The sequence below is a fragment of the Candidatus Woesearchaeota archaeon genome, assembly GCA_018302225.1.
Lineage (GTDB): Archaea > Nanobdellota > Nanobdellia > SCGC-AAA011-G17 > JAGVZY01 > JAGVZY01.
The window spans coordinates 1-56,619 of sequence record JAGVZY010000013.1 but is presented as its reverse complement, the minus strand read 5'-3'; the positions used below and the strand labels follow the sequence as shown (position 1 = coordinate 56,619).

General features: G+C 28.8%; 66 protein-coding genes and 5 tRNA genes (1 of these 71 only partly in view). 35 read left to right on the top strand and 36 right to left on the bottom strand.

Annotated elements, in window-relative coordinates; genetic code table 11:
- From J4403_03850 to J4403_03785, 14 genes are all read right to left on the bottom strand, one after another.
- Positions 1–65: the 5' portion of a hypothetical protein gene (locus J4403_03850; GenBank protein MBS3167311.1), read on the bottom strand. It extends 721 nt beyond the left edge of the window; 65 of the gene's 786 nt are visible here — the first part of the coding sequence; its start codon is at positions 63–65; its stop codon lies beyond the left edge, outside the window.
- A complete protein-coding gene (locus J4403_03845) occupies positions 62–1,075 on the bottom strand; it encodes a hypothetical protein (protein ID MBS3167310.1) in 1,014 nt (337 codons plus the stop codon). The genes J4403_03850 and J4403_03845 overlap by 4 nt, the downstream gene beginning before the upstream one ends.
- Before the next feature lie 342 nt (positions 1,076–1,417).
- Positions 1,418–1,490 (bottom strand) — tRNA-Gln (locus tag J4403_03840).
- Positions 1,491–1,525: 35 nt separating this feature from the next.
- Entirely contained in the window at positions 1,526–2,134 is a 609-nt protein-coding gene (locus J4403_03835) for a Kae1-associated serine/threonine protein kinase (GenBank protein MBS3167309.1), read from the bottom strand.
- A gap of 2 nt (positions 2,135–2,136) precedes the next feature.
- Positions 2,137–3,489 carry a signal recognition particle protein Srp54 gene (locus tag J4403_03830; GenBank protein MBS3167308.1) on the bottom strand — a complete coding sequence of 451 codons (1,353 nt, stop codon included), beginning with the start codon at positions 3,487–3,489 and terminating at the stop codon, positions 2,137–2,139.
- A 1-nt stretch (position 3,490) separates the two neighbouring features.
- Positions 3,491–4,636, bottom strand: coding sequence for a signal recognition particle-docking protein FtsY (gene ftsY, locus J4403_03825; GenBank protein ID MBS3167307.1), 1,146 nt, complete (start codon positions 4,634–4,636; stop codon positions 3,491–3,493).
- Positions 4,637–5,287 carry an SMC-Scp complex subunit ScpB gene (gene scpB / locus J4403_03820; protein ID MBS3167306.1) on the bottom strand — a complete coding sequence of 217 codons (651 nt, stop codon included), beginning with the start codon at positions 5,285–5,287 and terminating at the stop codon, positions 4,637–4,639.
- A gap of 42 nt (positions 5,288–5,329) precedes the next feature.
- Positions 5,330–5,536: an NFYB/HAP3 family transcription factor subunit gene (locus J4403_03815; GenBank protein MBS3167305.1), complete on the bottom strand. Its 207-nt coding sequence runs from the start codon at positions 5,534–5,536 to the stop codon at positions 5,330–5,332.
- Between the two features lie 81 nt (positions 5,537–5,617).
- On the bottom strand, positions 5,618–6,508 hold the full coding sequence (locus tag J4403_03810; GenBank protein ID MBS3167304.1) for a glycosyltransferase family 2 protein: 891 nt from the start codon (positions 6,506–6,508) through the stop codon (positions 5,618–5,620).
- Positions 6,501–7,172 carry a polysaccharide deacetylase family protein gene (locus tag J4403_03805; GenBank protein MBS3167303.1) on the bottom strand — a complete coding sequence of 224 codons (672 nt, stop codon included), beginning with the start codon at positions 7,170–7,172 and terminating at the stop codon, positions 6,501–6,503. The genes J4403_03810 and J4403_03805 overlap by 8 nt, the downstream gene beginning before the upstream one ends.
- Before the next feature lie 135 nt (positions 7,173–7,307).
- The gene (gene prf1 / locus J4403_03800; protein ID MBS3167302.1) at positions 7,308–8,408 is read right to left on the bottom strand and encodes a peptide chain release factor aRF-1; all 1,101 of its coding nucleotides are present in this window, start codon (positions 8,406–8,408) and stop codon (positions 7,308–7,310) included.
- Positions 8,409–8,476: 68 nt separating this feature from the next.
- Positions 8,477–9,112, bottom strand: a complete 636-nt coding sequence (locus J4403_03795) for an MBL fold metallo-hydrolase (protein MBS3167301.1) — start codon at positions 9,110–9,112, stop codon at positions 8,477–8,479.
- Positions 9,113–9,119: 7 nt separating this feature from the next.
- A complete protein-coding gene (locus tag J4403_03790) occupies positions 9,120–11,504 on the bottom strand; it encodes a valine--tRNA ligase (GenBank protein MBS3167300.1) in 2,385 nt (794 codons plus the stop codon).
- A gap of 45 nt (positions 11,505–11,549) precedes the next feature.
- Positions 11,550–11,945, bottom strand: a complete 396-nt coding sequence (locus J4403_03785; GenBank protein MBS3167299.1) for a hypothetical protein — start codon at positions 11,943–11,945, stop codon at positions 11,550–11,552.
- 106 nt (positions 11,946–12,051) lie between these two features.
- On the opposite strand from J4403_03785, the gene J4403_03780 reads away from it, so the two are divergent.
- Positions 12,052–12,155: transfer RNA gene (locus tag J4403_03780), tRNA-Phe, on the top strand.
- On the opposite strand, the gene J4403_03775 is transcribed toward J4403_03780, so the two are convergent.
- On the bottom strand, positions 12,137–12,775 hold the full coding sequence (locus J4403_03775; GenBank protein ID MBS3167298.1) for a hypothetical protein: 639 nt from the start codon (positions 12,773–12,775) through the stop codon (positions 12,137–12,139). The genes J4403_03780 and J4403_03775 overlap by 19 nt on opposite strands.
- A 117-nt stretch (positions 12,776–12,892) precedes the next feature.
- Here J4403_03775 and J4403_03770 point away from each other — a divergent pair, with 117 nt between their 5' ends.
- The 8 genes from J4403_03770 to J4403_03735 all read left to right on the top strand — a co-directional run bounded on the left by J4403_03770 (position 12,893) and on the right by J4403_03735 (position 22,363).
- Positions 12,893–13,405 carry a hypothetical protein gene (locus tag J4403_03770; GenBank protein ID MBS3167297.1) on the top strand — a complete coding sequence of 171 codons (513 nt, stop codon included), beginning with the start codon at positions 12,893–12,895 and terminating at the stop codon, positions 13,403–13,405.
- A gap of 46 nt (positions 13,406–13,451) precedes the next feature.
- Complete coding sequence (cysS, locus tag J4403_03765; GenBank protein ID MBS3167296.1) at positions 13,452–14,789, top strand: cysteine--tRNA ligase; 1,338 nt, start codon at positions 13,452–13,454, stop codon at positions 14,787–14,789.
- A 214-nt stretch (positions 14,790–15,003) separates the two neighbouring features.
- Positions 15,004–18,780, top strand: coding sequence for a putative metal-binding motif-containing protein (locus tag J4403_03760; GenBank protein ID MBS3167295.1), 3,777 nt, complete (start codon positions 15,004–15,006; stop codon positions 18,778–18,780).
- Positions 18,777–20,270 carry a hypothetical protein gene (locus tag J4403_03755; protein ID MBS3167294.1) on the top strand — a complete coding sequence of 498 codons (1,494 nt, stop codon included), beginning with the start codon at positions 18,777–18,779 and terminating at the stop codon, positions 20,268–20,270. The genes J4403_03760 and J4403_03755 overlap by 4 nt, the downstream gene beginning before the upstream one ends.
- 105 nt (positions 20,271–20,375) lie before the next feature.
- Positions 20,376–20,789 (top strand): 30S ribosomal protein S19e, encoded by a 414-nt coding sequence (locus J4403_03750; protein ID MBS3167293.1) that lies wholly within the window; start codon positions 20,376–20,378, stop codon positions 20,787–20,789.
- Position 20,790: 1 nt separating this feature from the next.
- A complete protein-coding gene (locus J4403_03745; protein MBS3167292.1) occupies positions 20,791–20,964 on the top strand; it encodes a hypothetical protein in 174 nt (57 codons plus the stop codon).
- An 8-nt stretch (positions 20,965–20,972) separates the two neighbouring features.
- Entirely contained in the window at positions 20,973–21,392 is a 420-nt protein-coding gene (locus tag J4403_03740; GenBank protein MBS3167291.1) for a 60S ribosomal protein L31, read from the top strand.
- Positions 21,393–21,424: 32 nt separating this feature from the next.
- A complete protein-coding gene (locus J4403_03735; GenBank protein MBS3167290.1) occupies positions 21,425–22,363 on the top strand; it encodes an RNA-guided pseudouridylation complex pseudouridine synthase subunit Cbf5 in 939 nt (312 codons plus the stop codon).
- On the opposite strand, the gene J4403_03730 is transcribed toward J4403_03735, so the two are convergent.
- The gene (locus J4403_03730) at positions 22,364–24,352 is read right to left on the bottom strand and encodes an ATP-binding protein (protein MBS3167289.1); all 1,989 of its coding nucleotides are present in this window, start codon (positions 24,350–24,352) and stop codon (positions 22,364–22,366) included.
- Positions 24,353–24,405: 53 nt separating this feature from the next.
- Between J4403_03730 and J4403_03725 the strand changes: the two genes are divergently transcribed.
- The gene (locus J4403_03725) at positions 24,406–25,389 is read left to right on the top strand and encodes a radical SAM protein (protein MBS3167288.1); all 984 of its coding nucleotides are present in this window, start codon (positions 24,406–24,408) and stop codon (positions 25,387–25,389) included.
- On the opposite strand, the gene J4403_03720 is transcribed toward J4403_03725, so the two are convergent.
- Both J4403_03720 and gatB read right to left on the bottom strand, forming a co-directional pair.
- Complete coding sequence (locus J4403_03720) at positions 25,376–25,873, bottom strand: metal-dependent hydrolase (GenBank protein MBS3167287.1); 498 nt, start codon at positions 25,871–25,873, stop codon at positions 25,376–25,378. The genes J4403_03725 and J4403_03720 overlap by 14 nt on opposite strands.
- Before the next feature lie 18 nt (positions 25,874–25,891).
- Positions 25,892–27,274, bottom strand: coding sequence for an Asp-tRNA(Asn)/Glu-tRNA(Gln) amidotransferase subunit GatB (gene gatB / locus J4403_03715; GenBank protein MBS3167286.1), 1,383 nt, complete (start codon positions 27,272–27,274; stop codon positions 25,892–25,894).
- A gap of 83 nt (positions 27,275–27,357) precedes the next feature.
- Between gatB and J4403_03710 the strand changes: the two genes are divergently transcribed.
- Positions 27,358–28,035 (top strand): HAD hydrolase-like protein, encoded by a 678-nt coding sequence (locus tag J4403_03710; GenBank protein MBS3167285.1) that lies wholly within the window; start codon positions 27,358–27,360, stop codon positions 28,033–28,035.
- Positions 28,036–28,046: 11 nt separating this feature from the next.
- Here the strand turns inward: J4403_03710 and J4403_03705 are convergent, their stop codons facing one another.
- Both J4403_03705 and J4403_03700 read right to left on the bottom strand, forming a co-directional pair.
- On the bottom strand, positions 28,047–29,330 hold the full coding sequence (locus tag J4403_03705) for a hypothetical protein (GenBank protein MBS3167284.1): 1,284 nt from the start codon (positions 29,328–29,330) through the stop codon (positions 28,047–28,049).
- A 307-nt stretch (positions 29,331–29,637) separates the two neighbouring features.
- Positions 29,638–30,513 (bottom strand): hypothetical protein, encoded by an 876-nt coding sequence (locus tag J4403_03700; protein ID MBS3167283.1) that lies wholly within the window; start codon positions 30,511–30,513, stop codon positions 29,638–29,640.
- A 138-nt stretch (positions 30,514–30,651) separates the two neighbouring features.
- Between J4403_03700 and J4403_03695 the strand changes: the two genes are divergently transcribed.
- From J4403_03695 to J4403_03685, 3 genes are all read left to right on the top strand, one after another.
- The gene (locus J4403_03695) at positions 30,652–31,095 is read left to right on the top strand and encodes a hypothetical protein (protein ID MBS3167282.1); all 444 of its coding nucleotides are present in this window, start codon (positions 30,652–30,654) and stop codon (positions 31,093–31,095) included.
- A 4-nt stretch (positions 31,096–31,099) separates the two neighbouring features.
- Positions 31,100–31,504: a hypothetical protein gene (locus J4403_03690; protein ID MBS3167281.1), complete on the top strand. Its 405-nt coding sequence runs from the start codon at positions 31,100–31,102 to the stop codon at positions 31,502–31,504.
- Between the two features lie 79 nt (positions 31,505–31,583).
- The gene (locus J4403_03685; GenBank protein MBS3167280.1) at positions 31,584–32,099 is read left to right on the top strand and encodes a hypothetical protein; all 516 of its coding nucleotides are present in this window, start codon (positions 31,584–31,586) and stop codon (positions 32,097–32,099) included.
- 3 nt (positions 32,100–32,102) lie between these two features.
- On the opposite strand, the gene J4403_03680 is transcribed toward J4403_03685, so the two are convergent.
- The 4 genes from J4403_03680 to J4403_03665 form a co-directional block, all read right to left on the bottom strand.
- Positions 32,103–33,017: an asparagine synthase gene (locus J4403_03680; protein MBS3167279.1), complete on the bottom strand. Its 915-nt coding sequence runs from the start codon at positions 33,015–33,017 to the stop codon at positions 32,103–32,105.
- A 34-nt stretch (positions 33,018–33,051) separates the two neighbouring features.
- Complete coding sequence (locus J4403_03675; GenBank protein MBS3167278.1) at positions 33,052–35,739, bottom strand: putative S-layer protein; 2,688 nt, start codon at positions 35,737–35,739, stop codon at positions 33,052–33,054.
- A 127-nt stretch (positions 35,740–35,866) separates the two neighbouring features.
- Positions 35,867–36,478, bottom strand: a complete 612-nt coding sequence (locus J4403_03670) for a hypothetical protein (protein ID MBS3167277.1) — start codon at positions 36,476–36,478, stop codon at positions 35,867–35,869.
- Between the two features lies 1 nt (position 36,479).
- The gene (locus J4403_03665) at positions 36,480–37,094 is read right to left on the bottom strand and encodes a phosphatase PAP2 family protein (protein ID MBS3167276.1); all 615 of its coding nucleotides are present in this window, start codon (positions 37,092–37,094) and stop codon (positions 36,480–36,482) included.
- An 85-nt stretch (positions 37,095–37,179) separates the two neighbouring features.
- Here J4403_03665 and prtA point away from each other — a divergent pair, with 85 nt between their 5' ends.
- Together prtA and J4403_03655 are read left to right on the top strand one after the other, a co-directional pair.
- On the top strand, positions 37,180–37,695 hold the full coding sequence (gene prtA / locus J4403_03660; GenBank protein ID MBS3167275.1) for a pacearchaeosortase: 516 nt from the start codon (positions 37,180–37,182) through the stop codon (positions 37,693–37,695).
- A gap of 40 nt (positions 37,696–37,735) precedes the next feature.
- Positions 37,736–38,626, top strand: coding sequence for a hypothetical protein (locus J4403_03655; GenBank protein MBS3167274.1), 891 nt, complete (start codon positions 37,736–37,738; stop codon positions 38,624–38,626).
- Here J4403_03655 and J4403_03650 read toward each other — a convergent pair.
- The 6 genes from J4403_03650 to J4403_03625 form a co-directional block, all read right to left on the bottom strand.
- Positions 38,623–39,216: a DedA family protein gene (locus J4403_03650; GenBank protein MBS3167273.1), complete on the bottom strand. Its 594-nt coding sequence runs from the start codon at positions 39,214–39,216 to the stop codon at positions 38,623–38,625. The two genes, J4403_03655 and J4403_03650, sit on opposite strands and share 4 nt — an antisense overlap.
- Positions 39,203–40,126 (bottom strand): hypothetical protein, encoded by a 924-nt coding sequence (locus J4403_03645; GenBank protein MBS3167272.1) that lies wholly within the window; start codon positions 40,124–40,126, stop codon positions 39,203–39,205. The genes J4403_03650 and J4403_03645 overlap by 14 nt, the downstream gene beginning before the upstream one ends.
- 25 nt (positions 40,127–40,151) lie before the next feature.
- Positions 40,152–40,457 carry a 50S ribosomal protein P1 gene (gene rpl12p / locus J4403_03640; protein MBS3167271.1) on the bottom strand — a complete coding sequence of 102 codons (306 nt, stop codon included), beginning with the start codon at positions 40,455–40,457 and terminating at the stop codon, positions 40,152–40,154.
- Between the two features lie 19 nt (positions 40,458–40,476).
- Positions 40,477–41,331 (bottom strand): 50S ribosomal protein L10, encoded by an 855-nt coding sequence (locus J4403_03635; protein MBS3167270.1) that lies wholly within the window; start codon positions 41,329–41,331, stop codon positions 40,477–40,479.
- Complete coding sequence (locus J4403_03630; GenBank protein ID MBS3167269.1) at positions 41,328–42,008, bottom strand: hypothetical protein; 681 nt, start codon at positions 42,006–42,008, stop codon at positions 41,328–41,330. The genes J4403_03635 and J4403_03630 overlap by 4 nt, the downstream gene beginning before the upstream one ends.
- Before the next feature lie 78 nt (positions 42,009–42,086).
- Positions 42,087–42,833, bottom strand: a complete 747-nt coding sequence (locus tag J4403_03625; GenBank protein ID MBS3167268.1) for a hypothetical protein — start codon at positions 42,831–42,833, stop codon at positions 42,087–42,089.
- A gap of 103 nt (positions 42,834–42,936) precedes the next feature.
- Here J4403_03625 and J4403_03620 point away from each other — a divergent pair, with 103 nt between their 5' ends.
- The 19 genes from J4403_03620 to J4403_03530 all read left to right on the top strand — a co-directional run bounded on the left by J4403_03620 (position 42,937) and on the right by J4403_03530 (position 52,513).
- The gene (locus J4403_03620) at positions 42,937–43,644 is read left to right on the top strand and encodes a peptidylprolyl isomerase (GenBank protein MBS3167267.1); all 708 of its coding nucleotides are present in this window, start codon (positions 42,937–42,939) and stop codon (positions 43,642–43,644) included.
- An 84-nt stretch (positions 43,645–43,728) separates the two neighbouring features.
- Positions 43,729–44,829 carry a cell division protein FtsZ gene (ftsZ, locus tag J4403_03615; protein ID MBS3167266.1) on the top strand — a complete coding sequence of 367 codons (1,101 nt, stop codon included), beginning with the start codon at positions 43,729–43,731 and terminating at the stop codon, positions 44,827–44,829.
- Positions 44,830–44,887: 58 nt separating this feature from the next.
- A complete protein-coding gene (locus J4403_03610; GenBank protein MBS3167265.1) occupies positions 44,888–45,058 on the top strand; it encodes a protein translocase SEC61 complex subunit gamma in 171 nt (56 codons plus the stop codon).
- Positions 45,059–45,113: 55 nt separating this feature from the next.
- Positions 45,114–45,590: a transcription elongation factor Spt5 gene (locus J4403_03605; GenBank protein ID MBS3167264.1), complete on the top strand. Its 477-nt coding sequence runs from the start codon at positions 45,114–45,116 to the stop codon at positions 45,588–45,590.
- Entirely contained in the window at positions 45,583–46,347 is a 765-nt protein-coding gene (locus tag J4403_03600) for a 50S ribosomal protein L11 (protein MBS3167263.1), read from the top strand. The genes J4403_03605 and J4403_03600 overlap by 8 nt, the downstream gene beginning before the upstream one ends.
- A 48-nt stretch (positions 46,348–46,395) precedes the next feature.
- Positions 46,396–46,469: transfer RNA gene (locus tag J4403_03595), tRNA-Pro, on the top strand.
- A gap of 35 nt (positions 46,470–46,504) precedes the next feature.
- Positions 46,505–46,714: a 50S ribosomal protein L37ae gene (locus J4403_03590; GenBank protein MBS3167262.1), complete on the top strand. Its 210-nt coding sequence runs from the start codon at positions 46,505–46,507 to the stop codon at positions 46,712–46,714.
- Positions 46,715–46,732: 18 nt separating this feature from the next.
- Positions 46,733–46,870 (top strand): DNA-directed RNA polymerase subunit P, encoded by a 138-nt coding sequence (locus J4403_03585; protein ID MBS3167261.1) that lies wholly within the window; start codon positions 46,733–46,735, stop codon positions 46,868–46,870.
- A gap of 17 nt (positions 46,871–46,887) precedes the next feature.
- Positions 46,888–47,226: a prefoldin subunit gene (locus J4403_03580; GenBank protein MBS3167260.1), complete on the top strand. Its 339-nt coding sequence runs from the start codon at positions 46,888–46,890 to the stop codon at positions 47,224–47,226.
- Positions 47,223–47,468 (top strand): UPF0147 family protein, encoded by a 246-nt coding sequence (locus tag J4403_03575; protein MBS3167259.1) that lies wholly within the window; start codon positions 47,223–47,225, stop codon positions 47,466–47,468. The genes J4403_03580 and J4403_03575 overlap by 4 nt, the downstream gene beginning before the upstream one ends.
- Before the next feature lie 74 nt (positions 47,469–47,542).
- Complete coding sequence (locus J4403_03570; protein MBS3167258.1) at positions 47,543–47,938, top strand: cell division protein SepF; 396 nt, start codon at positions 47,543–47,545, stop codon at positions 47,936–47,938.
- Positions 47,939–47,988: 50 nt separating this feature from the next.
- The gene (locus J4403_03565; GenBank protein ID MBS3167257.1) at positions 47,989–48,468 is read left to right on the top strand and encodes a ZPR1 zinc finger domain-containing protein; all 480 of its coding nucleotides are present in this window, start codon (positions 47,989–47,991) and stop codon (positions 48,466–48,468) included.
- Between the two features lies 1 nt (position 48,469).
- A complete protein-coding gene (locus tag J4403_03560; protein MBS3167256.1) occupies positions 48,470–49,099 on the top strand; it encodes a diphthamide synthesis protein in 630 nt (209 codons plus the stop codon).
- Complete coding sequence (gene glyS, locus J4403_03555) at positions 49,092–50,612, top strand: glycine--tRNA ligase (protein ID MBS3167255.1); 1,521 nt, start codon at positions 49,092–49,094, stop codon at positions 50,610–50,612. Before J4403_03560 ends, glyS begins: the two co-directional genes overlap by 8 nt.
- Positions 50,606–50,696 (top strand) — tRNA-Ala (locus J4403_03550). Before glyS ends, J4403_03550 begins: the two co-directional genes overlap by 7 nt.
- Positions 50,697–50,710: 14 nt before the next feature.
- The gene (locus tag J4403_03545) at positions 50,711–51,130 is read left to right on the top strand and encodes an HIT family protein (GenBank protein MBS3167254.1); all 420 of its coding nucleotides are present in this window, start codon (positions 50,711–50,713) and stop codon (positions 51,128–51,130) included.
- Positions 51,131–51,189: 59 nt separating this feature from the next.
- A complete protein-coding gene (locus J4403_03540) occupies positions 51,190–51,354 on the top strand; it encodes a hypothetical protein (protein MBS3167253.1) in 165 nt (54 codons plus the stop codon).
- Positions 51,355–51,498: 144 nt separating this feature from the next.
- Positions 51,499–51,569: transfer RNA gene (locus tag J4403_03535), tRNA-Met, on the top strand.
- A gap of 59 nt (positions 51,570–51,628) precedes the next feature.
- The gene (locus tag J4403_03530; protein ID MBS3167252.1) at positions 51,629–52,513 is read left to right on the top strand and encodes an HD domain-containing protein; all 885 of its coding nucleotides are present in this window, start codon (positions 51,629–51,631) and stop codon (positions 52,511–52,513) included.
- Positions 52,514–52,534: 21 nt separating this feature from the next.
- Here J4403_03530 and albA read toward each other — a convergent pair whose 3' ends face one another.
- The 6 genes from albA to endA all read right to left on the bottom strand — a co-directional run bounded on the left by albA (position 52,535) and on the right by endA (position 56,471).
- Positions 52,535–52,819 (bottom strand): DNA-binding protein Alba, encoded by a 285-nt coding sequence (gene albA, locus J4403_03525; GenBank protein ID MBS3167251.1) that lies wholly within the window; start codon positions 52,817–52,819, stop codon positions 52,535–52,537.
- Between the two features lie 67 nt (positions 52,820–52,886).
- Positions 52,887–53,084, bottom strand: coding sequence for a 30S ribosomal protein S17e (locus J4403_03520; protein MBS3167250.1), 198 nt, complete (start codon positions 53,082–53,084; stop codon positions 52,887–52,889).
- A gap of 60 nt (positions 53,085–53,144) precedes the next feature.
- The gene (locus tag J4403_03515) at positions 53,145–54,245 is read right to left on the bottom strand and encodes a hypothetical protein (GenBank protein ID MBS3167249.1); all 1,101 of its coding nucleotides are present in this window, start codon (positions 54,243–54,245) and stop codon (positions 53,145–53,147) included.
- A gap of 14 nt (positions 54,246–54,259) precedes the next feature.
- Positions 54,260–55,483 (bottom strand): hypothetical protein, encoded by a 1,224-nt coding sequence (locus J4403_03510; protein MBS3167248.1) that lies wholly within the window; start codon positions 55,481–55,483, stop codon positions 54,260–54,262.
- 22 nt (positions 55,484–55,505) lie between these two features.
- Positions 55,506–55,862, bottom strand: a complete 357-nt coding sequence (locus tag J4403_03505) for a hypothetical protein (GenBank protein ID MBS3167247.1) — start codon at positions 55,860–55,862, stop codon at positions 55,506–55,508.
- Positions 55,863–55,958: 96 nt separating this feature from the next.
- Positions 55,959–56,471: a tRNA-intron lyase gene (gene endA, locus J4403_03500; protein MBS3167246.1), complete on the bottom strand. Its 513-nt coding sequence runs from the start codon at positions 56,469–56,471 to the stop codon at positions 55,959–55,961.
- Between the last annotated feature and the right edge of the window lie 148 nt (positions 56,472–56,619).

Sequence of the window (56,619 nt, the reverse complement as noted above, 5' to 3'; positions counted from 1 at the left end):
AAATACTGCTTGTGTGCTTCTTTCATATCCTTTCCGAACATTTTATCTGGTATGTCTAGTGTCATTTTTTATTTTTTAATTGCGCTCGTCTTTCAGCTTCAGCTTCTAAAATATTTTTCATAAAAGACCATCTTCCTCTAAATAAACCAAGTATGTTCTGATCTTTCTCTCCTTGTTTTACTGAGTTGAATCCTTCCATAATATGAGCTTCTTTTTCTTTAAATTGTGTTTGAGTCGTGGCGATAACAGCATCTATTGCACTATAATGATCTTCATTATAATCTTGCATGACTGCAGATTCATTTAATATTCCTGAATAAGCTGAAACAAACTTAAAAGCGTTCATCATTGAATTAAAATAATCTAAATCTTTTGCACCTTTTTCTATAGTTATTTGATCTAATGCTTGACTTAGTGAAACAATTGATTTCGCGGCTCTTGAGGAAATAGGCAATGTTAACGATTCATCAGAACCCTTTTCGTGACCTTCCAATTTATTTGGCCAGCCAGATTTTAAACCCATTTTGCTTCCACCATATTTGTTGTCTAAATAATCCAAACCATGAACTAAGTAAGATGCGATTAAATATTTTTCAATGGGCACGGCGATTTCAGAAGTTTGATTATATTTGTCAATTATTTCTTTTGTCCTATCTTGAGTTTCTTGCTGAAAGTTTACTCTAGGATTTCTATTTTCAACTAACATGTCTAAAGTATCTATAGGTTTTGGTCTAAAATAATCTGTATCAATGATTAAGTGCATTCTATCTTTTAACGCTCTACCCAGATCATTTGAAGATTCTGTATATTCTTGACCTATATTTCCTGTAGCTAGGCCTATACAATAATTTGCACCAATAGGATAATGTTTTCCATCTATTTCAATAAAACCATCAAATAAGTTAAATAGTTGGGCTCTTACTGCAGGAACACAATTAGGAAGTTCATCTACAACTATTAGATTATAATTTATTTTATCAGTAAGTTCTTTGAACTTACCACCTTCATAGCCTCCTTGTTTCAAGGCTTTTAAAAAATTAGGATTTATTTGTTGGAATAATTCTCTTGTATCCATATAAGCAAGGCTATAAGAAAAAAGTCATTAATCGGATTTCCTAAATTAGTTTGGTCTTGCACGAAGTATTAAGTCTGAGATTCTACATAAAGGTAACTCGGATAATGTAATACTCAAATTAAATTTGGATTTATCCTGCTCCCCATTTTATCTTAAAATTCATTCCTTCACACAGCCAACGTGTCGCATCTTTTTTCAGTAAAGGTAATGTTTAGCCACTGAAATAGAATCTCTGCACACATTCAAAATGTACGCGAATTTGCAATTTTTTGATTAATTTAGATGAGACTCGAGGCTAAAAATCTTGGAAGGAGTGTTTCTCTAATGTCACAGAACTGTATATAGCCCCGAGCAGATTTGAACTGCTGTCTCTGCCTCCAAAGGGCAGAATCCTTGGCCGCTAGACTACGGGGCTGTTTAGATTATTTATGATTTTATATACAAGGGTTTTTAATGCTTATGTTTATATCTTCCTCTTTTTTCTACTTTTTCAAATCGAGTTGTAAAATCTTTGTCAGGTTTATAACCTGTTAAAACTTCTTTGAATATTTCTTCTGCATGGATGTAATGTTTTGAATCAACTGCCTGTCTTAATAAATGTAAATCAACTGTTTTGTCTTCTAATTTTTCTGAAATAAAACCTAAACCAAAATCTATGAAAATAATTTTTTTATCTTTTTTTGAGAAAAACATATTTGAAGTTGTTAGGTCACCATGAATTATACTTAAATTGTGGAGTTTTTTTACTCCTTCTCCAATTTTTCTTGAAATTAAAATTCTTTGTTTATCTTCAACAGTATCTATAATATCTTTAACTAAAGGAGAATCTATTTTTTCTATTTCAATTTCAAAGTTTTCTTCAGATGATGAAATTATTTTTGGAACATTTTCTAATTGCGATGCTTTTTCAAGAAGTTTTAATTCTCTTCTAATTGTGGATTTTCTTCTTTCATCATCTAATTCTTTAATTCTATAAGATTTTGGAATTCTTTTCTTTAGAATAGTATTAGCTTTAGTAAGATATAATATAGCTTCTGCACCTTGTTTAAGAATTTTCATTTTTATAGTTTAAAACCTGAGGGTAATTTTCCTTTGAAACTTTTCATTAATTTTTCTGGATTTTGTGAACCTTTCATCATTTTCATAAGCTTTTTTGATTGGGCATATTGTTTTAATAAATCTCTTACTTCTGAAGAATTTAATCCGGAACCTTTTGCAATTCTTTCTATTCTTGGAGGCGTAATAATATCGGGATTTTCAAGTTCTTCCTTAGTCATAGATTGCATAATAAATTTCCATTTTTTTAGTTTTTCTTCTTGAATATTTAAAACATCTTTAGGAATATTTAATGAACCCATTCCTGGAATTAAATCCATAATTTTATTTAATGGTCCCATATTAGACATCGCTTCCATTTGATCGTATAAATCAATTAAGTTATAATCTCCTTTAAGCATTTTTTTTGTGAGATCTTTTGCTTCTGCTTCTGAAAAAGCTTCTTTTGTTTTATCTAATAAAGCTTCTAAATCACCCATTCCAAGCAATCTAGAGACAAATCCTTTTGGATTAAATTCTTCTAAATCATCAGGTTTTTCTCCAAGTCCAATAAATTTAACAGGAGTTTTTGTAATTGAACATGCAGACAATGCACCACCTGCTCTTGCAGTTCCGTCCATTTTTGTAATCACAACACCCGTAATATAACAATTTTCATGGAAAGCTTTTGCTTGTTTTTCTGCTGCTTGTCCAATATCTGCAGATAGAACTAATAAAGTTTCATCAGGATTTATTTCATCTGAAACAGATTTTATTTCTTTGATTAAGTCTTCTGAAAGTGCGTCTCTTCCCGCAGTATCAATTAATACAATATTATAATCTGAAAGTTCTTTTTCAAAATGCTTGTAAATTTTTAAAGGATTTTTTTCGTTTGATAAGATAAATGTTTTAGTATTTATTGCAGAACATGCCTGTTCAAGTTGTCTTGCTGCTGCAGGTCTATAAACATCTAAACCAATAGCACAGACTTTATAACCTCGTTTAGAATAGTATTTAGCAAATTTAACAATAGTAGTCGTTTTACCAGAACCAAATAAACCCACAAACATTATTTTAGAAGGTTTATTTTTTATATTGATTGAAACTTTTTCTTTTCCTAGAAGATTAACTAATTCTTCATAAACAATATTAATTAAAAATTCTCTCTGAGTTATACTTGCAGGAGGTTTTTCATTTAAGGCACGTTCTTTTATTTTTTTAGTTAATTCAAAAACTAAAGAAACATTTACATCTGCTTGAATTAATGCTCTTTGTATATCTTTAATTAATTCATTTAAAATGGTTTCATCTATGAAAATGCTTCTTGCAATTTTCTTTAAATTATCTTTCAATGAATTGCTTAAATTTTCTAAGGCCATTTTATAATCCTAAATTTTTTATTATTTCTGATGAATCAAACTTTTTTAAATTTTCATAATCTTGTCCCATTCCAAGATAAATTATTGGCTTTTTTAAAATATATGAAATAGATAATGCAGTTCCGCCCTTTTCGTCTATATCTGCTTTAGATAGGATAATGGCGTCTATTTCTATTGCTTTATCAAATACTTTAGCTTGTTCTATGCAATCATTTCCAGTTATACTTTCGCCAATAAAAATATTTAAATCAGGTTTTGCAACTCTTTTTATTTTCTTTAGTTCATCAATTAAATTTGTGTTGGAGTGCATTCTTCCTGCTGTATCGATTAAAACTACTTGAATATTTTTTGATTTTGCATGTTGAATTGCATCATATGCAACTGCTGCAGGATCAGAACCATAATCATGCTTAATAATTTTTACTCCAAGTTTATCTGCATGGTGTTGTAACTGTTCTATTGATGCAGCTCTAAATGTATCTGATGCAGAAACAATACAACTTATTTTATATTTTTTTAAAAGATGTACAATTTTTGCAATAGTAGTTGTTTTACCTGTTCCATTTATACCTATAAAATTAATTACGAAAGGTTTTGATGTTGAAGAGTTTATTTTTTCAATTAAATCAAAAGGTTCTACAAAAATTGAACTTAAAGATTCCTTAAAATAATCCTTGAATTTATTAGCCAAATCTCCACGTTTAAATGCCTTTTCAGCCAGTTCGGATTTTAAGTCTTCACGTACTTTTTCTACAACTTCATAAGCAACATTATTTTCAAGCAAAGCAATTTCTATTATTGAAAATAGTTCTTCAAATTTGGATTCTGAGATTTTTGTTGTAGAAATAGTTTCTTTTATTTTGTTGAAGAAACCTTTTTTTTCTTCTTTAATTTCTTGATCCACTTCTTTTTCTAGAGTTTCTATTTTTTCTTCGATAAGGTCTATTTTTTCTTTTTGTTCTCCTTTAGATTCTTCTTTCTTTTTTTCTTTTTTGGTTTCTCTTTTTTCTTCTTTGATTGTTTTTTCTAATTCTTCTTTTTGAATTTCTTCTTTAGAATTATCTTGCGATTCTTGTTCTATTTCTACTTCTTCTTTTTTAATCTTGGAAAATGCATCCTTAATTTTATTTTTAAGAAAAGAAAACATTTAAACCTCCTGTTTTGAGGGTTCTTGTTCTATTGAGTTTTCTTGGGTTTCTGGGCTCTTTTCTTGCTCTTCAACCTTTTTGTTATGTTCAGTTATTTTTTGAATTTCTTCTAATCTTTGAGCTAATGCTTGTTCAGTTTGCGCAGTATCTTCAATTTTCTTTTTATACTTTGTAAAATCTCCTTTTATTGCTTCTTGATTAGTATCAAAATAATCATAGAATTTTTGAGTTAATTTTACAATTTTAGAAGTTCCAAATTTTTCAGTTGTAACAAATCCCATTTCAGTTAGGGCTTGCATATGTTCATAAGTTGTTGTTCCTCTAATTTTTACAACTTCTGACTGTAGAATTGGTTGTTTCCAGGCAATAACCGATAAAGTTTCTAATAAAGGTCTGTCTAATTCTGTATTAGTCATTAAATCTTTGACTAAAGAAACATATTGACGTCTAATATTCATTCTAAATTTCCCTTCTTCTTCTATAATCTCAATTGCAGAATTCTTTTCAGAATAATCTTTAACTAACTCGTTAATAGCATTTTGGACTATACCTACTGAGCCAATCCCAAGTAGTTCACTCAACCTTTGAAGTTCTATACCTTTATTTAAAACAAAAAGTATTGCTTCTATTCTATTTTTTACGTCTTCCATAGTTCAAAATATCAAATTTAAAATTTTAAGTTTTGGTTCAATTTATCTTGAAGCCATTTTGATATCTGATGCTTTTATAGTTTTTCTTCCAGCATGTTTTGCGGCTCTTATGGCCTGATTTGAGATATCTGAAGCTATTTCCTCGAGAATTACACGTAACTCCTCTTTAGCATCATCGCTTACTCTTAAAGCACCAGCTTTTTTAAGTATTTTCTCCATTGCAGCAGCAGGTAATATTTTATCTGACATTTTAGCCTCCTAATAGGTTTTTTAGATTTAAAGAGGATAAAGCTTTTTAAATTTTTTGATTTAAGGCTTAAAAATGTTCTTTTAAGCTTTTTCAGTAGAATTTATCCGTTTTATAAGTTTTAGAGTTGAATGTTTAATTGGTTTTCTTTCTTTAATTACCCAAGGCAGACCTAAAAAGGCGTGAAAAATAGCTTTGAAATAGCTAAACATGAAGTTCAGTCTTATTCTAAATAAAGTTCCAATTAAAAACCGACAAGTTTTGATTATAACTTCTGGAAAAGGTAGATTTAACCAAAATGCCCAGATTATATTTCTTTGATCTAAATAATAATTTTTAGAATTAGATCTGTTTTCTTGGCAGATTGCATGATAAACTATTATTTTAGGGCAATATTTCATAAGATATTTATTGTCTAAGATTTTATAAGCTAAATCTAGTTCTTCTCCTCGACTAAAAAAGTGCGGGTTATAATTGCCGGTCTTTTTTAGAACTTCTGATTTTATCGCACTGCATCCTGCGCCAAAACATGAAGTATAAAACTCTTTTTTGAAGTATTTTTCTCTTGGCAGTGCATGAAACCAATTGCTAATATTTTTTGAGTCAAAAGTTAAAATATTACATTGCACTAAACCCAATTTTGGATTTTTTTCAAATTCTTTGACTATTTTTGAAAGTGCATTTTTACCTAACTTTGCGTCATTATCTAAAGAAAAAATTATATCTCCTGTTAAAATTGAAAAGGCTATATTTCTTGCTTCTATTCCAAGGTTTTCTTTAAATTTTAAAAGTTTAATATCTTTAAAATTCTCTTCAATCATTTCTGACGAACCGTCAGTAGAATTATTATCAGCTACGATTATTTCATAATTTTTATAATCTTGATTAAGCACACTTTCTATTGCTTGCTTAAGAAAATTTCTCCTATTCCAATTTAGGATTACAATAGATATTTTCGGATTGGGTTTAATCATCTTTTATTACTCCATGAGATATTTTTCTTAATAAAGACCATAATGGTGTAAGTTTTAATTTAAAAAAATTTAGATTTTCTTCTGGATTCATCATCATTCTTTTAAGTTGATATTTATTTGTTTTAGAAGTATTTAAACCAAAGTCTATTGTTACTGCATATTTATATCCTATTTTGATGGCGGCATCTATAACTTTTTGGTTATATAATCCATAAGGATAACATAATATTTTAGACTCTTTGTTTATTAAAGATTTTAAATGTTTAATAGGAGAATAAATCTCTTTATCTAATTCTTGGGGGGTTATCTTTGTTAAATCTGGGTGTGTTAGAGTATGAGACTCAAATTCTATTCCTGAATTGCTCATTTGTTTAATTATATTTTTTGTTAGGAAATCTTTTTTGTTAATTAAAGAAGTTGTTAAAAATATTGTGGCCTTAGAATTATATCTTTTTAAGATTGGAAAAGCAACTTCATAATTATTTATATAACCATCATCAAAAGTTATAATAACTGAATCTTTTTTAATATTCTTAAAATTATTTAACTCATTAAAAGAAATAATTTTATAATATCTTTTAAGGTATTTTAATTGGGATTCAAACTGCTTAGGTGTTGCATTAACCAAATGAGAGTCTATATTTTCTTGTATTTTATGGTACATTAAGATGATTAAATATTTTCTTTTTGAAAATTTTCTTAGTAAATTATAAAAAGTCAAAAGTCCTGAATAGTAAAAACAATTTCCAAGTAAATTATAAGTAAAAATTCTTTTTTTATATTTCAATTTTACACCTTTTTATTGTCTAACAATAGGATATCTAAGTATTGCACCGACTTTTCCTAATTCTTTTAATTGCATTCCTTCTTTTGTTTCTGTTGATATATACTCTGTTTTAGTGCTATATTTTTCGGCTATAGTTTCTAGCTCTTCTGCAGTTTTATCTTCTATCGAGTCTGAAAGAAGTAAGGTATCTACAACCCCCATTTCAAGCATTTCTTTAACTTGTGCAATACCATAAGCAATTTTGTTTTCATCTTTTGCAAAAGTTTCAAAGAATCTATTCATAAGCTGCTTTTCCCTAATGATATCTTCTTTTGCAAGCACATCTTGACAAGATTCAACTAAATGATGCAAACCTGATTCATCTGTATAAGTTAAATCTTTAACTGCGACAATTTTTCTTTGTAATTCATCATTTAAACAATTTGAGTCTATGAATTCATTTTTAGTCATTCCAGGTCCACCAATCAAAACTCCTTTAATATTTGTTTTTATTGGTAAAAATTCTGTGTTTGCTGCATCAGCTACACGTATAAAAAATTCTTTGGTTAGATTTTCTCTAATATTTCTGAATCTGTTTGCAGACTGTCCACCTGTTTTAAATTTTCCTGGGACTGAAGAATGAAAATATTTTATAGTGATTATTGATGTTCCTTTTAATAATCCAATTGTTGCTTCTTTTTTGTCTAGAACAATTAGAGCATAAAAATCAGTATATTCTAATTGCTCTTTTAATGGATCTAAAACAAAAGTTTGGTCACATCGATATAATCTTGTTTTAATGGGTTTTGGAGGTTCGATTGCCCAGACATTTAAATCCACTTTTCCTTCTCTTTCTGAAGTATTTCCTGAAAAAATAGCCAAACCATTTGAGGGGGTTTGTTTATATAATCTTAATGATCTTATCATTCTTTCGAGAGCATCTATAACATTCGTTCTTGTTGAGGCAGATTTGATGTTTTGTGCGGTTCCTTGTTCTTGCTGTAAATGTTGTATAACCTTGTTAATATCATATTCTTGAGGGATATAAACTGAAACTAATTCTGTGTGTCTACCTCTAATTAATGAAAGCTCGTTAATTATCTTCTTTAGTCCGTGTTTTTCTTTTGCATTCATGTTAAATTGTTAGTCTTGATTAAAAGTAATTTAAATAAGAGGGTTTTTTAATTCTTTCTAAAAATAAGTCACGCTTTACTTAGAATTTTTGCTTCGCATTTTGCAAGTTTTTTGAACTTCTCTGCATCTTCCAGAGTTCCTACTATAGTTCCATAATGCATAGGAATTGCTATTTTAGGTTTTATTGTTTCGGTGCATTTTGCTGCTTCTTCTGAATTCATAGTATATGTTCCGCCAATAGGAATTAAGGCTAAATCTATATCTTTTAAATTAGACATTTCAGGAATTAGATCTGTATCTCCTGCATGATATATTCTTTTATTGCCCATATTGATTATAAAACCTACCCAGTCATTTTCTTTTCTATGAAAGTTTTTTCCAATATTATATGCGGGGACTGCTTCTATCTCTATATCTTCTATAACTAATTTTTTTCCTGGCTCAACCAATTTTAAATTTTTAATTTTATTAAATGTTAAAGCTAATTTACTTTGACAATCTGGAACTGTAACTATAATTGTGTCTGGCTTAGATAATTTAATTACATCTTCTGGACTACAATGATCATAATGTTCGTGAGTTATTAAAATTAAATCGGCTTTTTCGGTTTCTGTAGTTTTGAATGGATCTATATAAATTATTTTTCCTGAATTAGAGATTAATTTAAATCCGGAATTTCCTAACCATTTTATATTTTCTAACATTTTAAAATTAAGCAAATGAAATTTGTAATTCTTTACCAAAACTTAAATTTTGAGTACTTGTAACTGCTTTCAAATCCTCCAAAACTTCTTTTAATAAAGATTCGTCAGGTTTAGTTAAAACTAAGTTTATTGGTGTTTTAAGTGATTTTTGTTGTTTATTTTTGAATTGCCTTACTTCTGAAAGAATTTCTATAAACCTATCTCCAACTTTTTCTAGATCTTTATTAATTAGTTTTTTGTCTGATTCAGGCCATTGTGAAATATGGACTGAAATTGATTTTTCTTGTTTTGTAAAATAGTTTTGATAAATTTCTTCTGTAAAATGAGGCATTATTGGTGCAATTAATTTTAGACATGAAAGTAAAGAAGTGTATAAAGTGTATTGTGCTGAAATTCTTGCATCTTTTCCTCTTTTATCTGGATTATATAATCTATCTTTTATTATTTCTAAATAATTATCACAAAGTGTATGCCAAAAGAAATTTTCTGTTTCTGATTTTACTTTTGAATATTCATAAGCATCAAAAGAATCTGTACAATTTTTAATTAATTCATTTAATTTTGAAAGTAAATATTTATCCATAAATTCTAATTTCTTAGGTTTTTGAAGTTTGTAATCTTGAAGATGCATCATAGAAAACTTTGAAGCATTCCAGAATTTAGTTATAAATTTTTGTCCTGTAACTAAATCTTTTTCTTGGTAAGCTAAATCTTCTCCTAACTTTGAACCTGCTGCCCAAAATCTTAGTGCATCTGCAGAATATTTTTTAATAACTTCATTAGGGTAGACAACATTACCTTTGGATTTGGACATTTTTTCACCATAGGGATCTGAGACATTTCCAGAAATAATTATATCATTCCAAGGTTGTTTATTATTATGATAAACACCTTTTACAATAGTATAAAATGCCCATGTTCTAATTATATCATGCGCTTGAGGTCTTAATGAAAGAGGATACATCTTATCAAAATCAACATTCTCAAAACCTTTATCTTTTGCCCAGTTTAAAGCAATTTGAGGAGTAACGCTACTAGTCGCCCAAGTATCCATAACATCTTTTTCAGGAATTAATTCTTCTTTGTGTCCTTTAGGTTTATCTGATAAAGGATCTACTGGAAGTTCTTTTTCATCTGCTAAAACTATAGAACCGTCTTTTTTATACCAAACTGGAAATGGAACACCGAAATGTCTTTGTCTTGAAATACACCAATCCCAATTTAAATTTTTAACCCAATTATCATATCTAGATTTCATGGATTTTGGATACCAATTTATTTTATCTCCTACTTTCAAGAATTTTTCTTTATTATCAATAACATTTATGAACCATTGTTCTGTTGCTAAAAATTCTATTTCTGTTCCACATTTATCGTGAACATTAACATTGTGAGTAATTTGTTTTTTAGATTTTAATAAATTTTTATTTTCTAACTCTTCAAGAATTACTTTTCTTGCATCCCTTATTGAAAGACCTTCAAATTGTTTTGCTAAAGAGTTTAATTTTCCTTCTTTAGTTAAACATACTCTGGGTTTTAAATTCTTTTTTTGAATTGCATCAACATCAAATCTATCACCATAAGAACAAATCATTAAAATTCCTGTACCTTTATTTATATCTGCTGAAGGATCTGCAAATATTTCTACTTCTTGCTCAAATATTGGAACTATTGCTTTCTTACCTATTAAGCTTTTATAACGCTTATCTGAAGGATTAACAAAAATACAAACACATGCAGGAAGTAATTCTGGTCTTGTTGTTGAAATTGTAATAGTTTTATTATCTTTTAATTTGAATTCTATTTCATTAAAAGTTGAACTTAATTCCTTGTCTTCTAATTCTGCTTGTGCAATTGCAGTTTGACAATTAACACACCAAATACTAGGTGCAGCTTTTTTGTAAACTAAACCTTTTTTATATAATTCTATAAAAGATTTTTGTGAAGTTTTAATTGAGTGAGCATCAATTGTAGAATAAGGATTTGAAAAATCGCAACTCATACCAATATAGATCCAATTATTTATGAAATCTTGTTTTATTTCTTTTAAAGTATTTCTACATAGTTCTACAAAATCTTTTCTTGACATTTTTGTAGATTTTACAGATTTCATTTTTTCTACCATTCTTTCTGTAGGTAGGCCATTGTCATCTGTTCCAAAAGGATAAAAAATATTAAAATTATTCATTCTTTTGTATCTGACTATAAAATCTTGCTGAGAATATGAAAAGGCATGCCCTATATGCATTGCTCCAGAAACTGTTGGTGGTGGAGTATCTATACTATATATAGGTTTTTTAGATTTAGGATCAAATTTGTAAAGTTTTTTATCTATCCAGTATTTTTGCCACTTTTGTTCTATTTCTTGTTTGTAATCTCCTAAATCTGACATAAAATATTCCACAGAAAATGACTATTTAAAGCTTTTGTTAAGGATTTATCCAAAGAACGAAGTATTTCTTGATATAATACTTCTTAGAAATAAAAATAATAAAGCAAGCATTAAACACAAAATGAAAACGATGAAATAAGGTTTTAGAGGTATTTTACTTCTTCTTATTGGGGCAATTTTTGGTCGTATAAAAGGATTTTCTTTTTCAGCTGGAGGAATTATTAATTTTTTTGCAACTAATTGTTTAATTTCATCTTTCTCTGATTCTTTCAAAGTTGATTTTGTTTTAGTTAGGCTAATTTCATTTCTTGCATCAGTTATAGCTTCATCTACATCAATTATATTCCAACCTTTTTCAAGAAGTGCATCTCTTATAATATGAACAGGTATATTTTTACTAAATTGTTCTTTCACATAATCAGATAATTGTTGTTTAGGCATTTTAATTTTTTATAGATTTAGGATTAGAATGTGTTTTATTATATATACTCTTCGTAGGAATTTATGGAAAGCTTTAAAAATGAAAGTTTAATTTATAGGCTTGTATGGGAAGGTAGCTCAGCTGGGAGAGCACATTCTTAAAACTTCGGGTTTAGGAAGCTCAGACGGCTGAAGACCGTGGGGTCGGGGGTTCAACTCCCCCTCTTCCCATATTTTAAATATTTTTTCGCCCTATTTAATTTATAAGGATTTGAAAAGCCTATCTCATTAACCCATTTTTCTAAATTTTTTTGTCCGTTTAAAGCGACTTTGTAGGTTAAATTTTTTGATTTATAGCTCCAAATCTTGGGGACTTTAAATCCCTTTTTAATTAAAGCCAATTTTATTTGATTTGCTAAATTAAGACTTGAGGTGGTGATTTCTATTGAAGGATAATTTAATACGCCGGGTTTTTTAGAAACAAATACAGAACCATCTGTATCTACTATCCCGCGTAAAGTAAATTTCAGTAAATCCCAACGAAAATATATCTGGGAAGGTATAACTACATTAAAACATTTATTTATGCCGCAAGGTATATTAAATGAATTAGATAAGGTGGAAACAATTTCTTTGGAGTTTATTACCATTCTTAATCCTCTTTCACGTATCCTTATTTTTGGATTTTTCATCCAAACACGAAAGATTAATTTTTTTAATTTTTTATAATATAGATTATCATTATTTGGGTGGCCTACAAAACCTATTTGATACTTATGATTTTTATTGTAAATATAACCATCCCCTATTAAAGCACCTATTATCTCGGCTAATTCAGAAGTTAGTTGCATAATAAAGAATAACCATTTTAGTTTATATACTTCACGCATAGCTGTCATCTTGTCAGGGTGGGCTAAAAGAGCAATATTTATATATCAAGATAATTTAGTTTTGCTAAGGTGATGTTTATGAAATCAAAGAAAGGTGCGATTGAGCTTTCTATGAATACTATTATTATAGTAATTATAGGTATTGCTATGCTTGGTTTGGGATTGTTTTTTGTTAATAAAGTAAGGCTATCATTAACAGGAGCTATAGATAAATCTACAAGTCAAATGGATTCTGCATTAAACGATGCTTTTGAAAGTGGTGAAACTGCATTTATTAGACCTATGAGTATTGAAACTGGAATAAATTCTAGAAAGACTTTTGGAATAGGATTTGTTAATGAAGGTAAGGATTGTGAGTTAGAATACAATATCAAATCTATAGGTACCACAGATAAGAATATTGCATTTGTTGGTGGAAAGGGTACTGCAAAGGTTTTAAGTGGAGCTAAATTTACAAAGAATAATATCCAGCTTAATGTTCAAAAAGGAACTCAAGTAGGAGATTATGAGTTTGAGTTAGATTTAAGTGGAGATTGTGATTTGGATGGAATTAATAATCCTACTTTAATAGTTAATGTAGTTGCAAAATAAGGTAGAATAAGAATAATTTTATATACCTTTATTCTTTTTTCTTTTTATGTTTGTTTTTAATGATTTAACTAAAAAAGAAGAAGAGTTTAAAGTTAAAAATAATTCTGTAAAAATATATGTCTGCGGTCCTACAGTTTATGATTATGGACATTTAGGGCATGCAAGAAGTGCTATTGCTTTTGATATAATAAGGAAATTTCTGATTTATTTAGAATACAAAGTGAATTATGCAATGAATGTAACGGATATTGATGATAAAATGATTCAAAGAGCAAATAAAGAAAAAACAACTGTTAAAGAACTTGCAGAAAAATTTACAAAATATTATTTTGAGGATATGAAAGAATTAAATGTTCTGTATCCTGATAAAATGATTAAAGCTACAGAAACTATTGATTATATAATTAAAATAATTAAAAAATTACAAGAAAAAGGTTATACTTATGAAACATCAGATGGAGTTTATTTTGAAGTTAGGAAATTCAAGAAATATGGGCGATTAATAAAGTTAAATAAAAAAGATGCTAAAAAATCTAAAGATAAAAGTGGAGAAGATAAAAAAGATGCTCAAGATTTTGCATTGTGGAAAAAACAGAAACCGAATGAGCCTGCATGGAATTCTCCATGGGGAAAAGGAAGACCCGGATGGCATATAGAATGTAGTGCTATGATTTTAAAACATCTTGGGGAAACTATAGATATACATGGCGGTGGTTCTGATTTAATATTTCCACATCATGAGAATGAAATTGCTCAAAGTGAAGCTGCAAATGGTAAGCCTTTAGCAAGGTATTGGATGCATAATAATATGGTCAAGGTTGATGACACAAAGATGTCTAAATCACTTGGAAACTTTTTTACAATAAGAGACATTCTTAAGAAATATAATTATAGAGTTATAAGATTTTTTTTAATTGGGACTCACTATAGAAGCCCTATTAATTTTAGTGAAGAAAATTTAATTAATTCAAAAAATAGTCTTGAGAAAATTGATAGATTTTTAGAAGAATGTAAATCCCGAAAAGATGCAGACAAAAAAAGTGTTGATAACTTCTTAAAAGACTTTGAAAATGCAATGAAAAAAGATTTTGATACTCCTAAGGCAATTGCAATAATATTCAATTTTATTAAAGAATTAAATAAAGAAGAAAAAGGTGGAAAGATTGCTTTTGATGCTTTTGTAAAAATAGATTCTGTTTTAGGAATTATGAAAACAACTAAAGACAAAATTCCTGCAGAAATAAAAAAACTTGCAGAAGAAAGAGAAAAGGCAAGAAAAAATAAAGATTTCAAAAAAGCAGACCAATTAAGAAATAAAATTCAAAAGAGAGGATTTTTACTTGAAGACTCTTCTGAAGGAGTAAAAATCAAACAAATTAGCTAAATTCTGAGTAAATTATTTAAATAACTTGAAATAACTTCTATTTGTGGAAAAGAGGGATAAAAAGATACTAAAAATAGCTATAGTCGCTTTAATTATTATAGTTATACTTTTATTATTAAGAGGATGTAAAGTTAGGTGTGGTTCTAATAGTGATTGTAACCCTCAATTGTGTGAAGGTGTGTGTGAAAAAAATGGAGATACTTTTTCTGGACAGATGAAATGTGTTGATGGTGGTTGTTTCTGTGTCTGTGAAGGCAAAGCAGGTGTTGGGCAAGAATATAAAACTGAAGTTGGAGATTTAAATTATAGTTTGGTTAGTTCAAGAAAGCCATTTGGTAAAAATATGTTTAGTTTAATCTTCCCTAATCTTGGCAAAAGCGGATTGAGTTGTATAGATAAAGATGGTGATGGTTATGGTGAAGGTTCTGGATGTAAGGGTTTAGATTGTAATGATAATGATAAGACTATTTATTTAGGTGCACCAGAAATTTGTGATAATAAAGACAATAATTGTGGTGGAAATATTGATGAAAATTGTGAAAAATTCTGTGGTAACGGTAATATAGATTCTGGAGAAAGTTGCGATATTTATAATTGGGGCAATATAAATAATTGTACGGATTTAGGGTTTTTTAGTGGAAAACTAGTTTGTGATGAAGAATGCCATTTTAATACTCAGGGTTGTAATTCTATAACTCAGAAAGAAGTCGAATGTAGTAATGGTGTGCTTGATGTTGGTGAAGAGTGTGACACTTTAGCACCAAAAGGAAAAACTTGTAGAGACTTTGGAAACTTTAAGAGTGGAAATTTAAAATGTAGTAATGAATGTAAGATTGATAATTCTGAATGTTCTATAAAACAAGATTGTTGTATTGATGCTGATGGAGATGATTATTACACCTTAAAAAATACAGAAAAAGAATGTTCTGAATTAGGTTCTATATTTACACAAGAGACATTTATTGAAACTTTATCTGATCCAACTAATCTAGTTTGCGTTCCTGGGTCTAGAGTAACTGATTTAATAGACAACCCTCTTAATTTAGGCAATAACAATTTGATAGATGGCACTCTTTTAGACAATAACAAATGTTATGAAGAGGTTATTGAAAGAATACCTAAAAATCCTGGAGATAAATTAGTTACCTTAAAATCTCAAGGAATAAAATATTGTAGAGATAAATTAAATACACAATCACAAAATTATTGTGGTAATCCACATGAAGAATATAATACTGAATTAAAAGGGAAAGTGGTCTTTTCTAATAATCTATGGATTGGTGCAGTAGGAGAAGGATTTATTTGTGAAAATGAGGTTTCTGTTGGATCTTGTGACATTGAAGTTTATGATAAAAATATGGAATTGATTTTAGAAAAAGAAGTAAATTTGAATAGTGAGTGTACTGGAACTACCACAACTAAAATTTGTCAATTAAATTTGGATGGTTCTAAAATGAATTATGAAGATTATACTGTAGGATTTACAATGAAGGATGATTATAATAATAAAATAATTGAAACATCTCAGCCAATTAGTAATATTATATGTACTTTAGATATTGATTGTTATGCAAATGATAAGTTTGAACAAAGTTGTGAAGAAGTGTGTAGTGACTATGGATTAGGATATGATTTCCCAAAATGTAATAATGATGCTTATGGAAACAGAGGTTGTTATTGCAAGTGTATTTCTAAAAATGTTAATGATCAAGCTACAAGTAAATGTTTTGGTGTTGGTTTTGTTAATCTTGGAGAACCATTGGAGATAAAACATAGATCTGGTGGATTAAAAGGGGGTTATCATACACCAATATCAAGTATGAGAGTATTAAATCTTAAATTTTTGGGGAATAGGCTCTCAGTATATAATATAAACCCGCCATCACCTGGGACTTGGCTATGGGGCGGAATAATTCCCACCGAAGGCATGGTAGTGCCGTTTTATGATCTTCCATGGAATATTGACTGTAGTTCGGAAGCACTTAAATCAGGTTATTATCTAATTGATGCAGACCCCTATCAATATAATTCAAAAAGATCAGGTTGTATGTCTTCATGTCAATGTGTAGACTTTCCACCTTCAGGTTATTTTGTGGATGGTAGTCTTGGTCCTACTTATGGGAAAATAATTGAAGGTTTGGGTGATGTGCAAGATTCAGATGCAGAATATTCTATAGATTGTTGTATGCAAACTGGTCAGTGTGGCTATTATCCTTCAATAACTTCAGAATATAAAATGAGTTCTGTAAAAAAAATATCTGTTAATAAAAATGGAATTACAATCCCAGAAAATAAAAATCCTCCTACATCAAAAAAAGGTTCTGATAATGAAGGCTATACAGAAATTATTACTAAAAAATTAGTTGAATGTAAGGTTACTCCACCAAAATGTGAAGGCACTGAATGTGTTGAACCTAAAAAATGTGAAGGATTAAATTGTATAATCATCTTACCTAAATGTGTTGATAATGATTGTACTCAACCTAAAAAGTGTGAAGAAGTTTGGCCAGATTTAACTAATCTTCCAAAAATACCTTTTATAAATTTAGATGCTTCAAGTTCGTTTTTCAAAGAATTATTAAATAACAAACCAATAAATATAGATACTACTTTAAAAAAATGCACATCTAAAGTTTTAGATTGCGATGATACTAATCCTTCAAAATATCCTGGTGGCCCACAAGATTGTGAATGTAATTGCCCTGTTCGAAATGAGCCTAAGATAGATCAAGTTATTTATTGTAATAAAGAAATTGATCCAAGTAATCCGAATTATTGTGAAGATTTAAACTTAGAACATACCTTAAATTTAGACAATTCAGATCAAGATTATATGTGGGTAGGTTTTATATTAGATGATGTTAGATGTAAGAATGGTTATTTTGATTTAAAATGTGGTTTTGATATTATGACTTATTTGCGTGGAGATGGCATAACCAAGGTTTATGATAGTGGTGTCAGAGTTACTAGTACAGATGGAATAGGAGAAACTTTATTTGAAAAAAAAGATTATACTAAAAGAACATGTTATCTTAATGAAAAAGCATTTTGTCAGGTTAAAATTTCTAAAAATGAGTTAAATGAAGGAGAATATACTGTCGCATTCCAGGGAAGATATACTCCATTAACTCCTGGAGGTACTTGGACTGTAAGTAAACCTGTAAACTTATTTACAATTACAAAAAGTGAAATTCAGGAAGCAATTTCAGAAGATATTATACAAACTAAAGAGATTAAAGAATATGCCTTAAAAATTCCTCAGTTTAGTGAAATGCTAAAAATCCATAAACAAACTATATGGTGGGAGGACATTGTTGAAGCATACCCTTCTGAAAGTGAATTTGAAAATTTGAAAGGATTGGGGTGGGAAAAAATACAATTTACTTTAACTCCAACTACTGCAAAAGATGGATTTATTTGGAATTCTCCGAAGGATAAAATTACATTACATGATGAAAAATGTTCTCTTCATTCCCCATTATGCACTTTGGCTTTTGGTGCTGAAAAGCGTTATTCAAAAATGAAAGCAATAAAAATTTCAACTAATACAAAAGTATCTATACCTAAAAATATTAAATATACTCTGGATGGAAATAAATGTACTATTGTTTCTTGTGACAAGCAAGAAGATCAAGTCCTATTAATTGGGAGTGATGTCAGGAGACCTTATGCTGAGAGTAATATAGGCAATTATATTACTTCTATCAAGGAGGCAGGAAATAATCAGATTAGTGCTTCGTGGAGTTTTAGTTTTGATGAAAGTGGAATACCTATGCCAGCTCATGAAGCGCGTTTTTATATTAGTATTTTATCTTCAGAAACAGAAAAATTATCAGATCTTCCGTTTATAGGTCAAATGCAAAAAGATATGAAATGCGAGATTATAAATAAACAAGAGTTTGCAGGAATGTGTTATGATCTAGACATAAATCAAATAAATGTAGAAACAATTGTGCTTCCAAAAGATGTAGAATATATACCCTTACTATGATTACTAAAGAACAAGAAGATAGGAAAAATGAAAGAAGAGATTTATTACTTATCGTTGGATTATGTTTAATTGTGATTTTAATTGTCTTGTTTCTTATTTTTCATGGGACTAGCAAGTGTGTTTCAATTTGTAAAGAAAGCAATAAGATATTTAATGGGAGTGTGAATTGCATTCAAGATAGTTGTTATTGTACTTGTGTAAATGATAAAACTAAAAATACAGAACAAATAGTATTACCTTATCTTAAATCATCTTATTCAGATAAGGATTTCAATCTTTCTGAAATAAAAATTGTTGGACGAGATTTAAGAGAGCTCTTTAATTTAATAGATATAGAATTTATAGATGAAAAAACAGTTAAAATCGAAGGGAAAATTTATTATTTAGGTGGTGAAGATTTTTTGTATTTAGATAGAGGTTTATTTCCAGATATAAAAGTAAGATGGGTAGAAACCAAAAAAGGAGATGTAGCTGATTTAGATATTATTGAATTAATAAAAAAATATGGATGGTGTGCTACTTCTCCGTCATCCGATTGTCCAAACTACCACAGAACTTCAAAAAATCCAACTTATATTTCATCTTCAAATGGAATTAATGCAGGAGGTAAAAGCTATTCTGTTCAAAATAATAATTTAATTGAAACTACAACTTTTTTGGGTGGTTTGATTACAACTACAAAAAATATAGAAGATGATGGGACCTTAATAAACGGAAAGTATATCCCCTTGGATAGTATAAAAAAGGCTAGTATTAATGAAGATTCTTGTTGGTGTAAAAATAGGGCAGAATTATTTATTTTAGATCCAATTTATTGTAATCGCGAGGTATCAAGAGATTTAAAATGCGATTCTGTTAATAATTATAAACAAAGTTCAAGCGAATTGTGGATTGCAACTCCTATCCAAAGTAAAGTTTGCACACAAGGTAAAATCCAGGACATTTCTTGTAGAATCTTAATAAAAGATAATAATGGAAATATAGTGTATACTTTAAATTATCTACAAAAAATAAACTGTGATTTAAGTGATAAAACTATTTGTCAAATAAAAGTTGATGCGAATAATTTTGTGGGAAAATATAAAGTTGATTTTGAGATTACTTATTTAAAAGAAACAGGAATAGATAAAAAAGTAGTAATTAAAAAGCCAAATAATCCTCTTGAATTGTTATTATGTGAATCTGTTAGTGATTGTTCTGCCGATAGGTTTACTGCAGATTGTGAATGTAAATCAGGGTTTACTGCAACACCCGGTTGTATACTTGGAAAATGTCAATGTTTATGTGAACCTGTAACTAATCCTTCAAAATGTAGTGTTAAATATGGAAAACCTAATTTTGCAGGAACGCTAAGAGAAGGTTTAGGATGTAATGAGGATGTAACACAATATACTAGTAAAGATTTATTTTGTTCGAATCATAAGCCTGCTGATGCTCCTGATGGTGTAACTTTAGTTTGTTGTGATGATGGACAATGTGGGAATGCTTAAAATTCTTAATAAAGAAAGATTTTTAAACCATATATTGCTTTGAATTAAAAGCTTGAAAAAGCGAAAATAAGCTTAAAAATAAAAAATAAGGAAAAAAAGGTTAAAATGGGGACAATATTCGATTATAGTGCATCAAAATTAATAAACAAGGCAGCAGAAGCTTTAAAATCAGTAAAAGAGATTAAATCTCCTGACTGGGCTAGCTTTGTAAGAACAGGAAGAGCTAAAGAAAGACCTCCGACAGAGCCTGATTGGTGGTATAAGAGAACTGCAGCCATATTAAGAAAAATTTATTTATACAGCCCTATTGGAGTTTCAAAATTAAGAGTAAAATTTGGTTCTAGAAAAAATAGAGGTGTAAAACCTGAAAATTTCTATCCTGCATCTGGAAATCATATTAGAAAAATGTTGCAACAATTACAAAAAGCAGGATTAATCGAAGAAAGTAAAAAAACCAAGAAAGGAAGAATAATTACTGCTAAAGGAAAATCATTTTTAGATAAATTGGCTAAAGACTAAAATGGCAAGATACAAACATATTTCAAGAAAGAAAAGACTGATTAAAAAAGGAAGACAAACTAGATGGGCTCCGTTTTGGGCAGTTCCAAAAAAGTATGGTGCTGGAAAGAAAGTTCATCCAGGTAGAATCACTGCAGTTAAAAGAAGCTGGAGGAGAGTAAAACTTAAACTTTAATTTTTAAAATGGCTGAAGAAAAAACATATATCATTCCATTGAGAAGCAGATGGCTTAGAGCTCCAAAGTATAAAAGAAGTAAAAGAGCTGTTGGTGCTTTAAGAGAATATCTAAGTAGACATCTTAAAAGAGATGTGAGAATAGGAAAATATCTTAATCATGCTATTTGGAGTCAAGGGCATAAAATGCCTCCAGGAAAAGTAAAAGTAAGAATAGAGGAAGATAAAGAAAGCATGACTGCAGAATTATTTGATGCTCCTAGAGCAAAGAAAGAAGAAAAAGTGGAAAAGAAAAAAGAAGTCAAAGCAGAAGAGACTAAACCAGAAGTAAAAGAAGAAAAGAAAACTGAAAAAGTTAAAGTTGAACAAACTGAAGAGAAGCCAATTGCAGTACCGAAGAAAGAAGTAAAGGCTAAAGTTGGGCACTAAGTTATTTAAATCTTAACTTATTAATTCTGAATATGACTAAAATAATTATAAAAGAAAGTATAACTAATCCTAATAAAGGTAAATATCCTGAAATGCGTGAGATTAGAGAACTAATTGAGTATGGGATTGTAAATATAGATAAACCTGCAGGACCTACATCCCATTTAGTAACTGCAAATGTTTCTAAGATAGTTGGAGCTAGTAAGGGTGGACATTCAGGAACTTTAGACCCTGGTGTAAGTGGGGTGCTACCAGTTGCATTTGACAAGGCAACAAGAATAATGGAAATATTTCTTAAAACCGGTAAAGAATATGTATGTTTAATGAGGCTACACAAAGAGATTGATGATAAAATTCTAAATAAAGTGTTTGACAAGTTTAGAGGTAAGATACAACAATTACCGCCTGTAAGATCAGCAGTTAAACGTCAATTAAGAGAAAGAGAAATATACAAAATAGAAATTCTTGAAAGAAAAGATAAATTTGTTTTATTTAGAGTTAGTTGCCAAGCTGGAACTTATATAAGAAAATTATGTTCTGATATTGGTGTATTAATTGGTGGAGCGCATATGCAAGAACTTAGAAGAACTAGAGTTGGACCATTTAATGAAGATAATATTACTACAATAACTGAGATTAAAGATAATTATGAGTTTTGGAAAACTAAAAAAGATGAAAGTGGATTAAGAAAAAATATAATTCCAATTGAAGAAGCTGTTTCCTTTTTAAAGAAAATTTGGGTATTGGATTCTGCGGTTGAAAATTTATGTAATGGTTCTGATTTATATTCTGGTGGGATTTCCGCCCTTGAAGATGCAATTAAAAAAGATGAAACTATTGCGATATTTACATTAAAAGACGAATTAGTTTCTATTGGAACTGCAAGGTTAGATGCTGCAAAGATTAAGAATTCCAGAAGTTGTGTTGCAAAGAATGGTAAGGTGTTTATGAAGCTTGGAACTTATAGATAATTAGGTATAAACAATTAAATAACATTCTTTTGTATCTAAAATATTGGTAAAATTCGAAATTGTTGCTTTTATTTTTTCAGGTTCTGCTTGTTTGTTTAATTTCTCTGCATTGTCTACTTTCATGAAATTTACTTTTTCATAAACTGCAAATTTAGATAAATCATGCAAAGGTTTTAATGAATTTGAAAGTGAGAATTTTGTATCTCTTATTAAAAATCCTTTGTTTGCTAAAGTATTAACAATATCGTAAACTTCTGAGAATTGCATTCCTGACTTTGCAAAGGCTTCTGAAGGGGTGAATTCTCCCAGTATAATGGCTAGTTTGAGCATTTTCATTTGACTTTCTGGAAGTGAATTTATTTCAGGTATTTTGAATCCAGAAGCAGTTTCTATATTGTTTATTATTTGCCCATTATTCAAATTAATTAATAAACTGAAATCTGAAAGAGTTTGAGTTTTACTTGGAAGTTTAGATTTGCATTTTAAGAATATGCAAGGAATTAATTTTATTTTAATATCTTTATTTCCTTTTATTATTTGAATATCTTGCAAAGATAATTTTTGTTTTATTATAGGCATTAAATCTGCATCTTGTGTTGAATTTACTAAACTAGAAATAGTTTCCATAATATCTACTGCTTCTCCACCATGTTTAGATTTTCTTGTTCTTATGTTTACAAAAATTGGAACATTAACTGCACCTACGACTAAAGCTGTACCTATTGGAAGATTTTTTATTTCTTCTGCAGATTCATTAGTTATACCTTCTACTGAAGAAACAACTGCTCTTAGATCATTTGGATTTGTAATTTTAAGTATAATTTGTGTGCTAACTTGAGAAAGCGCATTTTTTTCTATTCTTGAAGGTCTTTGAGTAATTAAACATAGACCTAAACCAAACTTTCTTCCTTCTGCTGCGATTTGTCTTAATATACTTGAAGATTTTGCTTCTTTATAATTTCTTTCTGGAATAAAATTATGTGCTTCTTCAACTACTAATAAGAAAGGGGGGATATTTCCTTTTTTTCTTTCATCGAATAAATCATAAGCTAATTTGTAAACTATTGCTTCTTGCAATTCTGGCGGTATGCCTTTTAAATTGATTATGGAAGCCTTATTAGGCTGTACAATATCTTTCATAGATACTGGATTATCTGAGAAAATGTTTAATTTTTTTATATATTCTAATATGCTAATTAAAACCCATTTAGCATTACTTTCTTCTGTTTCTAATGAAAGAATAATTTCTTGCATATCAAAATTATTCATATTTTTTAAAGCAGAATATAATATTCCTATTTGTTGATTATTTAGTTTTGCAGGTAAGAGTTGAATTAAGGTTGTTGGAGAAAGATTTGCAACAGACAATTTTAAAGGAATAGCTTCTGGATTTGATTCTGTGTCTGGAGCATATTCAATTATATTATTTAAATAAGACTTTGGTTCTAAATTAAAAGTTTTTAATTTTTCTTTTTCTTCAAAATTAGGATTTTTTAATGCAATATATTCTCCATGTGGATCTATAATAACTACAGGTATTTTTTTGTCAATTATTTCTTCTAAAATAACTCCAACTGTGTAAGATTTTCCAGAACCTGATTTTGCTAAAACTGAAATATGCTTAGTTAGTAATCTATTAATATCTAAAAAAACATTTAAAGATCTATTTTCAATTCTACCTAAATAAACACCATTATTATTTTTTTCTAAGCCCAATATTTCTTTAATAAATTCATCATCTGCTGAATTAACTTCTAAACCTGGAGAAAAAGGTGTCCTAATAGGAGATAGTTTTCCTTCTTTTCTTAAACCAACAATCAAACAATCTGCAATAGTCTCATTAACATCTCTTTTAAGTTCTATAATTTGACACAAAACTATGCCTTCTGGAGATTCAACTTTAAGATAGTCAAATTTCTTTGCTTCTTGATCTAATTTAAATTGAAAGTAGTTTGTTGAGGTTTTTCCTATAATTTTTCCTAAAAGCATAGGTTTATTTGTGCTGGAAAGATTTATTAAGATTGTTATTTGTTTTTAAACAAATGGAAAAGATAGTTATAGACTCAAAAGTACCTCTAATAGGTAACATTTTCTTTGGTATAATTGACAGAGGAACTAATGTACTGCAAGTTAGAGCAACTACACGATGTAATTTGAATTGTATTTATTGCAGTGTTGATTCTGGAGTTAATTCTAAGCTTCATAAGTCTGTCTTTGAAGTTAAATTAGATTATTTACTTAATTGGGTTAAAAAAATGGTTGAGTTCAAAGGTGAAGGTGTTGAAGTTCATTTGGATAGTGTTGGTGAACCTTTGATGTACCTCCCTATTATTGAACTAATTAAAGAAATTAGAAAATTAGAAAATGTTAAAATTATATCTATGCAAAGTAATGGACAGTTACTTAATAAAAAATTAATTAAAGAATTAGATGACGCTGGATTAAATAGAATAAATTTGTCTATAAATAGTTTAGATGAAAAAAATGCTTGTTATATTGCCGGAGTTCTAAAATTTAATATTAAAAACTTACTTGAAAGTATAAATGAGCTTAAAAAAACTAAAATAGAGGTTCTAATTGCACCGGTTTTAATTCCAGGTGTAAATGATAAAGATATAGAGGAAATTGTTAAGTATTGCAAGGATAATGAAATTAAATTAGGAATACAAAAATATGAAATATATCCTTATTCTAGAAAAGTAAAAGAAGCTAAACAAGAAAGATGGTATCATTTTTATAAAAAATTAAAAGAATTTGAACAAAAGTATAAAATAAAATTAGTTTTAAATCCTAAAGAGTTTGGAATTGAAAAAAGGCCAAGGTATCCAATAGATATTAAAAAAGGTGATAAACTAAATGTTGAGATAGTTATGCAGGGGTGGTTGAATGATCAAAAAGTTGCAAAGTATAAAGCTGCTTCTATAACTATTAGAAACTGTTCAAATAATATTGGTGATAAAGTTAGAATTAAAATAGTAGAAGATAAGAACAATTTGTTTATTGGCGAATTAATTAAAAGTAACTAGATATTTTATGTTTAAATTCTTCGTGTAATAACCATAATACTAAAAGTATTGAATCTATTGATGCAAATACCTGAACCATAACTTTTTCATCTTTTATTAAGTCCCAACCAATACCTACAGCACTAAAAGGATAAATAGGATAAATATAACCTGCTAAGATTGCATCTAATACTAAATGGACACTAAAACCAAATGCAATTGCAAGTAAAGGTAGTCTCCACTTCTTTATTATTAAAACAAGAAGTACTAAAAATAAAGGTATCATAAATGTGTGAGTATAAACTCTATGAACACTATTTAAGTTTATATTATTATTAAAAAATAGTTTTAAAATCCAGAATAAAGCAAAATCTAAATCTGGAAGTAAGCCAGCTATACCTGCAATTAGAACATGATATCGTTTTATTCCATCTTTATAGAGATAGTCTCTAATAAACTCTGCTGAAACTAATGCTGTGAGTATATGTGTTACTGCGTAAGGCATTCTCTAGAATTTAGTTATTTACTTTATAAGCTTTTTCATCAAAGCATTTACTACTTGTGGTGATGCTCTTCCTCTTGTTTCTTTCATTACTTGTCCAACTAAATAGTTAAATGCTTTTTCTTCTCCATTTTTATAATCTTGAAGAACTTTCTCATTTCCTTTTAGAATTTTTTTACAAATAACTTCGAGTTCATTTTCTGAAGAAACTAATGCAAGTTTGTTTTTTTCAACATAAGATTTAATATCAAAAGGTTTTTCAATTAATTTTTCCATAATCTTTTGTGCTGTTTGTTCTGTGATTTTCTTTTCTTTTACTAAAGTAAGTAAATCAATTAAATGTTGCCCGTCAATTTCCATTTCTGAAAGCTCTTTTTTATTATAGTTTAAAACTCTTAAAAGTTCTCTTCTAAGCCATTTAGCTGCAAGAATAGGGTCTATTTTAGTTGCAATTTTTTCAAATAATTCTGCTAGAAACAATTCTGAAGCAATAGTTTCTGCATCTTCTTTTGGAATTTTATAGATTTTAATATATCTCTGAACTTTTTGATGCGCTAATTCTGGAATTTCTTTTTCTACTTTTTTAATTAAAGGTTGTAATTCTATGATTGACAAATCTGGATCAAATATATAACCATAATCTTCTTCTGTTTCTTTACTTCTTAGTTTAAAAGTTAATTCTTGTTCAGGATCCCATGCTTTTGTCTGCTGCTCTTTTGATTTTTCTTTTTTTTGCACTTCTAATTCATAAGTTAGAGCCTTACTTATTTCTTTAAATCCTGAAATATTTTTTATTTCTATTCTTGCCCCGCCCTCTACTGAAATATTTGCATCTGCTTTTATTGTTGCATCTTTTGAATCATAGATATTTAGATAATTTACTCTTTGTATTAATTTATTTAAGAATTCTCTTGCTTCTTCGGGTGAAGTCATATCTGGATCTGAAACAACTTCTACTAAAGGAATTCCTGCCCTATTATAATCAATTAAAACGTACTGAGAAGATTGCATTCCTGATGGATGAATTAAAGCTCCTGGGTCCTCTTCTAGATGAATTCTTTTTAGATTTACTTTTTTACCTGAATCTAAAACTAAAGAGCCTTTTTGTCCTAGTGGAATTTCGTATTGAGTGATCTGATAATTTTTAGTCATATCTGGATAAAAATAAGTTTTTCTTGAGAATATTGCTTCATCTGCAATTTCAAAACCTAATGAAAGTGCTAATTTTAGAGCATTTTCAACTGCAGTTTTATTTAGAACAGGTTTTGAACCTGGATGTCCTAAACAAACATGGCAACAATGAGAATTAGGTTCTGAATCTATTTTTGGAAGTTTACAGCTACAGAAAAGCTTTGTTTGAAGCTTATTTAAGGGTATATGAACTTCAAGACCTATTTTTACCATGGTTGTTATTATTAATTTAGTATTTATAATCTTTATCTTGTTAGAATATAAAGTTTTTTAAGTTTAACATTAAATTTTAAATTATGCGAACTATACTAGTATTTGATAATGATGGCGTTTTAAGGGATGAATCTAAATCTTATCAAAAAGCTATCTCTCAAACAGTTTTTGATTTTAGTGACAACTATCCTTCAGAAGAAGAATTAATTGACTCTATGAAAGAGAGTAACGATGACTGGCAAAGAACTTATAATATTCTTAATCAAAGAGGAATAAATATCAAATTTGATGAAGTGAAGGAACATTTTCAAGATTTATACTTAGGAAAGAAAAGAGATTTTACAGGATATATTAATGATGAACCTTGGCTAATTGAAAATATACTTTTATATAAACTTTCCAAGCGTTATGAAATGGTTATTGTTAGTGGTGCACCACGTGAGGAAATAGAGTTTACTTTGAAAAAAAATTATGCTAGATGTTTTTTTAATGAAATTTGGGGTATGCATGAATGTAATGGAAAAAAAGATGGTTTAGAAAAAGTAATTGAAAGATTTTCGCCCCCACAAATTTTATTTTGTGATGATCGACCTTCACCTTTAAAAGAAGCTAATACTCTTTCAAATGTTAAAGCTTATGGTATTATACCTCCACAAAAATATAAAGGTTGGGGTAAAACCCTTAGAGAAGCTGGAGCTAAAAAAGTTTTTAGAAAAGTTAATAACTATTGCAAGGCCATTTTAGAAGGAAGAATTAAATAAAAATTATATTCTTAAAAATAACTCATCAAACTTTTCTGTGTTTTAGTTTCTTTTATTAATAGACTCTTAGAAAAAATATCTTGTAAATCATAGTGAAGTATTTTCATAACATAATCTCTAAAGAAATTTAAAGAGGAATTTAAATCTTCAAAAATAGAAGGCGGTGAAGAGATTGATTTTCTTGAAGTTTCTCTACAAACCCAAACACCCATAGGATACTTATATTCAGGAGTTTCAACTCTAAAAATTAATACTCCTGCTTGTCTTCTTCTTTGTATTAAGTATTCTAATATTGGAAGCCTTGCAGCATAGTAACCACCTACACAATGCTCTGCATAGGTTGTTCTTCCTTTATAAGATTCGTAGTCTGTTGAGATTTCGATTTTTCCTGTAAAATTCCATATAGAACCAGGTAAGAAACCTTCAAATAGTTCATAACTCCAAATACGTGGCATTAAAAGAATAAAATAATGATTTCCAAAAAAAGTAGCATAATAAAATTCATACTTGTCTATTGTTTCATAACCTTTTACTTGATGTATTAATGATTTACCTACTATATCGTCTACAGCGGTTATAGACCATCTTGTTGAAACAAACTTTCTATTTTTTGCTAACCCTAAAGTCCCTATAGATAATAATTTAGACATATCTGATTCTTCATGCCCTTTTGAATGTAAAATTTTGATTGCGTCAACTGCTTTCAAATCAGAATCTGAAACAACTTTATCTACATAAGTAGGAATTTTAGGATTATCTGTTAAAGTTATTTTTTTTAATTCTGCTTTTGGTCCAGAAGGCAAAGTAACTTTATCAAAATTAACTGAAAGTTTTATTTTTTTATTTAATTGAACTTCTGTATCTAAAGGTTTTGAAGACATAGAAATTAATTGTGCAATTTCTATAAATTTTTTATTTAATGAGAAATTTGAACGTGCATCTTGTGCATTTGTTTGAAATCTTGAATTTACTAAACTTGATCTTGTTTGAAATAAACCTTCTTGAGAAATATTCTGTGAAGCCCAAATTCTTGGTGACTCTAGAAATGATGTTGATGTACTCCAATCTTGAGAAATAATTTCGTTTTGATCTAATTCTGGAAGATTTAAAATTCCTACATTCATTTTTGGGTAGGCTAATTTACTTCCCACAAAAACACTTGGAGGAGTTGCACCAAAAAACTCATCAGAATTAATATCTTTTATTTTAAAAATACTTTTTTGAGAATAAATAGGACAATAATCTAGTCCACAAGCTAATGCCCCTTTACAAGTTATACATCTTTTATCAAACATTAAACTAAAATAGTTAATTTAATATTTAAATAATACGCATAGATGTCACAATGTCAGAAAGTAACAGTTTTTAAATAAAATTTTATAAAAACAATTTAAAGGGGTATATAAAGGTTGTATCGAAACGTTTATAAATTCCAATTACATAAAAAATTACAATGGAATTTGACGACTTCGATGATTTCTTGTTTGATGATTATGAAGATATGGCTGAATTCGACAAGGAACTAAGAAAAAGAGAAGTTGAAGAATATTTTAATAGAAAAAAGCCAAAGATTGCTTCTTAAATTTTAAAAAATATTAAAAATTAGTTCTTATAAAGCTTTTTGATTGAGGTTTTTAGAAGATTTCTTAAAGAGCTTGATTTTGCCTGTGAAACCCTTGATTTTATTTTTGTTAAGTCTGGCTTTTCGGTAGGTTTTTCTGTTAGCTTTTTTTCGGGTTGAGGTTTTTTTTCTGAAGGTTTTTGAATTTGTTTAGTTTTAGGTTGAGGTTTTGATTGTGGTTTTATTTGTTCTTTCTTTTGAGCTAGTTTTTGTGGAATTTGTTTGATAAATTTAGATTTAATAAACGGTTTTTTAGAGTATTGTTTCTTTTGGAAAGGCTTTGCTTTTTGTTTAGACAGTTTTATTTGTTTTTGTTTTTTAATTTGAGGTTTTGATGATTTTTTTTGTTTGGCTGCTTCAACTTCTTGAGCTTCAAGTTCTATAATCTCTTTTTTTATATCCTCTATTTTTCTTGAATTATCTTCTCTTTCAAGAAGTTGCCCGCACTCAGGACATTTGAAACCATACTCCATTGCTTGCTCTTGTTCTAATCTTATACATTCATCTTTACAAATAAAGAAATTTCCTTTTGTTTCTCTATCTAACCTATTTCTTAATAATTCTAAACTTTTTAATCTAAGGGATTCTGAAAGTTCTTTTGCACGTTTATAATTAAAAGACCAATAATAAATATACCAACCTTTAATTTTGTCTTTCTTTCTTGTAAATGAAACTAAGTTTTGAGATTGAAGTTTATAGAGTTTGTTTCTTACTTCATTAACAGATATTTTCATCTTTTCTGCAATTTTAAACTCACTCACATTTGACTTATCTTTTATTAAATTAACTAAAAGAATAGTATCTTCTCCGGCTATATTTGAAATTAATTCAGATAATAATTTGTTGGAAAGACGCATTTAAACACCTATTTTGTTTGGAGATTGAGTAGTTTAAAAACATTTCGGTAAATTGGATAGATTTTATCACTTTTAAAGAATGAGAAAGTATTTTAATACTAAAAAATTTAATTAGTTTAACCAACGGAGGTGCCTATCATGGGTTTATTTAGCAAAAAGAAAAGTTCGAGTTTTCCATCAAAGCCAAATTTCGAACCACCAATATTTCCTTCAAGTAATAAATTAGACATTCCAGACTTTCCAAGTTATGAACCTTTAGAGCAACCAACTAGAGAAGATAGTTCTGCAATAAAAAATGCTGCACTTTCAAATGAAGATTTTGATTTTCAAAGTCCAAATTCACAGCCCGAAACTTTTACAAAAGATCATGCTCAAGAAATTTTTGTAAAAATAGATAAATATAGAGATGCTCTTGAAACTATAGAAAAAATAAAAATAAAATTAAGACAGTCTGAAACTATAATTGAAAAACTTGAGGAAGTCCGTGAAAAGGAAGAAAAAGAATTCAATGATTGGAAATCTAGCATCAGCGAAATAAAACAAAAATTGTTGTATGTAGATCAGAATCTTTTTGAGGCATAAATAGATGGTTGAAGCAGTTCACGCAAAGGTAAGAAATCCTCTTAATTTGAGGAGAGCGGTATTAGAGTCTGCAATCTCCTCAGTTAAAATTTTAAAAGGATATGATGCGATTAAATCACTTAGACAAGAAAAAAGGAAACTTGAATCTGAGCTTCAAACCTTGCTGGACAATGTTAATTCTGAGATGCATTTATTAATAGATAAACAGCTTCCAGGTATAAAAGGATTTAAGATAAAAGAAGAGAAACATCATCATGAAAAAGAGATAAAATCTGAAAAACCTGAGAGTAAAACTGAAGTTTCTGAAAGAAAGATTAGTAATATTCCAAAAGTTAGTAAAAAACCAGTCCATTTAGATAAACTTGATGTTGAATTAGAAAGTATTAAAGCTAAAATGAATAGTTTATAAGCGGATTTATTTTTGATTTGTTCTTAAAAAACATAGAAACCTTTATAATTAAATAAGTTTTTAGAGAATTTAAATTAAAATGGCTGAAAAAGTAAGCATTCAAAAGGATTTAAAGCTTAAACAAGAGAGCATATTTGACATGGGTGAGTTATATAAACTCATGTATAGATGGGCTAAACAACACAATTATTCTGATTTTATAGAAGATGAATATGTAGAAAAGATTTCTGGAGAAACTAAAAATCTTGAAATTGCATGGACTTGTATAAAAAAAATAAATGATTATGTAAAAGCTTATATTGAAATTAAATTTATGGTTATTGCGATGGTTGATGTTGAAGTTAATGTTGATAATATAAAAAGAAAAACCAACAAAGGAGCCATAGATATGAGGTTTACTTCTTATTTAAAAACTGATTATGAAGATACATGGGAAAGCAAACCATTAACAAAATTCTTTAGAGGAATTTATGATAAATATATTAACAAAGAAACAATAAAAGATTATAAAGAGGATATTCAAACTGAAATGTATGAGTTTATGGGCGAAGTTAAATCTTTCTTGAATTTGTATAAATTTAGAGGAATACAATAAAAATTAGTTTATTATTTTTTGGAGATAGTCTCTTTTATATTTAAATTTATTTTGTCTCGCTAGTTTCTTAATAGTTTTATCAAAATAACTTCCGTATTGAGCTGCAATTTTTTTTCTAAATGCAAATTCTTCTGGAAGTTCGGATTTTAAAGCACATTCTCTTAAGATTATTTTTCTTTCAGTTTTGCTGATTTTAAATTTTAAAGGAATAGAATAAGCATACTCTATTAATTCTTTTGATAGGTAAGGGCATAAAAGAGTTATTTTGAATAGATTTGCAATTTTTGTATCTCTCTTTATATCCTTGTTATAAACTAACTTTAATTCATCCCAACATTCTTTATTAAGATCTTTTGAAGCTAGGGTGCCAAGAAATTTCTTTTTGTGTTTGTGATAACCTGCAAAAATTTCTTCACTGCCTAAACCAGTATAAATATCTGAAATATTAAAAGTTTTTGCAAGTTCTAGTCCTGCATAAACTACACAACCTACACTTAATTTAACATATCCAGCAATTTCTTCATTTTTTAATTCAGTTTTGAAAAGAGGCGCAACTTTCTTTAAAGTTGTTTCAAACTCTTCTAAGGAATAAACTTTTTTAACTAGTTTAAAATTTAATTCTTGAGATATTCTTTCAGCCCATTCTAAATCCTTTGATCTTTTTGTTCCAACACTAAAACAAATGAAATCACAATTATTCTTTTTTAAAATCCAGGCTATAAAAGTGCTATCTATTCCACCAGAAAATAAAACTCCTAGGGGTTTTTTAGATTTGTTATATTGCTCTAAAATAACTTTTTCAGATAGATAGTATAATTGAGGTATTATTTCTTTTTTAGAAGTAAGGGGTTTTTTAGGTTTAGTAAGAGTTTTTATGAATTTATTCCAATCTGCTTCTGTTTTAAATAAATTAGGCATAAATAAAATAAAAAAGAAAGAAGTTTAAAAAGTTTTAGATAAGCTTTTTCTGTTGCTTATCCATTCTTCTTAACTCTTTTTCTGAATAATCTGCTTTTTTGCTTCTTACCCCACTGTAAATGGATTTTACAAGGAATATTGCAAATAATATAAGCACAGCGTCTATTAAAATCCACATGATTCCTGTTTGTTTTGAACTTGCGGAGCTATACCATTCTTTAAGCTTGTTTACTTTTTGTGCAGCAGGAGTAACTGAAACAGATAGAGTTTTCTCTATTGGATCAAATGAACTTGTTCCTCTTGCTTTTAATGTAACTATTGCAGTCTTTTCAGAAGTTGTTAAGTTTCCTTTTGGAGTTATATCAATGTAAATATTATTATCTCCAGCATGTAATGTTTCAGATCTTGTGTCAATTGCACTAAACCAGTCTCCAACAGATGTTACACTTAGATAGGCTTCTATATCTTTGTCATTGTTATTTGTAATTAATAAATGCAATCTGTTGTCTTCTTGTGAAAAATCAAGAGCAGTTGTTACTGTTTTTAATTCTACACTTGAAGGTTTTACAATTGTTGAAGTTCCTGCACAATCTAAAACTAAATCTATGAACCTACTTTTTGAGTCTTTACCATCATTGTAGAAAGCTATAACTTCTATTGAGTAAATTCCTGCTTTCGCAGTTTCTGGAATAACAAACGGTATCTTATAATCTGCTGAATCTTCAGAATCAATATCTTGTTTTGTGGAATACTCATTAAGATTTAAAGCGGTGTTTTTAATTTGAACATATTGCTTCTCATCATCTTTCTCACCATTATTAACTAAAGTTACTGCAAGATAATTTGTAGAACCACAAACTGCTTTATTTGTTCCTGATAAGTCTACTGATTTTATATAGATATCTCTTGATTCAGTTGATGCTTCGATAGCAACACTTTTTTGTATACATTGCTCATCTTCTTTATCATCATCGTATGCTTTTACAATAACCATATAATGATCATCTTCATCTAAATCTTCATAAGGCATGATTAATTTTAATGTAACTGTTTTTGAAGTTTCTTTTTTAAGTTCATTTGTAACTTTTGCAGTTGAAAGATAATCTTCGTCATCTTCCATAGTGTCTACATTAAATAAGAAAGCTTCAACAGTAATATCTTTTTTATCATCTAGGTCGTCATTTCTTGCCTCTACTTCAACTGAAATTTCTTGACCTGGTTTGAAACTGTCACCAGCATCTGGCTCGTTTATGTCTACTATTTTAACATAACTTCCAACTTCTCCATCTTCACACATGTCAGGCTCTACTCTAATTGTAAAGTCTAAAACTTTTGAAGTTACTGAGTTTCCAAATGTAATTTGAGTTACATATTTACCAAATTCTAATCCTGAAGGTAGATTTGCTGTAACATCTAATCCAGTTGATTCTCCAGAGATAAGATTGAAACTGGGTTTACTGAATGTTAAAGTTATTGTCTTGTTTAATCTATCAGTTAAAAGGCTTTGATTATAAGTTGCAGTTATTGCACTTAAATCAATATTACCTGTGTTTTTTATTGTAAATGAAGTTGACTTTGTTGAATCTGCAGGTGTAACAATTAAAGTTGTTCCGTCAACTGTTAATCCTTTTGATTCTGGTATAGTTAATGAAACGGCATAAGTTGCTTCATTTGCATTGTCTTGTGATTTTGCGGAGATTGTTCCTGTATAAGTACCAGTGGCTTGATATGGGGGTATTGCAATTTGGTAATTTACTGTTGTTGAATCTCCATAGAATATATCTAAATTATTTGTAGTAAATGTAACTAATGAGGAATTTACTTTTTTAGTTGAGTCTGTAGTAGATGTTAAATCTATTGAAGTTAAAGTTACATTTGCTAATTTTGCATTATATGTTAAAGTATAATCTGCATCTGTATGAACTGCTTTTGATGTATAAATTTCTGAAACTTCTGTAGCAGTTAGTGCTCTTTTACTTATTCTGAAATCATCTATTAAAGAATCTGCAGTATTTGCACCATTATAATCTGAACCAATCATAAATTTGGTTGCAGTTATTGCTAAAACTGGAGCTTGTGCCCACTCTACTTTTTTAACACCATCATAATATAATTTCATTGAACTTGAATCATAAGTTGCTACAAGATAATGCCATGAATTATCTATTGTAAAATCAGTTGTGTCTGCAGTTCTATAATCTGGTGAACCTTGATTTCTGAACATCAATCTTCCTAAAGAATCTTTAAAGATGACTAATGAATTTGAAACACCAATTGTATTGGGAGTTGAACCTTCTAAGAAGAAGAATATATGATTTTTTCCATCTGCTTTATTAAATTCAGGTTTGAACCAGAATTCTATTGTTCCTGCACTTTCATTTAAATTATTTGCAGTTGCATATGCTAATTTTGAACCTACACTTAAATTTGCAGCTTGGGCAAATTGTGCATCTGAATAACCAGTTATTGTTGCAAATCCAGAGAGAGGTGTTCCACTATCACTTGTTAAAGAATTATCAAATGTGGCATAGAATATTTTTGGAATTCTTTCTATTGCATTGTTTGTAGATAATACGAAACTAGATGAATATGTTTCACCTGAATTTGCAGTTATTGAAGTTGAAGCTTGACTTATTCTTATATCTCCTACTGTAGCAGCAGAAACTAAGAATATGCCAAGAACTAATGTTGCTAAAATACTAAACAAAAATTTATTTTTCATAGTTTTACCCCCTAAAACTAGTTTTAAGCGCTTTTTAAGTATAATTAGCTTAAATATAGGGGGTGGCTTTTTTAAAACTTTCGCTATTTTAAAGTAGTTATAGGATGAGAGTTAAAGGTCTTTAAAATCAATAAAATAAGTTTAAAGGCCAAGAGGAGGGAAAGCCATTTAATATTACTAATAATAAACAAGTGATTAAAGGTATAAAGGTATTATCATCAAAAGCGTAAGAATATCTTTTTAGTTCTAGACTTTCAATTACCATACCTACTAAGACAATTATGCTGATTAAGAAGGTAAGATTTGTTAGCCATGAGATAAAGACTAAAGTTGCTAAGTAACCTGTGATTAAACCCTCTATGTTTCTTTTTTTGTTTAATGGGTTTTTAATTTTCCCAAAATTTATCCCAATTAGAGGTGAAATTGAATCTCCAATTATTAGGGTTAATAATCCTATTATTGCTATTTGTTTTTCAAAGAAAAATGTTGAGACTGCAAAACCTAAAAAAAGAAAGAATACTCCTTCTGCAGGAATTTTTGAGTCTCTATCAAATTTCTCTATGAACCATTTTATTATTTTAGGTTGATAATATAAATAAATTGCTGAACCCATTAAAGAAATTAGGAATAAAATAAAGAAATGAATTGAATTTAAAAAATTAAAGTAATACAAGAAAAATAAAACTAAACCAAAGATTAGATGAAATAACTGTCTTTTTGTTTCATTTTTATGCGCCATATTAAACTCTGTCTAATTTTAAAAGAGCCACTAATTTTGAAATTAATTTGTGATTCTTCTCAAGATAAACTATTATGTCTGAAGCTAATAAACCCACGATTACACCCATAAAAAGATCACTTAAATAGTGTACTTCTAAGTATAATCTTGATATTGGAATGAGTATTAACAAAATATAAAAAATCCATTTTAGAGAGTTTTTTGGGAAAAATTTTAAAGTAGAATATACTGAAGCAGTATGATTACTTGGAAAAGAATAACTATTTCTTGGTTCAGTTGTATTAAAATTAAATTTTGAGTAAGGTCTTTGGCGTAAAGTTAAGTTCTTTATTAGAAGACTAGATAATGCAGCTAGACTGAATGAAAAGGCTAAGGCGAATGCAGAAACATAATTTTTACTTTTTAAATCTAGAAAGAGTATGTAAAATATTATTAATCCAATCAGAATAGGGCTACTTAAAAAAGTCATCAAAGGCAATAAAATTATGCTCAGATTTCTTAATTCATAAAAAAAATAAACTATTTTTGTGTCAAATATAAAACTTATAATTAAACATGTAGCTAAAATCAAATAGATATATGCAGGATTTAGTTTTAGTTCATGAAATGAGTCCATAATACTAGATAATATAGGCAGTTTAAAAATTTTATGTAACTGAATACAAAAGTTTATATTAAAATAAAGGAATAATTGTCTAATTATGAATTACTATCAAAAGTTAATATTAAGAATGGTTGCACTTGTGATATTTTCTTATAGTCTTTTTAGTTATATAATTACTCCAATAACCAAATATGTTTTTTATTTTATATTAAGAATATTTTATAATCAAAGTCTATTAACCGGAAATCAAATAATAATTGAAAATAATTTTTTAACTTTTAATAATGCTTGTGCCGCAGTTTCTGCATATTATTTAATTTTTATTTTAGTTATTTTAACTAAGGATATATCTTTAAAAAATATAATTAAGATGTTAAGTTTTGGTTTTGGAGCAATATTTGTTGCAAATTTATTAAGATTAACATTTTTAATAAGTATCTTAGAGATTAATGAGAAATTCTTTGATTTTTGGCATCTGTTAATTTGGAAAGTAATCGCTACTTTGTTTGTTGCTTTAGTATGGATATTGTTAATAAAGCGCTATAAAGTGAATAATACGCCAATATACTCAGATTTAAAGTATCTTATCCAGAATATAAAACTATTTAAATAAATCCTAAAATATACCTACTCTAGGATAGAAAATTTAAAAAATGAAAATAAGCTTTGATACTGAAACAGAAAGTGTTGAAGATTTGAAGGGTATTCTAGAGATTATTAACAAAAGTTTAAACAAACGAAATTCTGCTTTTGAAACAAAAGTTCAGGATATTAAGACTAATTTACCTGAGATTAAAAATCAAATATTTGAAACTATATCTGAACAGGTTGAAAATAAACCTATTTCTATGGAAACTGAGAATTCTGTAATAAAAAGTGCTGAAATTAATACTTCTCAAAATCCAAATGTTGAAATTGAAGATATAAGAAGTATTATACCTGAAATTAAAAGGATGATAAGTTCTCCTGAATCTCAGCCAGTACAACTAATGGTTCAAGAAGTGCCTAAAATGGAAGCTTATCCTAATAGTATAGATAATTCTTATCAGCAACCTGCACAACCACAAGTACAACAACCTCAAATGATAAGTCAAAAAGTGGATATTTCTTTGCCTTCAAATATGAGAAAAACATCTATTACTAATTACGAATCTAGATCAGGTCAATCAGCATTACCAAAATATCAAAGACCTGCAACTGTAGATATGGGTGCTTTGTCCATGTCTGATGGTGCAAGAAAACCTGTTAGCTCATCTGCATCCAGATCATTTTCAAGTTCAAATGATGATAATCCTTATGGTTTGAGATTGAGTTCACAACCTCAAAAAAGTCTTGGAATGAGTTCTCAAGGTGCTCAAACGAGTTCTAATCCTGTAGTAACCAACAGAGAGAAAATAAAGAATTTAGTTGTTGGATTAAAAAGAGCGAGTAATGGACAACCAGTAAAAATGGATGAAGTTCTTAGAAAAGCAAATAGTATGAATATTGGTGAATCTGAAGCAAGAAACTATGTTTATAGTTTGAAAGATCGCGGTGAGATTTAAAACCAACTTTTAACTTTTTCTGAATATCTTTTATAAAGAATATAACATCCTATAATAATTAAAACAAGCAGTATTGTTGCAATTTCAAAATTGTTATTAATAAAATCAATTGCAGACTGTCCAAACCACCCCACTAAGAGAGCGACAATTAAAAATCTTAAACCTCTACTTATCACTGAAGCAATTATGAATTTTGGAATATTAATATAAAAAACCCCTCCAAGAATAGTAAACACTTTGTAAGGGATAGGAGTAAAACCGGCTATACCTATTGCCCAAGCTTCATATTTTTGGAATAGATTATGTACTTTTTCTACTGTTGATTCTTTAAATAATTTTTTTATTAAAGGTTGTCCACCCACTCTCCCAATCCAATATCCTAACAACGCTCCTAATACTGAACCGACTGTACAAATTAATGCATAAAATAAAGCATATTCAGGTTTTGCTAGAGTTAGAACAATTAGTAAGACATCAGGAGGTATTGGGAAAAATGAGCTTTCCATAAAAGCTAAGATGAATAATCCCCATGCCCCAAGTGGCACAAAAGTATTTTTAGTCCATTCTATCAATGAATTAAGAATTTGCATCTGCCTGCAATATTAACAAATCATCCTTTGTTAATTTTTCTCCTCTCTTCATTTTTTCATTAACTTCTTGGATTTTTTGGTTTAAGAATAATTTTGTTTTTTTATTTTCTTCTTGTTTTTTATTTGTTCTTTTCTTTTCTACTTCTCTTTTGAATTTTGTACTTTCTTGTAATTTATCTTCAAGAAGTTTTGCTGTTGAAGTAAATTCGTCTTTTTGAGAGATGAAAGTTTTAAATGCTTCTTCTTGTGTTTTTCTTAATTCATTAATCTTTTTTGTGAATTCTATAAACTTTAAATGATATTCTTGACTTTCTTTTGCTACCTGTTGAACTTGCTGATGTAATTCTTCTGCTTTCTTTTTGGCTTCATTTATCTCTGTAGATAAGCTCCTTGAGACGGATTTTTCAAGATGTAATGTTTCTACTTCTCTTAGATTTCGCTTTAGAAGTTTTATTTCATCCATAACTTTCTTTTCTTGTGAAGGTGAAAGAGCTTCAGTTATAATTTTCATATCTAATTCTTCTATTTTCTTTTTCAAAAAAGTATAATTATAAGTTTTATCATCTCTAGAATAAGGCATTGAAGATCTTTTTTCTTTGAGTTGGGCTATTTTCTCTTTGACAATTAAATTCTGTGCTTCTCGCTGTTTTTTTAACTCATGGACTTTTTTATTTAATTCATCTTTTTTAAATTTAATATCTTTTAATTCTTTTACAAGTGAAGAAATTTGTTTTTTTAAACTCTCTTTTTTTGAGAACCAATTTTCTTTGCTCTCATCAATAGTATTGAGTTTTCTTCTTAAATCTGATATTTCTTTAGGAAGAAATTGGGGATTTTTAGAAAGTGATTTATTTTTATCACTAACTAAAACATCCTTATTTTTGTCAGATATTGTCTCATCTTTCTGCATTATTTAGTTGTTGAGTAAAGAGGTTTTATCCGAAAAGTGCACCTAAACCAGCTGCAGCTTCTTCTTCGCTCTTCTTTTCCTCTTTCTTCTCCTCCTTCTTTTCAGTTGGCTTTGCAGTACTTGCAACAGCAGACTGTGCTGATACAGCAGTTGGAAGTGAAGCTTCTGAGATAGCTTTATCTATATCAACACCATTTAGAGCTGATACAAGAGCTTTAACTTTTGCTTCGTTTACTGTAATTCCGGCAGCTTCAAGCACTTTTTTAACATGTGCTTCTTCAACTTTTTTTCCAGCTTTATGCAATAACATAGCTGCATAGACATATTCCATGGTTGTTACCTCCTAATAATTATTCAGTTTGTGGCAATGAACCTGCTTCAATCTCTGCTTTTGCAAGCAAAAATTTGATTGTTGCATCATTTGTTATGTTAAGTTCAATTGACAAGGTTAATGATTCTCTATGTAGTTTTGAAACTAATAATTTTAATGTTTCAGGTGTTGGATAACCTGTTGCGTATGCTAATTTTACTGAATCTAAGTGTGCACTTGTTAGCATATTTAAATATGCAGTTTCATCAACGTCTAATGTTTTTTTATCATAAATAATTCCTTCTTCATAAGCTGCAACTAAATTCAAACCAATCTCAATTGGTTTCATATTAAATTTTCCCATTAATGCAGCAACAGCATCCTTAATTACTTCACCTTCTTTAACAATTATTTTCTCTTGTTTAACTGCGATTTTTCCTGCTTCGACTGCAGTCTTAATTCCGAATTGTCCAAGCTCTCCAATTATTGGACCTGGAGCAAATGGTGTTGGACCTTCAGGAATAACAATATCTTTTGGAGCAATTTGCCCAGGCTTTGCAGCTGCTACAGTCTTGCTCTTTTTAAGATCTTTAAACAATTTAAAAGGATTATTAGAAGTGAATAATAAGGCAGGAATAGTGTTTTGAGTTAAATTATATAACTTTTCAATCCCCTGTTTTTCAGATGAAATATTTTTAAGAGCAAATCCAATCATTCTTTTTTTAACAACATAAATAAAAACATTTTTTCTTAAGGATTGTCTCATTTTTTGAAGTTGAGGAGAAGGCATATTTGTTAAATCAACTAAAGCCACAACAGGATATTTTAGAGCTAACTCTTCTAAATCCCTTACCATTTTCTTTTTCAAATCAGGTATGTGCGAAACTTTTTTCATTCTTTTTCCTCAGCTTCTTCTTTCTTTGAATGTGCAAATAAAATAATTGGGTTACTCATTGTGAATTTAATTAAAATATTTTTTATGTTGTGCTTTCCTTTTGAAAGTGTGTGTTCTAAAGTTTCTATAATAATCCTTATATTTTCAGCTACGTGTTCTTCAGAAGAATTTTCTTTTCCAATTGGAATTTTTAGAATTGCTTCTTTACCAACTACAAGTTTTACACTCTTTCTAAATTTTTCAACGGTTTGTTTTAAATTATCTTTTGGAAGAATAACTGCACCAAATTTTGGGTTAGGCATTTTTCCTAATGGTCCTAAAACTCTACCAAAAATCATAGCAACATCTTTCATTAAGTTTGCTTGAGAAATGAAAATATCATATTCTTTTGCTAATTTTGAAACTAATTTTGGATTTTTCCATTCACTAAATTCATCTTTTGTGATTATTTTATCACACTTTTCTCTTGCAGAAGTAATTAATTCTGAGTCTACAAAAGCACAGATCTTTATTTTTTTACCTAAATCGTAAGGTAATTGAACATAAGTTTCAAGTTTCTCTGTCTTTAAATTAAAATCTTTTAAATTTACAATTAAGTCCAAAGTTTGATTAAAATTACGTTTCTTAGAACTTGCTTTGAGTTCAGAAATTTTTGTGATTATTTGACTTTTTTCCATTAAATTCCCTCCTACACTAGGTAGTTTTTGTGGGTATGTGAATAGAATTTAGCTTAGGTTTATAAAGATTTTGGAATTTTATGGCCTTACTTGTTTTGCACGTACCCCGAGCGAGGAATTCGAGTCAGAAGGAACCCAATTGCAATTAAGGCTGACCCTATCGGAACCCGCACTGAACCACGCGACAGAATTATCATCTTTAAGTGGGGCAAAATAATCTAAATCTCTAGATTTAATATTTTTAGCAGGTAAACCTTGATAGTTTGCATTTTCTAATAATAAATTTAAACTAATTGGAGTATTTTGCATTAGACATTCTTCTAAAGGTTGAGAATATTTAGGTTCTAATTTTCCTGTTTTAAAATTTAATCTATGTTCATAATTTATATGTAAAATTTTATTTATTACTCTAAAATCTGCATCAAGATATTCTGATCTCCAAGGCTCTTTTTGTGTAGTTATTGTATTATAAAGCTGAGTAACTTTTAACCTTGGGACTCTTTTTCCATTTGAATAATAAACTTTTTCTTCTGATTTTAATAATTTTAGAAAATCTAAAAATTCCCTAATAGTAAGCATTGCTAAATTTTGTTTTTGTGATAAAACATGTTGATTAATCCAATCTTGTTCAAAAAAGAATCTATTGATAGAAATATTTTCATCAGGATATTCATATTTTACAATTCCTGCAGAGTTTTTGTGCTGCTTTCCTTCAAGAATAATTAAATCTTCTGAATTAAATTTTGAATTATTACTTGGATTAAAATCAATAAAATACCCTTTTTTAGGCAATCTTTTAAAGGGTAAGTTTGATGGTTCTGGCATAATCTGAATTTAGTTTGTAAACTTAATAAAACTATCTTAACATCAATTAGCAGAAAAAAATAAAGTAAGTTTTATAAAGTATGCATTAAAGTCTATTTGAATAATGGCAGTACAACCAACAGTAAAAAAAGAGAAACCAATTAATTCTGAGGTTAAAGAATCTAAAACAGCTCAAAAATTCAAAAAGAATGATTTTATAGAAGTTGAATATACTGGAGTATTAAAAGAAAATAATCTTGTTTTTGACACAACCCATGAAGAAATAGCTAAAAAGGCCAATATTTATTCAAAAGAGACTAAATATGGCCCAAGAGTTATTTGTATGGGCAATGGTTTCCTTATCAAGGGTTTAGAAGAAGATATTGAAAAGAATGGCTTGGGAAAGAGAAGTGTTGAGTTAATTGCTGAAAACGCGTTTGGAAAAAAGGATCCAAAGTTATTGCAACTTGTTTCTATGTCTAATTTTAAAAAGCAGAATATTTATCCTTATCCAGGATTACAAATAAATTTAGATGGTATGATGGGTTTAGTAAGAACTGTTAGTGGTGGGAGGGTTGTTGTTGATTTTAATCATCCTTTATCAGGTAAAGATATTAAATATGAGATTAATATAATTAAATCTGTTACTGATGTAAAGGCTAAAGCCGAAGCGATTCTTAAAGGTTTTATAAATAAGCCTGAAATAAAATATGAAAATAATATTCTTGAAATTAAAAATAAATTAAATAAAAATATTATTAAATTTATAGAGATGAAATTAAAGGAATTAATCCCTGAAATAAAAGAAATTAAAACATCTACTCTAGAATAACAACCTTTAAATATAAGATAGACTCTTCTTTTTTTGGCATTTATTAAAAAATTTTAGTTTATAAATTAAAAAGTGGAGGGTAAAATGGTTATGAATTTTTCTAATGGGGAAGGGTATAAACAGCTAAAGACTAATCCTATTGATACTGAATTAGAAGACTTGCTTTCTAAACAAAGAGCAAAAATAAAAGTTATAGGCTGTGGCGGTGGAGGTAATAACACTATTAATAGAATTACAGAAGTTGGAATTGCTGGTTCTGAAACTATCGCTATAAACACTGATGCTCAAGATTTACTTTATACAAATGCAGATAATAAAATTTTAATTGGAAAAGAATTAACAGGTGGTTTGGGTGCTGGAAGCATTCCGAAAGTTGGTGAAGATGCTGCAAAAGAAAGTGAACATGATATTAGGCAAAAATTACAAGGCGCAGATATGGTTTTCATTACTTGTGGAATGGGCGGAGGAACTGGAACTGGTTCAGCTCCTGTTGTTGCAGAGATTGCCAAAAAAAATGGAAGTTTAGTTGTTGCAATTGTAACTATTCCTTTTTCAATGGAAGGACATAGAAGATATGAAAATGCTGTGATTGGTTTAGAAAAATTAGAAAAGGCAGCAGATACTTTAATTGTTATTCCAAATGATAAATTGTTAGAATTAGCTCCAGATTTACCATTACATACTGCATTCAAAGTTGCAGATGAAATTTTAACTAATGCTGTAAAAGGAATTGCTGAATTAGTAACAAAAGCAGGATTAGTCAATCTAGATTTTGCAGATGTAAAAGCTGTAATGAGTGAAGGTGGAGTTTCTATGATTGGAGTTGGAGAATCTGATTCTGAAAATAGAGCTGTTGAAGCTGTTGAAAAAGCAATGCAAAATCCTTTACTTGATGTGGATATTGCTGGTGCAGCTGGTGCATTAATTAATGTATGTGGTGGACCTAGTATGACTCTTGATGAAGCAAGAAGAGTTGTTGAAATGGTTTCTGAGAAACTTGATGAAGATGCAAGAATAATTTGGGGTGCCCAAATTTCAGAAGATTTAGGAAATACCATAAAAACACTCTTAATTGTTACTGGAGTAAGTTCTCCACAGATATTTGGTGCTAGAAAAGCTGCTGCTGGAGCCAAAAGTAAGTCAGAGATGGAGAATGAATTAGGCATAGATTTTATTGATAAATAGTATTAATTTGGTTTTGAAACAAAATGTTTTTAAACCATTAGTTTTTTCTTTTTAATATATGTTAACTAAACTAAGAAGTTTTATAATTGAATGTAAAAGGGTGTTTCAAGTAACTAAAAAACCCAGTATGGATGAGTTTAAAGCTATAGTAAAGGTGTCTGGTATAGGAATACTAGTAATAGGTCTTATAGGATTTCTAGTACAGATGTTGTGGCAGCTTATAAAATAGATAGTATTTAAAAAGCTAAGGCCAATAATTCGAATTAAACCAAAAAAATTGTCAAATGGAAAGCCAAATTTATATTATTAAAACAACTGCTAATAGAGAAGATCAAGTTATGGATTTTATAACTGGGCATGTTGAAAAAAAAGGAATAGATGTATATTGTGTAATAAGACCTCATGGTATGAGAGGATATATTTTTGTAGAAGCTAAAGATAAAGAATCTGCAGAAAAAGCAACGCAAGGTGTTCCTTATGCAAAAGGAATTTTAGCAGTTCCGGTTGATTATCATGAAATTGAACCAATGTTAGAACAAGTTAAAGTTCAATATAATATTGAAAAAAATGATATTGTTGAAATTATTTCAGGTCCATTCAAAAGAGAAAAAGCAAAAGTAACTAGAATAGACAAACAAAAAGAAGAAGTGGTTATAGAATTATTGGAAGCAGCAGTTCCAATTCCAATGACGATGAAACTTGATGGTGTACGTGTAATTAGAAGAGATAAAGAGGAAGATGAGGAGCAACAAAATGAGTAAAGAAACTATTGATTTAATGATTGAAGGTGGAAAGGCTGTAGCTGGTGCACAGATGGGACAATCACTTGGTCCTTTAGGAGTTAATATTCAATTAATTCTAAAATCAGTTAATGATAAAACTGCAGTATTCAAAGGGATGAAAGTTCCTGTAAAAATAATTGTAGATACTGTTTCAAAAGATTTTGAAATTGAAGTTGGAAGTCCTCCAACAACAGAACTTGTAAAAAAGGAATTGGGATTAGAAAAAGGTTCTGGAAAACCAAATCTTGAAAAAATAAAAAATGTTGGAATCGAACAAGCAATCAAACTTACAAAAATGAAAGAAGAGGGTATGCTTGGAGATAATTTTAAAAGAAAATTAAAAACTGTTATTGGTTCATTAAATTCAATGGGAATTTTAGTTGAAGGAAAAATTTCAAGCGATATAAATAAAGAAATTGAAGCTGGAAAATATAATCATGAAATTCAGGCACAAAAAATAGATATCACTCCTGAAAGAATAAAAGAACTAGCACAACAATTAGATGATTTCAATAAGTTAGCTGCTAAATTGGCTGCAGAGAAAGAAGCAGAAGAAGAAGCAGGAACTAAACCTAAGAAAGATGAAGAGGTTGCAGCAACAGCTACAACTACAGCTCCAGGAGAAGCTCCTGCAACAGCTGTAGCACCTGGTGCTAAAACGGCTGCTGGTGCAAAGCCTGCAGCAGGTAAACCTGAAGAAGCTAAAAAACCTGAAGCTAAACCTACAAAGAAGTAACCCTTATTCACAACATTTAAAAATAAGCTGAATTTAAAAAAAGCTTATGGGGTTATGGGGTAACCTGGTTAGCCTTCGAGGTTTGGGACCTTGCGATTCCGGTTCAAATCCGGATAGCCCCATGAGATAAAGTTTATAATTAAAATCAGAGATTCAAATGAGAACAAAAAAAGTTGGCTCAAGTGGAAGATACGGAGCAAGATACGGATTAAGAATTAGAAGAAGAATTCAAGAGATTGATAAAAGAAGAAGTGAAACAAAGAAATGTCCTTTCTGTTTTAAGAATCAATTGAAAAGAGTTAATGCTGGAATTTGGTTATGCAAAAAGTGTGGAAAGAAATTTACAGGGGGGGCATATTCAATTTAATTTTTGAATAAATTTAAAATGACTAAATATAACTGTTTTTCATGTGGAAAAAATATCAAAGAAGAATATCTTAAAAAAAGAATAAGATGTCCCTATTGTGGATCTAAAATACTTTACAAAGCAAGAACCACTACAACAGAATTAAAAGCGATATAAAAATTTAAAACTAAAAGATGAGCAGTGAAAATAATCTAAATATAGAGGAACTTCAATTAATAGAACAAAATTTACAAAATCTTCTTCTACAAAAACAAAATTTTCAAACACAACTTCTTGAAAACGAAAAAGCAATGGAAGAATTAAAACCTGGCTCAGTTGTTTACAAAATTGTTGGAAATCTTATGATTAAATCAGACGCAGAAGATATTAAAAAAGATTTAAAATCCAAAGATGAAATGTTAAACATTAGGATAAAAAACATTGAAAAACAAGAGGAAATCCTTAAAGAAAAGGCAATGAAAAAACAAAGTAATGTTCTTAGTCAAATAAGTAAAGAGAGAAGTAAAAAATGAATGAAATGGAACCGATTTTAGAATTATTTAGTAGAATTGAAAATGATTTAAATATACCTAAAGGTTTGAAGACTAGATTAGAAGATATAAAAAGCGCATTATTAGAAAATGATGATAATATTGCTATGAGGATAAATCAGGCTCTAGAACGCCTTGATGACATTTCTGACGATTCTAACACTCCAGATTATGTAAGAATACAGATATGGAATATTGTTAGCATTTTAGAGTCAGTAAAATAGAAATATTTATATATGTGGTTAATCAAATAAAACACATTATATTTTGTGAAAAAAAGTAAATTGGGGAGGAGAAAATGAAAAATACCTTTCTTAACAAGGTGCTAAAAGGATTGAGTGGAGATGACATTCTAGAAGAGACTGGTGAAGATTATGTTGAAATAGACATGAATAAAAGTGAAGATCAAGCAAATAAAATTTTGGTTAAACCGTTTACTATACAAGATTTTGCAGATATTAAAGAACCATTAGACGCACTTAGAGATGGAAATATTATCGGTTTGCTTAATATTGCTCCCTTAAGGGAAAAAGATATTCATGAATTGAAAAGGTCTCTTAACAAAATAAAGAAGACTTGTCAAGCATTAGACGGAGATATTGCAGGTTTTGGTGAAGACTGGGTTGTTATAACACCTTCTTTTGCAAGAATTTTTAGACAAGGCTTAGAATCTGCTAGTGCTGAACAAATTTAATTAAAGGTTTTTTAGAAACCTTTTTATATTCTTTTTTCTAATTTCTTTTTATGGATTCAATAAAAAATCAAAAATGCCCGTTTTGTCTTAAGAATAGTGCGACTTTGTCTGAAGATGAAAAAAATATTAAAGAAGTTGGGAAAGTGTTTATTCTAAAACTTAAGTGTGATGCTTGTGGTATAAATACTCAAGAAGTTGAAATTGAGGGTAATAAAAAACCAAAAGTTGAATTTAAAGTTAAGAATCAAAATGATTTAAAAAAACAAATAATTAAATCTTCGAGTGCAATTATAAAAATACCTGAGTTAAAAATTTCAATTAAACCTACTGAAAATTCTGTTGGAGATATTACTACCGTTCAAGAATTTATTGATAATTTAATAAAATATATTCAGGAAACAAATGAGATTTCTTCTAATGAATATAAAAAATCTGAAAAGCTTTTAGATGAATTGGATGCAGCTAAAGAAAATAATGGAAATATTACGCTTATAATTGAAGATAAAGAAGGTAATTCTGCAATAGTTTAAAATGAAAAAGATATTTATCCCTGCAGTAGCTAATTTTTCTGTTAAAAATGTTTTAGACAATTTCTTTAGTCAAAAACAGCCAAAATTGGCCATATTTACTACAATACAATATCTTAAGGAAGTTCAAGAATACATTAAAAAAAATAAACTGAAAAATATTTTGTTTGGTGGACAAATATTAGGTTGTGATTCTGGATCTGCTGAGAAAGTATGTAGGAAAGTGAATGCCTTTTTATATGTTGGAACAGGAGAATTTCATCCTGGTGCTTTAATAAAATTTAATAAAAAAATATTTATTGCAAATCCAGAGAATAATTCTGTTACTACTGTTGAACTTAAAGATGTTGAGGCTCTTGAGAAAGTTAGGAGAGGTAAAATTTCTAAGTTTTTGCTTTCAAAAAAAGTAGGAGTTATATTTAGTGTAAAACCTGGACAAAGTAAATTTGATGAAATAAAAAGGATTAAACGAATATTAAATTCTTTTGATAAGGAATATTATTTTTTTATTGGAGATGAAATTAAAAATTTAGAAGATTTTATAGGCATAGATATGTGGATAAATACTGCTTGTCCTAGAATTGAAGGCAAAAATATTATAAACCTAGATGATTTGGAGAGTTCTTATGAATAAAAAACAAGAAGAGTTTACTAGGGAATTTACTAGTTTTATACAAGAACAGGGTTTTATATGGGGTCCTGAACCTGAAATATACGGAGGTTTAGCAGGATTTTATACTTATGGTCCTTTAGGTAAATTATTAAAGAATAAAGTTGAAAATAATATTAGAAAAGTATTCAAAGCAAGTGATTTTTGGGAATTGGAAGGTCCAACAGTTTTACCAAATATTGTTTGGGAAGCATCAGGACATTTAGGTAATTTTATTGACAAAGTTGTAATTTGTAGTAAATGTAACAAAGAATTTAGAGCAGATAAATTAATTGAAGAAGCAACTGGAAAGTCTTCTGTGCATTTGTCTGATGAACTAATGCTAAAAGAGATTAAGAAAAATAAGATTTTGTGCCCTTCATGTGATTCAGAATTTAGAAATGAAGTTTCAAAACAGAGTTTGATGATGCTTACAAGAGTTGCTGGAAAAGATGCAGGATTAAGACCTGAAACTGCCACTGTAACTTATTTACCATTTAAAAGATATTATATGTTTTTAAGAAAGAAAATGCCATTAGGCGTTTTTCAGATTGGAAAGGCATATAGAAATGAAATTTCTCCGAGACAAAGTGTAATTAGAGGAAGGGAGTTTACACAAGCAGAAGGACAGTTATATGTTGATCCAATACAAAAAAATAAATGGGAAAAATTTGAAGATGTTAAAAAAGAAAAACTTCCTTTGTGGAGTTATCAATTACAAGATTCTAAAAAAGATTTAAAACCTATTTCATTAGGCGATGCAATTAAAGATAAAACTCTTAAAAATCAAGCTTATGCTTGGTGTTTACATCTGGCTTATACTCAATTTAAAGAATTGGGTGTTCCTGAAGACAGGATAAGATTGAGACAACATCATCCTGATGAAAGAGCATTCTACGCTGATGATGCTTGGGATTTAGAAATAAATCTTAATAGTCTTGGTTGGACTGAATGTTGCGGTATACATGATAGAACTGATTATGATTTAAAGCAGCATGCAAAATTCTCTAAACAAACTTTAGAAGCAGAAAGAGAAAATGGTGAAAAATTTATTCCACACGTTTTAGAAATTGCTTTTGGAACTGATAGGCCAACTTATGCTTTGTTAGATTTATTTTATGAAAAAATGGAAAAAGAAGAAGGAAAAACTATGTTTAAGATTCCTTATCAAACTGCACCAATAGATATTGCTATTTATCCTTTAATTAAAAAAGACGAATTAATTGCAAAAGCTAAAAAAATTAAAAAAGAGCTTGAAGATGAATTTATAGTTATATATGATGAAACTGGAAGTATAGGCAGAAGATATTTGAGAAGCACCACTTATGGAATTCCATTTTGTATCACAATTGATTTTGATGCTGGAGTAACTATCAGAGATAGAAATACTGAAAAACAAATTAGGGTTGATGAAGGTCAGCTTAAGTCTGTGATCCATAAGTTGTTTAATAGGGAAATTCAGTTCGAGCATGCTGGAAAACTTGTAAATAAGGGCTGATAGTGAAATCGGGTTTTATCACACTTCCATGGCAATAAAAAACCATAATGGAAGAGTTTCCGGGTTCAAATCTCGGTCAGTCCATAGAGGAAAAACAAATGATAGATTGTATATTTTGCAAAATTGTAAAAAAAGAAGTTCCTGCAGCAATTATTTATGAAGATGATTTTTGTTTAGTTATGTTAGACATTAAACCTGTAAATAAAGGACATTGTTTAGTTATTACAAAAGAACATTATGAGAATCTATTTGAAATTTCTGAAGATAGATTAAAAAAATTAATTTCTGTAGTTCAGAAAACTGCAAAGGCATTGAAACAAACTTGTGATGGAGTAACAATTACTCAAAATAATGGAAAAGCAAGTGGGCAGATAGTAAATCATATTCACTTTCATGTAATCCCCAGGTATAGCACTGATGGGCATAAATATGATTGGAAAACTACATTCTATGCAGATGAGAAAGATATGAAGAATTATGTTGTGAGTTTAAGTAAAAGAATGGATAGTATCCGATAAGTACTTTATATGATAGTGACAAAAATTTTATAAAGATTTTAATTCTTAATGTTATTACAATGAGCGAAGAAGAACAAAAAGATGCTTCGACTGAACAACCAGCAGATTCAACCCCTGCTGAAGATTCATCAGAACAAAATAACGATGAAAGTTCAACTGAGCAAAAGGATGAAAAAACTGAAACTCCTAAAGATGAAAAATCTGAAGGAAGCTCAGAACAATAAAACTAAACTGATATGTTTTGTTGTTGAAAATGGTCTGTCAGGGTATTAGGTGGGTGGGTTTTTATTTTTTAAAATGTAACGTTTTCTTAAAATTTAAGGATAATCTTTAAAAACCCTACATCTAACTTTACTTTTAAGATATAAGCCACTGTGGTTTAACGGTAGAACTCGGGTCTCATGAGCCCGTAACGGGAGTTCAACTCTCTCCAGTGGCATTCTCTTTGCTTATAAATAAAAGAAAGGATTTTTAAGGCTTTAAAAACAAAGCTCGAATATGGTCGAGAATATTAGGAACTTAGATTTGAGAAGAGCAGAATTAGAGAAAATCTATGGTAAAAAAGGACTTATTCTTAAAGATGAACTTGAAATGAGAAATTTTTTAGAAATAAATTCTTATTTAGACATAGAAAGTGAACTAGGAGGGAGACTTAAAAGTGAAATTATTCAACTTGAAAACTATCCAACCCATTATCTTCATTCGCTTAGATGCGGATGCTATGCTCTTAAGATTACAGATTATTTAAAAAAGATAGAACCCGTGGTGTTTATAGGACAGATAAAAAATTATACGGATAGTAATTTCAAAAAGTATCAACAAATATTTTATATTGCAAGTTTATTGCATGATGTAGGGAAAAGAGAATTTCCAGAACTTATCACAAAAACCGATCTTACTGAGGAAGAGATTATTTTACTTAGGGGACATGTAGAAAAGTCAAGAGATATTATAAAAAGTATAAACGAAACTTCTGCAGAAATTGCATTGAGACACCATCTTTATCAGCCGAAATCTTATCCTTATGGAATAAATGGGTCTACTCCTGAAATTGAGGTTTTATCTAGGCTATTGGGCAAAATAGACAATTGGGACACAAGAACTACCAGAGTTAATAACAGGAATAACTATAACTATTATGAAAAAGCAATTATTATGTTTAACAAGATAAAAAATAATAATAATTTTATCCCCCAACAAATTGCTAAAAAACATATTGGGAAAGAATATCAAAAAGTTAATCTTTATTATGGGGGTACAAATTTGCCAAGAATGAATTTCAATTGTGGAAAATTAATTGATTTATTAGTTGAAGATGGAATTTTTGGAAGTAAAAATCCTTTAAATCCATTTGAAAAGTTTTATTCATTTAGAGTAATTTAAAAATGCAAAAATAAAAAGAATTTATTTTCTATTCAAAAATATTTCAACTGTACTAACTCTTACTTTCTTTTTTTCTTTATTTTCAAATTCTTCTGAATTTATTGCAACATTTTTTACCACAACTTGTCCGTCTAGAAATCTTTTTGTTGCAACTTCTGCCACATCTACTGCTCTACTAATAAATCTTCCACGTGCTTTTACTACAACTTCATCTGCACCTTGAGTTGTGAATTGCATTACAACTCCAGTCACGTAATTCATAAATGGCTTTCCACCAATATATACTACATGGTTGTCTTCTGTCATTTTTGCCTCCTACTTAAGTCTATAAAGTCAATGTATTCTTTAAATTTTAAGGTTATACTTCTTAATATTACTTTGCTTTGTTTGCTTTTTTAATTTTTTTAGTTAAATAGCCAGCAAGTATATTTCTAAGTTTCTTATTTTTAACATCTACTAAATCAGGCAGTTTAGATTTATTATGACTAAATTCAGAAGTAAGTTTGTCTTTATATCTAGCCAAAACCTCATTAGATACACGTTTTACAAGCATTGTTTTAATTCTACCCATATAAGTTAAAAACCCATAAAACAAGTATATAAACATTACGCTTTGGTCGGCTTAGTTTCTTTAAATAGGTTTTAATATGTAAAGATATCTATCAAAAACCTGCCCTTTTATTCTTAAAGGCAATTTAACACCATATTTTTCAGAAAGAGGTATAAAACTAGATTTAATAATCGATTTTATGTTTAATCGAATTTTACCCGCTTTGGAACGTAACTCTGGAATAAGAATAACTACTAAAGAGTCTTTTTTTAAGATAAAAGGCAAAGAGTCAAACAAAATGGAATAAGATCTTTCAAGTTCTTGCATAACACTTATTGCTTTTGATTGAGAGGGAACTTTAACAAAATAAGGGCCCATGTTTGGCTCTGTAACTACTGCGTCTATTGATTTTGGATTTAAATATCTTTTAACTCTTGAGTTTGGGAAATTATAAATATTAAATTTCGAATTTAGTTTATATTTAGATTTAATCCATTCAAGATTTTTTATACAGGCTTTAGAAACTTTTTCGTCTAACTCAAAACCATAAACATCAAGATTATTTAACATTGCTTCTTGTAAAATGGTCCCATAACCACAGAAAGGGTCTAATAGGTTTGTTTTTGCATTAGAAATATTTACTAAAATCTTTGCTAGTCTTATACTTGTTTGAACAACAAAGTTTTTTTCAGGTCTTTTATCATCACGTTCTTTGTATAAATAAGGTTCTGAAATAGTTTTAGTTTTGTAAATTTCTTTGTTTAAAATAATAAAATCTTCTAAGGATTTTGTTTTTATATCTAAAGGAGTAAATAATCTAAATTTAGGAGTTTTTATTGAGGCTTTTAGTTTTTCTTCATGATATTTATTTTTTAAAATTGAAATAGTTTTGTTTATAAATTCTTCTCCAGGATTTCCTAAAATACTAATACCATAATTAATATTTTTTTCAGTTCCTTCATAAAAATAATTTTTTAAGTCTATTTTTTCTGCTATTTTAACTATTCCGCCAGAATAATTTATGAATTGTTGTGAATTAAAATTGTCTATGTCAAAAACAACAAATTCTTTTGAATTTTGATTTATTGAGAATTTTATATTTAGTCTATTAAGTAAAGCAAATAGTTCTAATTTAGATAATTCTGAATCTCTTCCTAAAATAAATAGGTATCTTTTAAGCATACTAAGAAATAAAGTCAAAGCTTTTTAAATATTGTCCCTTTAAATCTAGTTTCTAGCAGATTTTCAGCTTTTTTAGCAAGGGTTCCATGACTTATTAAAAGCAAAGGCATGGATTTAGATATTGCTTGAGACCATGCTAAACTTAAGTCAGTTTCACTAATCTTTGATTTGTTTAGATATTTGATAAAAAAGCTCATCATACCTAATTCTAAAGGTATTTTTGCTTCTACATCAATTTCTTTGTCTGAAACAATAGTTTTGTTAAATACTTGAACTTTGTTTTGTGTTAAAAAATCTCTTAAATCTTTATTATCAATGGTAGGATGGAGTATAATTTTATCCTCTGGAGTTTCTATAAAAGAAGTTTGATCAGGAGTTATAATAACTTTCTTTTTTCTGCCCGGCTTTTTTGTAATGTGTTCTTCTTTTGGTTTTTCTGCTTCTGCAAGAAGTCTTTCTTTTTCAGCAATTTTTCTTTCTTTTTCTGCTAATTCTCTTTCTTTGTCTGCAATTGTTTTTTCTCTTTCTAAAGATCTTTCTTTTTCTTGATGTTTTGGAAGGGTTATTTTTTCAGATTTTTTTAAATCTTCGAGTTCTTGTGTTATTTTAGTTGTTGAATTTTTAACATGTTCATCATATTTTTCTTTAAATTGTTCTAAGAATTGTTCTCTGTCTGAAAGTTTTGGTTCTGGGGATTTTACTTCTATACCTAAGGAATTAACACTTATTACGCCTGAAGAAGGTAATTTTGGAAGAACCTTGTCTGCTAAGTTAGACAACTCTTGAATAGATTTTAATGCTTCTTGTTCTTCAACTAAATAAAATCTCCAAAATAATTTATCTTCTATTGGAATTGGAACTGCATAGTCTTTCATTTGTCTTAGTGAAACTCTTTCTAAGGGCGTTAGTGCAGAATCAAACATTACTTTTTTTACTTTTAGATTTTCAAAAACAACTTTATCTTTTTCATTTAGATATTGAGAAAGAGGAATTAATTTTTGCTCGTCTCCAGGAGCATAATAAAAAGGTGAGCCGCCTTTTTTTACTGTAGTTATTTTTAATTTTCCTGTTTGAGATAGTTCTGAAAGCATTGCACCTGCAAAAACAGAATTAACACCTATTTCATTTGCAGCTTGCATAGGTAAAATAGGGCCAGTTCTTTTTATATATTCTAATAATCTATCTCTTTTATTACCCATACTTTCTGGTTTAATTTTAGGAGTAGTACTAATAATCATATTAAAATTCAAGAAGTTAAGACTATAAAAGTTTTACTCTTTTGAAAGAGTTACTTATTTTTTCTTTAGGCCAACCAGCGTTTAAGAGTTTAAAAGTAACGAATTCTTTGGAATAACCACTATCTAATGCTTGAGAAGTATAAATATCTAATTGTTCGTCTAATTCGTCTGTAGACATTAAACTATAAACATAATTACCAGCATATACCGAACCTAATAAACCACCCAAGATTAAAGCTATAACTAAAATGTTTGAATCTGTAGGTTCTAAATCTCCTACAACCATACCTGTAACAGAACCTAATTGACTTACTGTCAAGATACCAAACAAACTAATAGAAGTTATTACTAATGTTAATAATATTAATCCTTTGTTCACTGTATCATCCTCTTTTTATTTATAAATTGATTTCTTATTTAAATAGTTTTTTGTTTTTTGCCTTTTAAAACTAGGTTTAAATATTTTATTTATAAACTAAGGTCTTTTCCAATTGATTTCGTAATAAGTTACATCTGACTCTTCATCAACAATTCCAATTAATAATCTTTTTTTTGTTGAATGTGCAACTCTATTTTTTGCTGCAAAATCATACCATGTTAAAGCTGTGCTTTCGTGAACTGGATAAACAATCCATTTTGCATGGTCTTCACCAGGTTTAATTCCCCTATCATATACTCTAAAATCTGCACCAAATTTTAATGCAGTTTTAACTATATATCCTCTTTTTCTTAAATCCCTATAAACACAATATCGTATCCAAAAGTTTGGATCTATTTTTTTACATAATTTTAGAAAAGTTTCGTAAGTTAATTCTTTTGATTTTTGAGTAATTTCTAATTTTTTTCTTTCTAACATGTATAAGGCTTCAACTAAAGAATAATGATATTTGTTGTCTACTAATTCTCCAAATCTACCTTGATTATATAATTCTCTAGCTTCATCTGAAGATTCTATAAATACTATTTCTTTGATTAATTCTCCTTTCATAATTTAAAAATGAAGTATATGCTTTATAAACATTTCTTAGGTTTTTTTGATTCTTGTCGAAAGGAAACTCTTAACAGACTTTAGTCTGTAGTGGAATTTCGACCTCCTTCGTAGTTTTTGGGAAACATTTTTCTTGTCTTAAATATAA

Bases quoted from the DNA above. Each gene is read 5' to 3' on its own strand.
- J4403_03770 (MBS3167297.1), top strand. From the start codon at position 12,893: ATGAAATCAAAGAAAGGTGCGATTGAGCTTTCTATGAATACTATTATT.
- J4403_03610 (MBS3167265.1), top strand. From the start codon at position 44,888: ATGTTAACTAAACTAAGAAGTTTTATAATTGAATGTAAAAGGGTGTTT.
- J4403_03655 (MBS3167274.1), top strand. From the start codon at position 37,736: ATGAAAATAAGCTTTGATACTGAAACAGAAAGTGTTGAAGATTTGAAG.
- J4403_03565 (MBS3167257.1), top strand. From the start codon at position 47,989: ATGGATTCAATAAAAAATCAAAAATGCCCGTTTTGTCTTAAGAATAGT.
- endA (MBS3167246.1), bottom strand. From the start codon at position 56,471: ATGAAAGGAGAATTAATCAAAGAAATAGTATTTATAGAATCTTCAGAT.
- J4403_03650 (MBS3167273.1), bottom strand. From the start codon at position 39,216: ATGCAAATTCTTAATTCATTGATAGAATGGACTAAAAATACTTTTGTG.
- J4403_03775 (MBS3167298.1), bottom strand. From the start codon at position 12,775: ATGCAACTAACTTCTGAATTAGCCGAGATAATAGGTGCTTTAATAGGG.
- J4403_03755 (MBS3167294.1), top strand. From the start codon at position 18,777: ATGATTACTAAAGAACAAGAAGATAGGAAAAATGAAAGAAGAGATTTA.
- J4403_03515 (MBS3167249.1), bottom strand. From the start codon at position 54,245: ATGCTTAAAAGATACCTATTTATTTTAGGAAGAGATTCAGAATTATCT.
- J4403_03510 (MBS3167248.1), bottom strand. From the start codon at position 55,483: ATGATTATTAGTACTACTCCTAAAATTAAACCAGAAAGTATGGGTAAT.
- J4403_03545 (MBS3167254.1), top strand. From the start codon at position 50,711: ATGATAGATTGTATATTTTGCAAAATTGTAAAAAAAGAAGTTCCTGCA.
- rpl12p (MBS3167271.1), bottom strand. From the start codon at position 40,457: ATGGAATATGTCTATGCAGCTATGTTATTGCATAAAGCTGGAAAAAAA.
- J4403_03675 (MBS3167278.1), bottom strand. From the start codon at position 35,739: ATGAAAAATAAATTTTTGTTTAGTATTTTAGCAACATTAGTTCTTGGC.
- J4403_03665 (MBS3167276.1), bottom strand. From the start codon at position 37,094: ATGGACTCATTTCATGAACTAAAACTAAATCCTGCATATATCTATTTG.
- J4403_03795 (MBS3167301.1), bottom strand. From the start codon at position 9,112: ATGTTAGAAAATATAAAATGGTTAGGAAATTCCGGATTTAAATTAATC.
- J4403_03805 (MBS3167303.1), bottom strand. From the start codon at position 7,172: ATGTACCATAAAATACAAGAAAATATAGACTCTCATTTGGTTAATGCA.
- gatB (MBS3167286.1), bottom strand. From the start codon at position 27,274: ATGGTAAAAATAGGTCTTGAAGTTCATATACCCTTAAATAAGCTTCAA.
- J4403_03605 (MBS3167264.1), top strand. From the start codon at position 45,114: ATGGAAAGCCAAATTTATATTATTAAAACAACTGCTAATAGAGAAGAT.
- J4403_03695 (MBS3167282.1), top strand. From the start codon at position 30,652: ATGGGTTTATTTAGCAAAAAGAAAAGTTCGAGTTTTCCATCAAAGCCA.
- J4403_03785 (MBS3167299.1), bottom strand. From the start codon at position 11,945: ATGCCTAAACAACAATTATCTGATTATGTGAAAGAACAATTTAGTAAA.
- J4403_03730 (MBS3167289.1), bottom strand. From the start codon at position 24,352: ATGCTTTTAGGAAAAATTATAGGAAAAACCTCAACAAACTACTTTCAA.
- J4403_03700 (MBS3167283.1), bottom strand. From the start codon at position 30,513: ATGCGTCTTTCCAACAAATTATTATCTGAATTAATTTCAAATATAGCC.
- glyS (MBS3167255.1), top strand. From the start codon at position 49,092: ATGAATAAAAAACAAGAAGAGTTTACTAGGGAATTTACTAGTTTTATA.
- J4403_03520 (MBS3167250.1), bottom strand. From the start codon at position 53,084: ATGGGTAGAATTAAAACAATGCTTGTAAAACGTGTATCTAATGAGGTT.
- scpB (MBS3167306.1), bottom strand. From the start codon at position 5,287: ATGGAAGACGTAAAAAATAGAATAGAAGCAATACTTTTTGTTTTAAAT.
- albA (MBS3167251.1), bottom strand. From the start codon at position 52,819: ATGACAGAAGACAACCATGTAGTATATATTGGTGGAAAGCCATTTATG.
- J4403_03815 (MBS3167305.1), bottom strand. From the start codon at position 5,536: ATGTCAGATAAAATATTACCTGCTGCTGCAATGGAGAAAATACTTAAA.
- J4403_03810 (MBS3167304.1), bottom strand. From the start codon at position 6,508: ATGATTAAACCCAATCCGAAAATATCTATTGTAATCCTAAATTGGAAT.
- J4403_03560 (MBS3167256.1), top strand. From the start codon at position 48,470: ATGAAAAAGATATTTATCCCTGCAGTAGCTAATTTTTCTGTTAAAAAT.
- J4403_03740 (MBS3167291.1), top strand. From the start codon at position 20,973: ATGGCTGAAGAAAAAACATATATCATTCCATTGAGAAGCAGATGGCTT.
- J4403_03790 (MBS3167300.1), bottom strand. From the start codon at position 11,504: ATGTCAGATTTAGGAGATTACAAACAAGAAATAGAACAAAAGTGGCAA.
- ftsZ (MBS3167266.1), top strand. From the start codon at position 43,729: ATGGTTATGAATTTTTCTAATGGGGAAGGGTATAAACAGCTAAAGACT.
- prf1 (MBS3167302.1), bottom strand. From the start codon at position 8,408: ATGAATGCAAAAGAAAAACACGGACTAAAGAAGATAATTAACGAGCTT.
- J4403_03540 (MBS3167253.1), top strand. From the start codon at position 51,190: ATGAGCGAAGAAGAACAAAAAGATGCTTCGACTGAACAACCAGCAGAT.
- J4403_03620 (MBS3167267.1), top strand. From the start codon at position 42,937: ATGGCAGTACAACCAACAGTAAAAAAAGAGAAACCAATTAATTCTGAG.
- J4403_03830 (MBS3167308.1), bottom strand. From the start codon at position 3,489: ATGGCCTTAGAAAATTTAAGCAATTCATTGAAAGATAATTTAAAGAAA.
- J4403_03835 (MBS3167309.1), bottom strand. From the start codon at position 2,134: ATGAAAATTCTTAAACAAGGTGCAGAAGCTATATTATATCTTACTAAA.
- J4403_03635 (MBS3167270.1), bottom strand. From the start codon at position 41,331: ATGAAAAAAGTTTCGCACATACCTGATTTGAAAAAGAAAATGGTAAGG.
- ftsY (MBS3167307.1), bottom strand. From the start codon at position 4,636: ATGTTTTCTTTTCTTAAAAATAAAATTAAGGATGCATTTTCCAAGATT.
- J4403_03670 (MBS3167277.1), bottom strand. From the start codon at position 36,478: ATGGCGCATAAAAATGAAACAAAAAGACAGTTATTTCATCTAATCTTT.
- J4403_03625 (MBS3167268.1), bottom strand. From the start codon at position 42,833: ATGCCAGAACCATCAAACTTACCCTTTAAAAGATTGCCTAAAAAAGGG.
- J4403_03575 (MBS3167259.1), top strand. From the start codon at position 47,223: ATGAATGAAATGGAACCGATTTTAGAATTATTTAGTAGAATTGAAAAT.
- J4403_03750 (MBS3167293.1), top strand. From the start codon at position 20,376: ATGGGGACAATATTCGATTATAGTGCATCAAAATTAATAAACAAGGCA.
- J4403_03720 (MBS3167287.1), bottom strand. From the start codon at position 25,873: ATGCCTTACGCAGTAACACATATACTCACAGCATTAGTTTCAGCAGAG.
- J4403_03705 (MBS3167284.1), bottom strand. From the start codon at position 29,330: ATGTTTGATAAAAGATGTATAACTTGTAAAGGGGCATTAGCTTGTGGA.
- J4403_03590 (MBS3167262.1), top strand. From the start codon at position 46,505: ATGAGAACAAAAAAAGTTGGCTCAAGTGGAAGATACGGAGCAAGATAC.
- J4403_03680 (MBS3167279.1), bottom strand. From the start codon at position 33,017: ATGCCTAATTTATTTAAAACAGAAGCAGATTGGAATAAATTCATAAAA.
- J4403_03760 (MBS3167295.1), top strand. From the start codon at position 15,004: ATGAAATGTGTTGATGGTGGTTGTTTCTGTGTCTGTGAAGGCAAAGCA.
- J4403_03710 (MBS3167285.1), top strand. From the start codon at position 27,358: ATGCGAACTATACTAGTATTTGATAATGATGGCGTTTTAAGGGATGAA.
- J4403_03645 (MBS3167272.1), bottom strand. From the start codon at position 40,126: ATGCAGAAAGATGAGACAATATCTGACAAAAATAAGGATGTTTTAGTT.
- prtA (MBS3167275.1), top strand. From the start codon at position 37,180: ATGAATTACTATCAAAAGTTAATATTAAGAATGGTTGCACTTGTGATA.
- J4403_03570 (MBS3167258.1), top strand. From the start codon at position 47,543: ATGAAAAATACCTTTCTTAACAAGGTGCTAAAAGGATTGAGTGGAGAT.
- J4403_03685 (MBS3167280.1), top strand. From the start codon at position 31,584: ATGGCTGAAAAAGTAAGCATTCAAAAGGATTTAAAGCTTAAACAAGAG.
- J4403_03580 (MBS3167260.1), top strand. From the start codon at position 46,888: ATGAGCAGTGAAAATAATCTAAATATAGAGGAACTTCAATTAATAGAA.
- J4403_03585 (MBS3167261.1), top strand. From the start codon at position 46,733: ATGACTAAATATAACTGTTTTTCATGTGGAAAAAATATCAAAGAAGAA.
- J4403_03690 (MBS3167281.1), top strand. From the start codon at position 31,100: ATGGTTGAAGCAGTTCACGCAAAGGTAAGAAATCCTCTTAATTTGAGG.
- J4403_03845 (MBS3167310.1), bottom strand. From the start codon at position 1,075: ATGGATACAAGAGAATTATTCCAACAAATAAATCCTAATTTTTTAAAA.
- cysS (MBS3167296.1), top strand. From the start codon at position 13,452: ATGTTTGTTTTTAATGATTTAACTAAAAAAGAAGAAGAGTTTAAAGTT.
- J4403_03745 (MBS3167292.1), top strand. From the start codon at position 20,791: ATGGCAAGATACAAACATATTTCAAGAAAGAAAAGACTGATTAAAAAA.
- J4403_03530 (MBS3167252.1), top strand. From the start codon at position 51,629: ATGGTCGAGAATATTAGGAACTTAGATTTGAGAAGAGCAGAATTAGAG.
- J4403_03725 (MBS3167288.1), top strand. From the start codon at position 24,406: ATGGAAAAGATAGTTATAGACTCAAAAGTACCTCTAATAGGTAACATT.
- J4403_03630 (MBS3167269.1), bottom strand. From the start codon at position 42,008: ATGGAAAAAAGTCAAATAATCACAAAAATTTCTGAACTCAAAGCAAGT.
- J4403_03600 (MBS3167263.1), top strand. From the start codon at position 45,583: ATGAGTAAAGAAACTATTGATTTAATGATTGAAGGTGGAAAGGCTGTA.
- J4403_03735 (MBS3167290.1), top strand. From the start codon at position 21,425: ATGACTAAAATAATTATAAAAGAAAGTATAACTAATCCTAATAAAGGT.